Here is a 57,671-nt window from a genome sequence, read left to right as displayed (position 1 = left end):
TAGCGCGATTCAAACCGCTTGTCAGAAGCTTGCACCCAGCTGGCCGCTGGACCAGATGATCGCGGTCAGTCCATACTGGCCTATGCGGAATGAGCCAATTGAGCAAGTCAGTGCCAGGCTCAGTGCGCTGGGCGGTATTTCGATGCTGATGCCAGCCAGTGACTATCTGGATTGGTATCGCCGTGGCCTGATCACTGAGCAGGCTCTGCAAACGGCACTGGCGGAGTCCGGACTTGGGCTCAGTCTGGGTGAGCTGGTCCAGACACTTGAGCGGACACCGGAGCAGGCGCCGTGGCAGCCGTTGTCAGCCCTGCTGGACGAACACAGAGCACGTCATAAAATGGCCTGGCGTGATGAAATCATACATCAGATCAGTCAGTTTTGTGCTGCACACTTTCAGCAGACACAGCCGATGCTGCACAGCCACACGCAGCCTGATCTTTACGCCCATTGGCTGGCGGTGAGTCAGCGTGATAGGGGACTCAGCATTGTGCTGGATGAGCCTGACCTGCACCGTTATTTTGCGCAGCTACCAGATGACCCGCAGACGCTGATAGCCCAGGCGCTGGACACCTTTGGCATAGAAGACGAGCAGATTGAATTGTATGCCCATGCCATGTTGCTGGATATCAGTGGATGGGGAGCCTGGGTTGCTTACTTACGTTGGCAAGGTGAACTCAGCAATGCGCCACAGGATCAGACCCTGGCGCTGCTGGCAATTCGGATGGCCTGGGAGCTGGTGTTGTGGCGTTATCAAAAGGCACAATTTCCTGGTTTTTTTGCGACTTTGGCGCATGCATGGAAGCAATCTATTGCTCGGCTGACGGATTTGCCTGCGCAACATCAAACACAGCAAAAACCGCTGTGGATCTGGGCCAGGGCGGCTGAGCTGAGTTACCAGCAGCAGCTACACGGCGTGTTGAGCCGCCCGGCCAATTTATCGGCTCAAGCCATCCAGTGCCAGGTCGCATTCTGTATTGATGTACGCTCGGAAATCTATCGTCGGGCATTGGAAGCGCAAAGCGATGCCATACAGACTATGGGGTTTGCGGGCTTTTTTGGCCTGCCAATTTCATATCAGCCACAACTGGCTGATGTGAGCCGTCCTCAGTGCCCGGGCTTATTAATGCCCAGTCTGGTGGCCTCTCATGCGCAAACCGACAAGCATGGTGCCGCCGCGCTAAACGCCGGTGCCCGTTGGCAGGCATTTTCGAAATCGGCCACCGCGTCATTTTCTATGGTGGAGTCGGCGGGGTGGATAGATACATTTAAATTACTGAAAAAAGCGTTTTTTGCCTCTGAGCAAGGGCATCCGGTTGATAAGTTATCAAACAGTCAGAGCTGGTCGTTGAAGCAAAATGGCGAGGAGTTAAGCGCGCAGCAAAAGGCCGGGCTGGCCGCTGGTGTATTGCATGCGATGGGGTTTGAACACTTCGCACCAACCGTGCTGTTAGTTGGTCATGGTAGTCAGTCGACCAACAACTTGCAAGAAGCCGGACTTGGGTGTGGCGCATGCGGTGGTCAAAGTGGTGAAGTCAACGTCAAAGTACTGGCTTGGTTGCTGAATGATAAGGCGGTACGGGCTGCATTATCTGAACTTGGGGTGGAGATCCCTGAGCAGACCCGGTTTGTTGCAGCGCTGCACAACACCACCACAGATCACATTCGCTGTTATGGCGAAAAACCCGATGCTCAGATAGAGTCCTGGCTGTTGCGGGCAACGGCTGTGGCACAAAAAGAGCGCGCGGCAAAGCTGGATGCACAGCTGGCTGACTTTGATCGGGAAGCACTGGATCAGGCTTTGATAGCCCGTAGTCTGGATTGGTCTCAGACTCGCCCGGAGTGGGGGCTGGCCAATAATGCAGCATTTATTGTTGCCCCCCGTGACTGGACCCGGGGAGTAGATCTGCAGGGGCGCAGCTTCTTACACGACTATCAATGGCAGCATGATACTGATTTTAAGGTGCTCGAAACCATCATGACCGCACCTATGCTGGTGACCCATTGGATCAACATGCAGTACAACGCTTCTACCACAGATAATCTGCATTTTGGTAGTGGCAATAAGGTATTACATAATGCGGTTGGCGGTAATATCGGTGTTTTTGAGGGGAATGGCGGAGATCTCAGGACAGGCCTTGCGATGCAGTCGTTACATAACGGACACGACTGGATGCATCAGGTTCAGCGATTGTCCGTCTATCTGGCAGCGCCTAAATCGGCAATTAAAGACATTGCATCTCGTCATGAAGTGGTTCAGCAGTTGATCGATAACGAGTGGCTGTACGTATTTCAGTGGCAACCGTCCGGCGAGATAAGTCGTTTTTACCAGCAGCGTTGGTGGCCTGTGCCTGCACCCTCAGACAGGCAAAGTGAAGAACAGAAAATAGTACAGTGTCTTTGACTTCTGGTATGCATGATACCAGAACAAAGCTGTGGGGCACGAAGCGGCAACCTCCGGGTTGCCGCTTTTTTATTGTCAATCGCCTTGGTATATTTGTCTGAATCTGCCAGAGTTAAGAGTACCTGTGTTAATGTCAGCATGGGCAGAGGGAATGAATACGAGTGTCATCAGCACATAATTTGGGAGTGAGCATGTCGGGAGATATCGTTAAAATTCAGGCCGGGCACTGGTCAGAAACACAGCTAAAACTCAAAGCACTTAGCGATAAAATGGCTGAGCTGGAGCCTTTGGTACTTGAAGCCGCTGAGCAACTTAGTTCAGACAACCACACCCTTGATATAGAAAAGCGCCGGGCTCTGGCACAGCAATTAAAAGCTGTGTTGTCTAAAGGTACACCAACCAGTGAGGTGTAAGCTGCGACAGAAGTGAAGGAATTAAGCATCTTATTTAAGCTCGGATAAGGCTGACAGGGTTTCTCTGGTCAGCCTTGAATCCACCATTTAACCGTCCTCAGTTATCTCACCAGGCGCTGGCCCGAAAGACAGCTCTACTCATTCAAACTACAGTGACCCTTGTTCAATCGAAACATTTTGTCACTTCAATTATCATTTATTTAACAGATGTATAGTCAAAAAATATCGTATTGTGTGTGCGCTGGGTTGTGCCTATAAAAGGTACTTGAAATCTCCTCTATGAACGACGGCGTTATGTCAGAATAAAGGAGGGTCGGGTGAATATGGGTCACTATCTCGGCGTCCCCAACATGGGATTATACTAATAATTTAAGGATAAGGTTTTAAAATGAACAAATTAATTAAAGCAGGACTTTTAGTTGCTTCGACATTCGTTGGTGCTCAGGCGATGGCTGCCTCTATGGATTGCGAAATTGGTGAAGCGCAGTATAACCGTGAGTACGGTGGTTACACCTGTTATACGGTTGAGTTTGGTTCGCAAACCGCCAGCACAACCTATAAAATTGTATCGGACAAAGCAGTAAGTAATGTCGTTTGGGATGGCGCTGCTGCCAGCTGTGGTGTGTCTAGCAGCACATCATGTACGGTACAAACTTCTGCAAACACGGTACACGCAGCCACTGCTATTATCCTGTTCCAGGATGGTTCATGGGAAAAAGCGTGGGCGACCAGCTTGTTTAACAATATCTAAACTGGCGCCGTATTGACTTTCAGGGCTGCGTAGTCGGCCCTGTATTGAGTTTTTACATCATTTCTTTTCTCACAAGCCGCGTCATCTCTGCGCCTTTGCCCTAATTAAAAACCTTCTCGCGACAAGGTATTGCAGGGTGTGCAAACCCCTCTAAAATAATAGGTATAGAAGGAAACTGGTAGGTGCAATGAACTCATCGCAGTCGCTTATTATTTTTAGCATTTTGATATCCGCGCTGTCGTTCGGCAAACTTGCCGTAGCTGACGTATTAGATGTTTCCGTAGGCTGGACTAAGCCCCCGTATGTGGTTGAGCAGGGTGATACTGGCTTCGAACTGGATATGGTAAAGGCCATTTTTGCCTTGTTGGGTCATGATCTTCGGTTTGTGTATGTTCCCTTTGGCCGCTCAGATTCACTGTTGAAAACACACAAAGTAGACGCGGCACTGACCATGAACCGGCGCATGGATCTGGCCGGTGCGGTATTGTCTGAGCCTTATATCACCTACCACAATACTGCCATCAGTTTAAAAAGCCGGAAGTTAATAATACCCAGTATCAGCGCTTTAGAAAATTACGCTGTGATTGGCTTTCAGAATGCTTCTTTGGTACTGGGCATGGAGTATCGACTGGCGACCGCCAGCAGTCCTTTGTACATTGAGCTGCCCGATCAGCAAAAACAGGTAGAGTTACTGTTGCAGGGGAAAGTGGATGTGGTGGTTATGGATGTCAATATTTTCAATCACCTCAGCAAAGCTGTTGTGGGTCAGGATCAGATGCCCAATGTATCGGTTCATCATCTGTTTCCTGCATCGCCGTATCGAATTGCTTTTCGGGACCCAGATCTTAAAGAGGCCTTTAATCTTAAAATGGTGCAGTTTAAACGTAGCGCTGCTTATCAAACGTTGTTGAACAAGTACGAATTTCTTCAGTGAACTCCAAAATCTCTTTCGCTGTGATCGCGGCTGTCTGACAAAGCCACATTGGGTCTTATCTTGCGACCTCACCATTCAGAATGTCTTTTTTTGTCGTTAAAATGCATTAAGCGACGTATTAGGGCGGGTTATGATGTGTGCCAAGGAGTAAAGCATGACAAGAAAACAAGTATATTTTATCGCTGATGGATTTCAGGCACTGGATTTATTTGGGCCTTTAGATGCGTTTATGGAGACCAATTCCCATGTGTCTCATGCGTATGAATGTAAGTTATTGAGTTTAGAGGCTGGACCTGTAACAACGGTTTATGGTCAGCAAGTTCAGGCTGATTTTGGTTTGGGAGACGAGTTTGCAGTAGATGACTTGATCATTTGTGGGGGCAATGGCATGCGCACGTTGTCGCTCAGTGCCAGGCAGATTGAGAGACTGTCTGAATTGGCGGGCAGAGCTCAGCGCGTGTTCAGTATATGCACCGGCGCATTCGTGCTCGCCCGGCTTTTTCCACAAAAGGCCTTAACGTTAACCACGCACTGGCGGCATTGTGATAGCCTGGCCCGGCAGCATGGCCACTGTACCATTTCACCAGATCCACTTTACATACAGGATAAACACATCTGGTCGTCAGCTGGTGTGCTGTCTGGGGTTGATTTAGCACTTGCCATTGTTCGTGAGGATCATGGTAACAGTGTTGCAGCGCAAGTTGCCAAAGATCTGGTGGTGTATTTGCAGCGCTCTGGGAATCAGCACCAGTATTCAGATGCGCTGGCATTGCAATCGGGTGACAGTTTGAAGCTCTCTCCGCTAATGGAGTGGTTGACTACGCAGCTTAACCAATCCGTTTCTGTTGCAAGGATGGCGGAGTTTTGTCATCTCAGCGAGCGACAGCTTACCCGTTTGTTTAAGCAGCACCTTAACTGCACTCCGAGCCATTATTTTAAAGTGCTTAAGCTCAACCATGCCCGTGATCTGTTATCAGAAGAAAACATCAGTCTGCGGCATGTGGCCGGTAAGCTGGGGTTTAATAACTATGACAGTTTCAGACGCGCTTTTATCAGACAGTTTGGCGTATCTCCGTCGCAATACACTAAGGGGATTAACCGATGAATGACTGGGTTAAAGCACTATTGCTGGGTTGCTGCGTGACGCATGTTGCTGCGACTCCGCTTAATGAGGCAGAGCAACAGGCCTGGATCACTGACATTGATTTTTATGCACATCAGGTAAAAGTCCGGCACATTCATCCATTTCACACGCTCACGGAGGGAGACTTTAAGCGCAGTATCGAAACGCTTAAAACGGAACTGCCCGAATTGAACGAAGCCCAGGTTGAAACCCGGTTAATGGCAATAAGCCGAGCGATAGGGGACGGCCATAGTAATTATTTGATGATGTCGGGACCGCATCAACACTTTCCGTTTCGCTTTAAGTTTTTTGGCGATACTTTGAAAGTGGTAGATGCGACTTCTGAGTATCGCGAGTTAATCGGTACTCAGCTTCATTCAATCAACGGCCTGAGTGTTGCTGAGCTTTACACACAACTGGCACCTGTGCTTCCAGGTGTGGACAATCAGTTCAGTGAGCAAAGCAGCTTTGAATACTACCTGTCTTTACATAAGCTGCTGCTGGGTCTTGGCATAGTTAAACAGGGTTTACCGACCTCTTTTCACTTTATCGCTGGTACGAACGAAAAAATCTTACAGATTTCTCCGGTCAGTATGCGGGAGTTTGGCAAGCTGAGTTCCGCTTATTCACGTGTGGAACCTAAGTTAACTGTGCAAGATATCGGGATGCCAGGGATCACATTGAGTCTGTTAGAGAATCAAAAAGCGGCGTATTTTGACTTTGCGTCTTACCCGACTCCTGAGCAGGTAATGTCGCGTTGTGATGCACTGCAATCAACACTTGAGTCGGCTGGCTCACGGTATCTGATCATTGATTTCAGGGGCAACAGTGGCGGGAATTTTTACTCGGGTCTGGCACTGTCTGCCTGTTTGCTGCCTCTGGACCAGATTGACTGGATGCGGGGCGTTTATGTGCTGACGGATGGTGTGACATTTTCTGCCGCAATGTCGAATACGGCCCAGTTCAGGCAAATTTTGAACGCTCAGGTAGTTGGTACCCCAACCGGAGGCGACCCAAATCATTTTGCGGAAAATAGTCAGTTTTTAATGCCTAATTCTGGTCGTCGTTTCACCTTATCTAAGCGCTACTATCCGTTTATTGCACAGCAAAGTGATGCTGTGTATCCCGATATCCATATTGAACCGAGCTGGGATGATTATCGGCGCGGCAAGGATACGGTACTGAGTGAGTTGCTGGTGCGATTGAGTGGCATGCAGATTGCGGGTAACACCGTTTCAGCCTCCGCTGAATAAAGCAAAGCTCTGTCGCGTACTTAGGTGCGGCAGAGCACATTTGATCAACGTGTTACTTGATTATGAGCATACGAAGCGGCTGTAACATAAAGATGTCGCACAGGCATACAGCACTGTTGGACTCCAGGTGCCACCGGCGACTTGCGGTGTGTCTGCCTGGTGTATTTGCCTAGCGTTTGTCGAGAGATGTTTGATTGATGTCTTTTTTAGCGTCAGTTTCATGTTCATTCCTTTAGTTGTTACGTTCACCAGATTGAACGCGCAGTTAATGTACAGTGTTACCGATCTGAATACACTTCCTTTTTATTAATTCTTAATTAACCTTTTGTTGCGGTTTTTGCTCTAGTACACTGATTTTATGTAAGATAAATAAAAGTTTCAAATTTCATGTTGTTAATTTTATTTTTTATTTTTGTGAAAGTTTTTTGCGGTGGTCAGGTCTTTTTGTAAGAATTCAAAAGGAGATACAACATGACCACATTATGCAAACCTGCGACTTTTTATCCTGAACATCTTGTCAATGCAGATGACATCATGACCGTAATTGAGATTTGCCACCCGGATAGTCCGTACAAGCAACGGGCTTTTGAGATGATCCAAAATACAGAGGTAAAGAATCGACATTTGATTTTACCTCTGACAGAGATTGTGAAGCTTCAGGATTTTGGCGCGCGAGCTGAACGCTATAAAGAGGCCGCCATTGAAATGGCAGAAATAGTTGCTACTGAGGCGATGGAAAATGCTCAGGTTGCACCTGAGGACATAGATATGGTGATCGCCACCTCATGCACCGGCTTTATGATGCCCTCTTTAACAGCCCATCTGATCAACCGGCTGGGTTTACGTAACGAAACCAAGCAAATCCCGGTTGCACAATTGGGGTGTGTGGCTGGTGCATCGGCAATCGGGCGGGCGTTTGAATATTGTCAGAGCCGAAAAAACAGCAATGTGCTGATCGTTTGTGTTGAAACATCCTCATTGTGCTTTCATAAAGAAGCCAACCGGTTGCAGGACTTTATCAGTGACGCTTTATTTGCCGATGGCGCAGCTGCGGTTGTAATGCGGGGCGACAGCCTGGTATCTGGCCTTAAGCTTATTAACAACCAGAGTGTGACGATTAAAGATACCATTCCCTATATTGAATATGACATTACGCATCAGGGCTTTAAGTTTTCGTTAGATAAAGAGGTGATGCATTCGATCCCACACGTTGCGCCATATTTGCAATCGTTTTGTCAGCGCAGCTTATCGCGCAATGCAAACCAGGTAGACAGCACGATTTTTCACACCGGTGGTAAGCGTATTCTTGATGAGCTGGTAAGGTGTTTATCGCTTGAGCCTGATATGGTATCACGCTCTCGCGATTGTCTGGCTGAAACGGGTAACACCTCGAGTGTTGCAGTGATTGATGTACTAAAGCGTACCTTTGATTCAGCCAGGTGTGGTGATGCCAGCCTGCTTGCAGCGTTTGGCCCCGGTTTCACCTCGGAGATGAGTATTGGCGTATGGCATTAAAACGCGATTAGGGTTTAACGTAAGAAAAAAAGAACTGACTTGCAGCTGATCGAATTGACGCATCAGCGCGAGTCAACTTTCGCCACTCATTGCTAACCTGGGCGATGATTTTGATGCTGAACTGTGACAATTTGGGTATGCACAATTTCAGGCAAGACTGTGACTTTATTGTATAATTTAGCAATTATCCTTTAATGACCTGGGTCATGTACAAAAAAGCCTTTTTTGCGCTGAGCGTATTCTTTATTTCGGTGTTAATCGTGGCAACACTGGATACCTTTTGGTTTCACAGTTCAACCACTCAACGGCCAGCCCTGATGTCCTCAGTATTGCCCCCCGAGGTTCAACTACAACAATTGCAATCGGCACACCCGCTGCTCGACATTTATGAACTGGCCTCAGATTCCCCACAAGCAGCGTTAGCAAAATTGACGCGCTGGCAACAGGGCGCTCATGAGCTGGTGCCCATTGAACAAGTGTATGTGTTATGGATCCACAGGCGTGCAACCCGTGATGATCCCGAGCGGGCAAGATTAAACCAGCAATTGACAGACCTTGCGAGCCAACATCAGCTCAACTGGCTGGAAGCTTGGGTAGCCCAGGCGCAGGCAAAAGCGGCCTTGCGTATCGGTGATCTTGAAACAGCGCGCTCTGCTATTTTAAGGGCTGTGGCGGTTGCTCAGCAACACCAGGTCGGGTTCCTTTTAAAGGAGGTTTATAATACCGCTGGTGTGGTGTTTAACTCGACCAATGAACTGGTTAAATCGCAGCAGTACTTTCTTAAAGGGATTAAACAGATTGAAACGTTACCCGAGCACCGACTGCGTGCGTTATTGCACAATAACCTCGGTCTGTTGTACGTGCATCTTGAGCAGTGGGACAACGCGTTAAAATACCTGAGCCAGGCTGAAAAACTCTACAGCCAGTATCCCGATGCTACGCCAGAGTACATGTCGTTAATTTTATTTAACCAATCTTTTGCCCATAACCGTGCAGATCAGGCCGTCCAGTCCAGAGAAAAATTAGAGCAGGCACTCAGCTATCTGGACGAGGATGTGAGCGATTTTTATCGGGTCGTCGCGCTTAAAAATGAGGCCAGACTACTTAATCTGGAAAAAGACTTGGGTGGTGCGACGCAAAAAGCCAGTCAGTGCGTTGCGAAGACCAGCGCTGAAAAATACCCAATGCAGCATGGGATCTGTTTACTGGAGCTGGGCTTTGCTTACTACGCGAGCAGCCGTTTAGATGAAGCACATGTGGCAACGCGCTCGGCGATGGCGGTTTTTGGTAAGCTTAACCATGCTCGCTGGCTAATAAAAAGTCGCCTTTTCCTTGCTGAGGTGCTTGAGCGTCAGGGGGAGGCGCAGGCGGCATTAGCATTACTTAAAAATGCCCGAATAGAAGAAAAAGCCATGATTATGAATGAGTTGATTGCCCTGGATACGGCTCTGGAGGTGCAGCAAATAGCCCAGGAACGAGACTTGTTGAGTGCGCAAAGTCGTTTATCTAAGCTTGAGCTTTTACTGGATAAGCAGCGTTTCAGACTACTGGGTCTGTGGCTGTTCCTGACGCTCACGGGTGCTGGGTGGCTGGCGCTGCGTGCCAGAGCAGTGAGTAAAGAAAACCGTCGCCTGTATGACCTAAGCTTTGTAGATCCACTTACCAAAGCGGCCAATCGTCGTTTGTATCAGCAGGAGATGGCACGGCCAAACAAGCTGAGAGCTGAGGTTCAATACCGGCTGGTGGTGATTGACCTAGACCACTTTAAACAGATCAATGATACCTATGGTCATGATAAGGGAGACTGGGTACTCAGTGAAGCCGCAGCCCGGTTACAAAAGTTTGTAGCCGATGATGAGTTGTTTGTACGCTGGGGTGGTGAGGAGTTTCTGATGGTGGCTAAACAGCGTGATGCTTTTCGGGACTTGGCCCAAAACATGGTTGATGCATTGAGAGAAAAGCCGTTTGAACTGGGTGACACATCGCTGCGGGTGACCGCCTCCTTTGGTGTAAGCGAGGCAATGAGTGTGCAGCAATTGGGGGCATCGGATGGGGCATTTAAATGTGCCGACCAGTGTTTGTATCAGGCTAAGAACAATGGCCGCGATCAAGTTGTGATGCCTGAAGAGAGCTGTTAGTTGGTCCAAAGTGTGGGGCTAAGTTGGAGGGCACTACCTTGAGAAGCCGACACGTAATGTTAATGGTATCTGGGGATATTGGTATATCCCGGTAAGCCGCATTGAGTACTAAAAAGGTGCAATGAACAATTAAGAACGGGCACCATGAGGTTCCCGTTCACTATTCGGGGCAGCCTAGTAGAGCTCGATTGAATAGAGCAGGCAGTATCTACCGGATGAACCAGCCCAGATTTGGTCATCATGGCCGCGCGCGATCACTTTTGATTTTGCGTGATACGCAGACAACAAAGCCGATAAATTAGCATCAAAACCGGGGTCCGACTTTTTCATCCAGTATCCATCTGCACAAGACTCTTCAGGTGCCGCAAGCTTAAATACGATATCACCCTGACCGTACTGTGAGTAAGTGATTAATGTTGTAACCGTTGTTTTTGTGGAACCTTTAACACTAGCAAATGTTAAGGTACTGAAAGTGGCAAGTAGAGTTAATAATAGGGTAGTCCAAGTTTTCATTGTTTCAGTTCTCTGTATAAAATTGCGGCAAATAATACATCGTAATTTCAGGTCAATAAAGCAGCAAATCACTTTTTTGGGTAAATAACATCTGTTACTCCGTCTATGGAGGCACCATTTGCAGCTGGTGCGACTGGATAGTATGAGTGATAATGGCCGGGGTGAATCGGCCAGCAAGTCATTTTTATTTACTTATACAGTTCCAACTCGCCTAAGCTGAGGTAGTTGCCCAGGTCATTGGATACGTCGAGACGGTAATATTGGTAATGTGCCTTTGATTCCAGGCAGTACTCAGACATGGCGGGAAAGTCGGGTTTGTCGCCAGAACCAATGGGTGCCCACACTTGTTTATCGTTACTACCATATAGTTTCCAGCTGGTGGTCACCCAGGTTGTGGTGTGATTGTAACCTTGTGCAAGTGCGATTTTAGACACGGCTTCTGCCTGAGGCAAAGTGACATAGATTGACTCTTGCTTCTCTTTAGAGAACCAGACGTGATTATAGCTATAGACAACGACGCCATCATTTAGGTGGTTAATGCTGCCATGACTGGTTGTTGCAACCTCAAAGCCACTGATATCGACTTTTTCGTCCGCCAGCTGGCAAGCTCGGTTAGGTACCGTGCCATCACCTATGGTCAGCTCAAAATCACCACTTTGCTCAGTTGCATCAACCCAGTGCCCATACCAGCCATTGAAATCCAGCGACGGAGAACCGTAATAAGTGGCTTTCACACCAGCCTGATTGATCACATCAAAGGTGATGTACTTAGTGCTGTCAGCCGCATTTAACTGAGGCTGGGTGCCGTGAACCTGGTTGCCAGAGATAATACTGCCGTGGCTGTCTGTTGCTATGAAATGTACGCCACGAAAGTCGGGTGTGAATGTGGTTAATTTATCCTGCGTCAGTATATTGTCTCTAACACTGTCCTGTTTCAGGATCAGTTCATCACTTTGCGCGACAGCAGAGCAGGCAACCAGCGCCAGTGTACTCAAACAAAATTGGGCTTTCTTATTGGTCAACATATCTATTCCTTAAAATTATCCTTGTTTCCAATTTAGTATTCTACTGAACTGTTCATTACAAAGATATGTTTTGGGACCTCTATATCTCTCTGAGTTATGCACTTTGATCTCATGCACACATCGCACTCATATCCATAAATAGGTACACTTTGGTACATCTTTTCTGTACCTGTACATTTATCATTGCGCTTTATACACATTACTAATTAGATGGAATAAGTATGAATTCGATATATGCCAGAGCGTGTTTACGCGTTTCGCTGGCTTCGTTACTTGTTTTGAGTTCTTATTCAGGGCTTGCCGCACAAGAAAGCACGCAAAGCGGGGACGATGAAGCGCTTGAAGGCGGGTATGTTAAGCTGGGGCTTGGCTACCGGGCCTCAACGCCAAACCGGGCGCGGGATCATCAAGGCAGCGGGGCTTCAGCATTTATCAATGCTCGTTATCAGTTGGCTAATGGCTTATTTGCTGAGCTGACTAACTACAGAATGCTCAATGATGGTACGCGTGTTGGGTATAATTTTTATAATCCCGACGGTTGGAACTTTGATGTGATCACCCTCAAGGCGCATCAAAGCCTTGATTTTCCAGGCTGGCAGAATAATAAGCCGACCGTACATTATCGTAAATCAACGCAAATGCTGGGCGTACGGGCCACCGGTTCTTTTAACAAAACCACGGTCCAGTTTAGCTGGGCACCCTACTCGTTTAACCGGGAGTATGACGATGGCATGTTTGCGTCTTTGTGGGTCGATCAGTCGTTTCAGTATAAAAACTGGCAGATGTACGCCAACACGGGGTTAGTTTATCGTTCTGAGGAAATCATCAATTACTATTTTGGTGTGCCTGAGGAGATAGCGTCTTACATGTTTCCTGCCTATTCCACTTCCTCCGGGACAGAGGTGAGTGCAGAAATTGGGGCGCTGTATCCTATTTCACAACACTGGATGTTTGAAACCTATTTTAAATACAGCCATATGCCACGCAGTATCAATAACAGTCCGTGGGTCGCTATGTTCAACAAAGCTGAAAACCGTGACGGGCATGTATCTGAGCTGGGGATTTTAGTGAGCTTTGTGTTCTGACCAGGTTGAAAGTATCTACTGTTATAGCGTTATGAAAAGAATAAAAAAGAACCGAGCTGGTTTGCTCATCATACCGGCTTTTACATGTCAGGGTTTGTTACTGTGTGGCCATCTTCAGGCAAAGCCTGATGACCCTGAGCTGAGCAGAAATCGACTGGAGTTATCGCCGACCCAGTGTGTGTCGCTTACGCAAGGGGATAAATGCCACGTTGATGTGAAAGTGCAATGGCAGACACAAGCAGGAGCTACGTATTGCCTCAAATCCTCTCATTCTCAGGAGGCGTTAAAGTGTTGGACAGGGGCACAAAGTGGCTATATTGAACAAACTATTGTGACCACAGAGCCTGTTGTATTTACGCTTTACCAGGGAGATAGCGTGGAGCTTGCCAAACGTGAACTCAAGCTGATGTGGGTGTACAAACGTTCGGGCCGTTCACCTGCGTCATGGCGGATGTTTTAAGCCTAAGTTTTTTAAACAGTATATCTTGGTACGTTTTGATACACATTGGTAGCCCTTGGTACACCTTCACATACTGACTTCTTTTAGGATGGTTTCACTTAAGCAAACCACCTAAAGGATATGCAATGCAACTTACAACAAAGATAACACACAGTGTGCTGATGGCATCGATGTGTCTTGGTCTGGGCGCTTGTGGCGGGTCAGATAAGCATACAGCGGCAATTCAACCAGAGCCGGAAAAAAAAGCCGAAGTAGTACAGCCTGAGAGCAAAACCCTGGATTACCAGGCACTGATAGATCAGCTGGTGTCGGACGAAGTGCCAGGAATACTGCTGTATGTGAGGACCCCCGAACACGAATTCACGGGAGCAGCGGGGGTCGCAGACCTTGAGCAGCATACCCCGATGGATGTTAACAGCAGCTTTCATATTGCCAGCTCTGGCAAAATTTTTACCGCGCTGCTGGCCACCATGCTGCATGAGGACGGCATGCTGGATCTGGACAACACACTCGATACCTGGTTGCCAACCACTTTGCTGGATCAAATTCAATATAGCGACCAGATCACACTACGGCAACTGCTTAATCACAGCAGTGGTATTTACAACTACTCAGACAAAAATACCTATGTAGAAGACAAACTCGCTAATCCGGCATTACCTGTCACTAACGAAAGCCTGACACAGTACGCACTGAATAACCCCGGTTATTTTAAGCCCGGTGCCGGCGTTCATTATTCCAACACCAATTACACACTTGCAGGCATGATACTGGATAAAGTGCTGGGGCATCATAACGCCATTGAGATACGAAATCGCATCATCACACCTTTATCACTGGATGCAACGTTTGCCATTGGTTACGAACAGGACAGAGGGGAGATCACACCGGGCTACGACTACATAGACGGAGAGTTCATGAATGTTGGCCCGCTGTTTAGTTCTATCTGGTCTAACGCAACGCCCATAGCGTCTTCCGTATCTGATCTGGCACTGCTTACACGCAGTCTGTTTAAAAATCCAGACTTTGCGAGTGAGTCATTACACGGGTTATTGCGTGGCAGTGACAGTCTTGTTCGAGAAGATGAAAACACCCAATACGCGCTGGGTATGATGAAACACACTTATCCAAATGCCACCGTATACGAACACAGCGGCGGTAACCATGGCTACTCCACTCAGAATGCCTATATTGAAAGTCACGATTCCAGCATTGTCCTGTTTTTGAGTTGTGGGTTTAGCAGTGAGGAATGCGTCAATGCAGAATACGGACTATTTGAGTTACTGCTTACGGAACTGACAAAAGCCCCCGCTGTTAAGTAGCAGATGAGGGGAGGGGCAGCGGGTGTTGCCTCTTTTTTAGCTGTTACGCCCAAATATTATTGGACTTATGGGAGGCGGATCAGGTCACATTACATCCGCTAAAATCTGACTTTAAGTAATTCAAAGTCTGTTAGGCGGTATAGCTCAGCGATGGTCTTTTGCTTTTGTATTGAATTAGTGTGGTAGTTTGATTTTTACCGGGATAATACATTGATTATAAGAAAAGAGATTGATTATTCGACATATTCACTGAGCGACCTGGAGGAAGCCTGGCTCAGCGTAGATGATTATGCCTACCCCGAAAGGGCCATTGAGATTTACACGCGACTAAAAAGTATGGAAAAAGAGGAAGAGGGTGACTACGCGCAAAGCTCAAACGAATTTGTGAATCTACTATCTCACTTTTTCCGGCAGCATACCTTTGCGGATACCACCTTCAGCGATGAACTGCTTGAACAGAGCAATGCCGAAATGAAAGAAATACGAGTGCAGGCTATGATTGAATTGCGCGGAAAAGTGGACGGTTAAAAATATGCTTGAGGATGGACAATCCCATAAAAAAAGCCCCCGCAAATGCGGGGGCTTATTTATTGGTGGAGCTGGGGGGATTTGAACCCCCGTCCAGAAAGCGTCGACCTTCGGTCCTACATGTTTAGTATCGTCTTTTGGTTAACCTTTAAGTCTCGGACGAACACGATAAGTAAAGGCGAGGCCGCTTAAATTTAGCCCTTCAACCCCGGCCAGGGTTTCCGCAGCGATCTTGTGTAGGGTGACACTCATAATCCAGATCCACAAGCATATCTTGGCAGAGTGCTAGCGGGCTATTATGCCGCTAGAGCGTAGTTATCGTCGTTTGCGATTACTTTAAATGCGGCTTTTTTACGAGGCCAACCGCCCCTCGACATGCACCTCAGGCTTCATGAATCCTGTCGAATCCTAATCAGCCCCTGAAATCTCTTTCAGTCAGTAATTGTGATTATACCCAATAAAACCTCTAAAGCTCAAGCGAAGTTTGCCGATAAGTACAGTGATAAGAACTACTTGGCGGTTTTATACTCAAGTCTCATTTACAATCGTTTATATTTTGTCTAGCTGAGCGGCTGGTCGGGCTTAACAATTAGGGAAGGTTATGCTCAAATAAGGAAAGGCAATGGTTGTTTTTATATATCGTTGTTTAGTCTGATTGGCAGATTTGTACTTGTTTTAGCTAAATTTGAAATTTGGCCGCATCTTAGATTATGGGAAATATAGCACTTTGGTTGTAATTTTTCCACGTGATTTTTGTTGTTTGTCAAAATTCGCTTGCATGACTGGGTACAAGTGTAAAATGATGGGACTAGATATCAATGCTATTAGAAGCGTGAGCGCTTTCTTGGCAATGGTATCGCAGGCTGTTTTCTGTATAAGCTCTTCACAGATTGTCAGCATGGATGCAATACACAATAAGAGGTTACACAGCGGCCGAGCCCTATGTATAGACCTGGTAGTGCATAATAAATTTAATAACATCGTGCATATTTTTCGGGAAGTAAGTGATGTCTTTGTTTCATTTTGATGAGGAGTCAGGGTACGTTTCAATGAACGAACACCCTGCAAATACCGGATTTCCGGCCAGTTCCGCGCAGCTTGTTGAAGCGCTGGAAAGCTCTCCTTATGCCGACTTTGATATCATACATGCCAATATCGGGCAGTTGTTTTCGCCGTCGGATGACAGGGAGAAGGATTCTTTAATTGTTGCGCAGGCGGTTGATGCCGAGTTGTCTATTCGGGTTGACGAAAATAACATGATGGCTGAAGCAAGACTGACAACGGCACGCGGCGGTAAAATGGTCACTATGGATCAAGCCCGTGAAGCTCTTAGATCAGCAGGGGTTAAGCGTGGTATCAGTAAGCAGGCCTTAGACACCTTTTTAGGTCAGCAGTTTGAGCAGTCTCCGGGTAGTGTATACAGTGGTATCGTTGCCCATGGCCAGCGTGCTAAAGATGGCACCGACGCCAGATTTGTTCGTTTGTGCATGACAGCGCAGGACAGAGTGCTGAGTCCGCAACAAAAAGATGGCGGCAAAGTTGATATGCGTGACCTGGGCGCCATCATTACGGTGAGTCCGGGCAGTCCTCTGATGAAGCGCGTCCCGCCAACACCCGGTGAAGAAGGCTACTCTGTGTTTGGCGATGTGCTTGAACCAAAGCAGGGTAAAGATTTTGCGCTGGAAGTACCCGAAGGTACTAAAATCTCACCGGATGATCCTAATCTGCTCATTGCGGACGCCAAAGGTGTACCTGTTGCTATTCCGCGTGGGATCCGCGTTGATGATGTATTGTGTTACGATCAGGTTGATGTCACCACAGGCCATATTGAATTTGATGGTAGTGTGATAGTCAGCGGTGATGTCAAAGATGGCATGAGGATCAAAGCATCCGGTGATATCACCGTAATTGGGTTTGTCGAGTCTGCCCAACTTGAGAGCAATGGTGCCGTGACCGTCATGCTGGGCGTGATAGGTCGTAAAAGAGATGAAGGCGAAGATTTCAGCTGTTGTATCAAAGCAAAGCGTACGGTCTCTATCGGGTATGCTCAATATTGTCATATAGAATCTGAACAAGATCTGCTGATTGAACGTCAGGTTTTACATTGTGACCTAAGAGCCAAGCGAATGATCCGGGTAGGAAAAGGCGATACGCCCCGAGGAAAGTTGATCGGTGGCACGGTCTATGACGCCATGCGCATCGAAGCGGGTGAAGTGGGGGCTCCGTCGGGGACACGAACGCGGATTGCGCTGGCCCAGGACTGGCATATGCTAAAGCAAAAACAACAAGAATTTAAAGACCTCGAAAAACGCCTCACAGATAAAACCCTTGCCCTGAAACGCGCTCAGATCAAAGCCCAAAAGGCGCCCGCTTCTAATAAACGCGATGCTTATCTCAGCAAGCTGGCCCAGAATGAGCAACAGCTCAGTAAACATTACGCGCGTAATCAAAGAAATATGAAGCTGGTGCAGCATAAGCTGGCGCGACTATTAAAGCTTAGCCGGATTAAGATTAACGAATTGATGCATCCGGGCATTGAATTGACCATTGCCAGAGACAGTAAATCTTTTTCACGGATCTATCCGCCTCACTCGGTATTGCTCGACGAGGGTAAGATCACCCAGGAATTCGCTACCCAGTAATCTTGTCGCGATACCTCAGTGCTTGGTATCGCGTATCTTAGATTGGTTTGTTACTCTGACGCTTCGTCGCTCTCATCTTCAACGTCTGGCAAAGGCCAGCCACCCAGTGCCTGCCATTTATTCACGATATGACAGAACAGTTCAGCGGTGCGCTCGGTATCATACAGGGCTGAATGTGCCTGACTGTTGTCAAACTCAATCCCTGCAGTGCGACAGGCTTTAGCCAGTACGGTCTGACCCAGTGCCAGCCCGGCCAGCGAGGTGGTATCAAAACTCACAAATGGGTGGAATGGGGTGCGCTTGATTTTACAACGTTCAATGGCTGCGTTTAAGAATCCGTGGTCAAATGCGGCGTTATGCGCAACCACCACAGAGCGTTGGCATCCTGCTGCTTTTTGTGCTTTACGGACCGCTTTACAGATCTCTTTGATGGCTTCTTCTTCATCAACCGCGCCACGCAGCGCACTGAAGGGATCAATGCCATTGAACTCAATCGCCGACTGCTCGATATTGGCACCTTCAAAAGGTGCGACATGAAAATGCACCGTGTGGTCGAGGCTGAGCAGGCCCTGTTCATCCATTTTGAGCATGCTGACAGCAATTTCCAGCAGTGCGTCGGTGTCTTTATTAAAGCCTGCGGTTTCAACGTCAATGACGACCGGAAAGAAGCCGCGGAAGCGCTTTGCGAATAGGGTTTGCTCTTGTTCTGCCATAATCTGCTTGGTTTACTAAATTGAGCGGCCTATTATACTGATCGCAGATAAAGATGCGAATTTACTGGCGTGTTTCCTGCACGCAATGCAGGCTAGATGCAAAGCGGGTCCTGCCGTCAGAACTTTGCCGTCAAAGTCCGTTTTTAAAGGCATGATTATTGCTTGATTTATCGGTGAGGCGTTACCTGACGATTGCGATGGCCATTCAAGCAGCGCGCCCAGTTCGGTATTTTTGTTTAAAGCGGAGTAAGAGCGTGAAGTTTAAAGCGAACCTGATTATTGCTACCACATTGAGTATCCTGTCACTTCAGGCGCAGGGTGCAATGCGGCAATACTCTGCCACAGCAGACAGCTCCCAATGGTTTGTCGACAGGACAACACGATTGTCTTGTGCTCTGTCACACGAAGTCCCGTATTACGGCGAAGCGATATTTATGGCTACGGCGAGTAAAAATAAAGATCTCACCTTTAATCTGGATATGGTGGTCAGGCCTGATAGTTACGACTTTGCCGGCCTTGAATCTGTGCCGCCGGCGTGGCGGGCTGGGTTACCAGCCAGAGTGATGGGCCAGATGAAGTTATTGAAGAAATTTGATGGTGAACTCACCAATGCCATCAGCTGGGAGATGCTGACAGAGTTAGAAAAGGGTTATTATCCCACTTTTTATTATCAGGACTGGCAAAACCAGCATGATCAGATCTCCGTGGCACTCTCGTCAGTGAACTTCAAAAATGCCTATTGGGAATTTTTGCAGTGTCGCGATAATTTGCTGCCTTACAGCTTTGAAGACATTGCATTCACGGTAATGAACTACAAGTTCAACAGCAGTGAGCTGACCAAGTCATCACGAAAACGTTTGGATATGATTGGGGAGTATCTGAATAACGATCCGCAAATTGAATCCATTTATATTTCGGCGTATACCGATAGCTATGGCGGCCGCTCGGTTAATATGGCTATGTCGAAAAAGCGGGCCGAAGCGATAAAAACCTACATGGCGTCAAAAGGCATACCCGAAGATAAAATTGTCACCGATGGATTTGGGGAAAAGCGTCACGTTGCACCAAACGATACACCGATTGGTCGTGATAAAAACCGTCGGGTAATTATCCAGATCTCGAAACCGTAACAGCCAGGCGCGCTTATCAGGCGCGCCGCTGCAAAGTGGCAGATTCAGGTTAGATCTTATTCCTAATTAAGTCCCGGACTACAAAGCGGGCAGGGTGTAGTGCCTGATTGATCCGCTCGCTAAACGGTCGGGGCTCATCACACAACGCGGCGATCAGGTGCTCTGTCACTAAAGGGGCGCTACATAACCCTCGGGCACCAAACCCGGTCACCACATGTAATCCCTCATGAGGTTCTGCTAACGGCTCAAAGTCATCGTGCTTTCCCCGGCGCAGGTTTGCAAACGCGCTGCACAGGCTGTCAGGATCCGGCACCTGACCTGCCATCGGGAAATGATCGTTGAAACAGCAACGCACAGCCGCTTTAGCGCCAGTGATCTCCCCAAGGCTTTGATCAAATTCAGTATCTGCATAAAAGCCCTGTAACTGAGCGCGGTTGGTTAGGTTATCCTGCTCGGTGACTTCCCGGCCTTTGCTGTATTTTTCAAAGGTAGCACCCATACAATGCTCTCCCTCCATGCTGGGCGTAAAGTACCCTTTGTGGCATAACACGGTAGTGAGTTTGGACGAGGCTTTGCCTGCCTGGATATGTGAAACCTGACCGCGTACACCGTGTAACCCTAAGTGCTGAGTCTGAGTGAACATATCGCTGTGTTCACCGCCACATACAAACACGTCAGAAAACGGGCCCTGCCAGTGACTATTGACTTGTAAATACCAGCCGTCCTCGCGTTTTTCGAGTTCACTGACGTCTGCATTAAAGTGGTGCTGACTCCGGCATCTGGCCTGTGCAGCATCATATACAGCCTGGGTGAGCTGAGGCGGGCTTACCCAGCCGGCCTGTTCAATAAAGAGTCCCTCGAATGGCGTATCAATATTGGCCAGCGCTTGTGCCTCTATTGCGGAGACCGGACGTATCAGCGACTTGGGAAACAAGTCACTGGTGGCGATTTTCTGGTGCTGTGTGCGCTTACTTTCAGTGACGCTTTGTAACAGCACGCCACACCAGTCATGGTCATAGTTAAAGCCTAATGCTTCAATATGTTGATAGAAGCGGCGTGCGTATAAAAAGCTCAACCCATACAATTCGCTGGTCGTGCTGTACTGGGCTTGCAGGTTGGGGTACACGGCACCCTGACGATTATGCGATGCGCCACTGGCCAATGTGTCATCTTTACAGAATAAGGTCGTATTGATATCACGTTTGGCCAGGTGGTAGCTCAAACAAGCTGAGCCTATGCCGCCGCCTATAATGGCAACCTTTCTGAGTGCACGAGGAACGTGACGGTAGTATTGTGGGTTAGTCGCATGCGCGTTGGCTGCCCCAAACTGGCCGATTACCATTTCTCTTTTACGGCCATATCCTTTTACTTTCTGGCAGTTAAAACCTGCTTGCTGCAAGCCTCTGCGGACAAAACCAGCTGCGGTGAAGGTGGCAAACGTGGCGTTGTCTCGGCTCAGTGCAGCCATTGCATCGAACAGAGATTGTTGCCACATGTCCGGGTTTTTGCTCGGTGCAAAGCCGTCCAGGTACCAGGCATCAACCAGGCCCTGTGGCCCATAAGACAGTTTTGGTAAGGAGGTGTGCACATCACCAAACCACAGATCCAGGATCACCTGTCCATCATCAAATTCAAGGCGATGGCAACCCTCAACAGCGTCCGGATATTGGGCGCAGAGTTGTCCGGCTTGTTCAGATAGATCTGGCCATGCTTTTAAGGCTTGTCTTAAATCTTCAATCTTAATCGGGTATTTTTCGAATGAAATAAAATAAAGACGCTGAACGTTACGTTGTGTTTTTAGTCGTTGAAATTGAGCCCAGGTATTAAGAAAATTCAGGCCGGTGCCAAATCCGGTTTCTGCAACGACAAAGTGGTTGCGATCATGGTTCAGCAAGCGGGTATTGAGCTTATTTTGCGAATAAAAAACATAGTCAGACTCAGCCTGGCCATCATCATTTGAAAAGTAGACATCGTCAAAGCTGTCTGCGACGGGTGTTCCTGCGTCGTTAAAGTGTATCTGGGCGTTGCGTATCATAGTGTGTGTAAAAGTTCGCTACTAAATTGGTGTCTATTTTACGGATTTTATTTGCGTTCGTCCGTTGCATTTTAACAAATATCAGTTCAGAGTACGTGTGTACGCTGGAAAGCTGACCACTTGGTGCCTGGTTTCAGCGTAGAATACGCGTAAATTTAAAAAGTCCTAAGGGAATTACCCATGAGAAGAGCCGTTATTACGGGTATCGGTGTAGTGTCAAGCATCGGTAACAACAAGCAAGAAGTACTAGAGTCTTTGAAAGCGGGTAAAAGTGGTATCGCTTTTAACCAAGAGTTCGCAGACCTAAATCTGCGCAGCCAGGTATCTGGCAAGCTGGATATTGATGTGAAGTCTCTGGTTGACCGTAAAGCACATCGCTTTATGGGCGACGCAGCTGCATTTTCTTATATTTCAATGGCGCAAGCGATTGAAGATTCAGGTCTGGCACCTGAGCAAGTTTCAAATGAGCGTACTGGTCTGATCGTTGGCTCAGGTGGTGGTTCATCTAAATATCAGGTTGAAGCCGCAGACATTCTGCGCGAGAAAGGCGTAAAGCGTGTTGGTCCATACATGGTACCGCGCACGATGGCGAGTACAGCTTCAGCCTGTCTGGCAACACCGTTCAAAATTAAAGGTGTGAACTATTCAATCAGTTCTGCCTGTGCGACGTCTGCACATTGTATTGGTAACGCGGTTGAGCAAATCCAGCTGGGCAAGCAGGACGTGATCTTTGCCGGTGGCGGTGAAGAGCTACACTGGACTCTGGCAATGGAATTCGATGCTATGGGTGCCTTGTCAACCAAGTACAATGACGCGGCAGAAACCGCTTCGCGTACTTACGATGCAAACCGAGATGGTTTTGTTATCTCTGGTGGTGGCGGTATCGTCGTTGTTGAAGAGCTTGAGCACGCGCTGGCTCGTGGTGCACATATCTATGCAGAGATCGTTGGATACGGTGCAACATCTGATGGTTATGACATGGTTGCGCCGTCTGGTGAAGGTGCTGTGAGATGTATGAAGCAGGCAATGCAAGATCTCGACGGCCCAATCGATTACCTGAACACGCATGGTACGTCTACACCGGTTGGTGACGTGAAAGAACTGGGCGCTATTCAGGAGTTATTCGGTGATAACTCTCCTGCGATTAGTGCAACTAAAGCAATGACAGGTCATGCTTTGGGTGCTGCAGGCGTTCACGAAGCTATCTACTCATTACTGATGCTGGAAAACAATTTCATCGCACCGTCTATCAACATTGACGAGCTGGATGAGCAGGCAAAAGGCCTGGATATTGTTACTGAAATGCGTGAGCAGGAACTGAATACTGTGATGTCGAACAGTTTTGGTTTTGGCGGTACTAACGCGACTTTGGTTATGCAAAAGTATAAAGCTTAATGGCCTTTGCCATTAAGCGCTAAAAAAACCGCCGAAAGGCGGTTTTTTTATGTGTTTTAGTATTAAGCTTTATGTTTCATCAGGCGCTCTTTATCACGAGACCAGTCTCTGTCTTTGATGTCGGCCCGCTTGTCATGCATTTTCTTACCTTTGGCAAGGTGGAATTCAAGTTTTACCCAACACTTCTTCCAGTACATGGCTGTGGCAACCAGTGAGAAGCCATCACGCTCAGTTGCACCAATCAAGCGGTCTATTTCGCGTTTTTTAAGCAGCAATTTACGGTAACGCATTGGATCGCATATAACATGTGTGGATGCGCTATTGAGCGGCTGGATCTGACTGGCAAGCAGGTAGGCTTCGCCGTCTTTCAGGTGAATATAAGTATCTGTGATATTGACCTTACCAGAGCGAATGCTTTTCACTTCCCACCCTTGAAGCTCAATACCCGCTTCGAACTTGTCGTGTAAAAAATACTCATGACGCGCCTTTTTATTTAGCGCTATGGTATTGCTATTTGATTTGTTTGGTTTTTTCTTTGCCATAATGGCTTAGTCTACCTTGTATATCGGCGCGGATCAAAAATTGTGGCTATTTTCGCGCAGTCGCTTGTCACAAACAAGATAAATCTTGAAAACCTTGGTAAAATCGCCTTGTTAGAGTTTGGAGAGCGTATGCCACAAGTAGAAAAAAGTGCGTTAGTGATGTATAGCACACAAGAGATGTTTAACTTGGTCAATGATGTTGACGCTTATCCCGCTTTTTTGCCGCATTGTTCCGGGGCGCGGGTGATAGATACTTCGGATCAGGGTATGACTGCAAGCCTTGAAATCTCTAAGGCTGGTTTGACAAAATGGTTTACGACTAAGAATCAGTACGAAGGAAACCGGGTCAGAATGCAGCTTGTTGATGGTCCGTTTAAATCATTACACGGATATTGGGAGTTTATCGAATTGGATGAGCAAGCGTGTAAAGTCTGTTTAAAGCTGGAGTTCGAATTTGCCAATAAGCTGGTTGAGCTGGCATTTGGCCGTATCTTTAACGAAGTGGCGAAGAACATGGTCTCTGCCTTTACACAGCGAGCTAAAATTGTATACGGAGTACGTTCATGATCCAGGTTGAAGTGGTATTTGCGCTGCCTGATAAGGCCACCACGCTCAGTGTCGACGTTGCAGAGGGAACCTCGGTGGAGCAAGTGGTTTTACAAAGTGGTATTTTGGAACGGTGTCCTGAAATTGATCCGACGAACCTGAGCCTGGGTGTGTGGAACAGAACTGTTAAGCTGAATCACGTAGTACGTGCCGGAGACCGGATTGAGGTATATCGCCCACTTATCGCCGACCCTAAAGAAGCGCGTCGCCGCCGGGCTGAAAAAGCCAAAGAAGAAGGGCGTGCCAATAAAATCACCGGTGGACGCCCACTATCCAATTAGAATTTGCAGTTCAGGCCACTGCGTTGGTGTGCATGGCCTGATTGCGTTACTTTTCTTCGTCCCTGGGGCTGTCCTGCTCGTAAGCTGCTTTCTCATCTGCTAAATCCTGCTTTAGCTTGCGGATTTTTAACCCCAGCTCCTGACCTCGGTGTCTGGCGTAATAGGTACAGCCAATAAACATACAGGTGGCAAAAAAGAGCTCAAGTAATATCAGCAGCATTTCTTGCGGAGACACCCAAAGCAGCGTCAGTCCATGTGTGAAGTAGATTAACACAATGAAGTTGGCCCAGGCATAGGTATAAGGCTTGTCCTGAATAATGCCTTTAAGTGGCAACAACAGGGGTAAAATATACACCGCAAACACGAAACCTGTGCTGTAGCCCCCGCGGGGTGCCAACACAAATAACCATAAAGGCATAAGAATTAACAAGCCCACGTACCCAATAAGGGCTGAGGCCTGGAAGCGTTTTGTGACGGTTTTTTTAGGGATCTGACTCATGATAATTTATTGCTAATGGTAAACAGACGTTTTGCAAGTGCGCGACAGATTTTTATCTCTGTATCGCTTAACTCACAGCTGTTGTCCATGCCTGCCACATGGGTTGCGCCATAAGGTGTACCACCACTGGTGGTAGAGAGTAACTCAGGTACATCATAAGGTACACCCATCAGCAGCATACCGTGGTGTAACAGCGGCAAAGACAGGTTAAGCAGGGTCGCTTCGTTGCCACCATGCATACTACTGGACGAAGAGAAGACACATGCCGGTTTGTCGATCAGCTGGCCTTTGAGCCAAATATCACTGGTCGTTTCCCAGAATGTTTTAGCTTGTGACGCCATCATGCCAAAGCGTGTGGGCGTACCAAATGCCAGCGCATCGCAGTCAATGAGATCTTGCTTTGATACCACAATGTCATGGGCTTCTTTCGCAACGAAGGTACGAAGTCTGACTTGTGCGCCGTGAAACTCCAGTGTGTCTGCAATTTCATGTGCCATTGCTGCAACTGAGCCATGGCTTGAATGATATAAAACTAAGATCTCAGGCATAGGATCACAGGATATCCAGCACTGATTCAGGTGGACGGCCAATGGCGGCTTTATCACCTTTAACCACGATAGGTCTTTCAATGAGTTTTGGGTTTTCCAGCATTGCCTGACGCAGATCGGCTTCGTCGCTGTCTTTGCTCAGGCTTAGCTCTTTGTAGAGTGTTTCTTTGCTGCGTACCAGCTGATGTGCAGAGGTAAAACCCAATTTTTGCAGCAGGCCACTTAGCGTGTCTGCGTCGATGGGGGTTTTTAGATATTCGACGACGTCAGGTTGAATATCACGAGATTCCAGCAGAGCCAGCGTTTCACGAGATTTTGAACAACGAGGGTTGTGATAAATCGTAACAGACATACAAGATCCTTTACGGTAATAGTACTTATCTAATTTGGCGCAAATTGTATCGTATCCTGTAAGCCCTGCCTATGTTTTTCCGGCTAAGTAGCGGCGTATATCCGGGCGCGCGGTAAGAGGTTGAGGAGGGTAGACAGAAAGCCGCACCATGAACGCCCGAGCAATACGACCGTGTTCATGGTGCAGCAGGTAAATTAAAGTTTGGCGAGTTCTTTTTGCATATCACGGTATTGCGTCAGTAGTGCTTTTAAGCGCAGGCGACGAATGGTTTCTTCCTTTTCTACGTGGTTAAGCGCTTTTTGAATTTCATCCGCAGCACGCATAAAGGCGCCGTAATGGCTGAGCAAACTGGCCTGACTTTCATGGTAATCGGCTTTGGCATCCATCTTTTTGTAGGTATCAGTGAGCAGCTGTCTTGCCAAAACATGACCTGGTTTTTCGAGCAAAAAGACTTTCAGTAGTTGTTCAGCCAGATCATATTGCTCACTTTTGATTGCAACATTGGCGTAGTTTAGGGTGATCACCTGGTTATTCGGTCTGAGTTGATGTTTTTCGCCCAGTAACTTGGTGATCGCTGCGTAATCTTTCTTCGCCAGCAACAGATCGGTGTATACGTCCAGATAAAACAAGTTATTGGGCTCTGCACTCAGTAATTTATCCATCACCGTTTGGGCTTTATCCAGTTTTTCCTGATCCAGGAAAGTAATGGCCAGACCGTATTCCAGGGCGCTTTTGTCCAGTTCCGATGAACGCTTTAATGCCTGCTCAAAGTACGCCTGGGCTGATTCACTATCGAGCTGATATCTGGCAATCACCCGGCTCCTGGCCAACTGAAATTGAGGGCTTCTGGGTACATAGCGTTGCTCGTATTGTTGAGCGCGTAAACGGACGTCCGAGACCCGTGAATCGGGCAGTGGGTGAGACATTAGAAACACCGGTGCTTTGTTTTTAAAGCGTACCTGGGCTGCCAGTTTACTCAGAAACTCGCTGGAAGCATGAGGGTCGAACCCTGCATTGTATAAGGTCTGCATACCGAAACGGTCGGCTTCTTGCTCTGCTTTACGGCTGTGAGTAAGCTGACTCAGTGCTGATTGTGTTGAGCTGGCCGACAGGATGGCCATACCCGCATCCGGGGCTATCACAGTTGCCAGAATACCCGTGATCATACCTGCGATGGTCAGGGCACTATTGTCTTTAGCTTGTTGGATCCTGCGTGCCAGGTGGCGCTGGGTTACGTGGGCTATTTCGTGGCCCAGTACTGAAGCGAATTGACTTTCGTTATCGGCCTGGGCCATCAGGCCTGTGTGTACGCCAACGTGACCGCCATAAAAGGCAAATGCGTTAATGCCTTTGTTATCAATCCAAAAGAAGGAAAAAGGAAAGCGTACATCGTTAGCATTGGCAACTAGCTTATTGCCAAGGGTTGATAAATATTCATCGAGCACCGGATCCTGCACCAGCTTGGAGCCTGAGCGGATCTGCATCATCATTATTTCGCCGATGGCTTGTTCTTTGTCTATGGGCAACACTTGGACTGCGGATGTGCCCAAGTCGGGCAGTTTAAGTGTTGACTGAGCCTGGCCCGGGATTGACATACTCAAAGCCAGGGCACATAGAGATGCCTGAAACAGCTTTTTTAACTGCATTCTAATCCTTATTCATTTCGTCACCCAGCATGATCTTGGCGATGTCTATTTCATCGCTGCATGCTCGGGCGTCTTTTTCGCATAACATATAAAAATCTTTAATTGAGACCCCATCAACCTTGATAACGTTCAATTCTCTTTGCAGCATGTTTAATGTTTTATAGACCACTTTGTGTGCATGCAAAATCAAGGCTTTGTCTGCGGTGTCACCTCTGTCGAAATAAAATGCGATAAACTTGTGGAGCTGGTTAAACCGCAGCAGCACTTTCATGGTATGTGGGTCCCAGACGTTAAACTCAAGATATTTATTGTCTTTCAGATAACGGTCTACTTTAACGCCCTTGGCGATAGGGTAAGCCCATAACTCAAAGCCACGGTCAGTAAACACTTGATGAAGCGCCAAGGCCGGTGCTTTCTCGCAGTGGATGATACCGTTGCTGTCTTCATACCCGCCAAGCAGAGATAAATTCCAGTTGCGCTTGTCTAGCAGGCGCTTAACGGCATGATCAAATCCATGCTGAAAAATTCCTTCGCCTTCACTAACTGAAGAGGCGACAAGATGATAAAATGGTGGCAACTCACCCCAGTTAATTTGTTTTTTAAACCAGTTTATTTCTTTTAAGGTTGGGTTGTCAGGCAAACGCGCCTTGTTGTTTACACCAGGCATGTGAAAATCCGAAAAATCACTATCTCTTTTATAAGGATAACGCATTGGCCGGGTTCAGGCTATACGGTTTACACACAGAGCAAACCAGAACTGTGTTCCGGCACAGGCGAAGAGTTGTAACAGGTTGAAAGTAGAATTAAATAAGGCTCAAAACAGAGTGATTGAATGTGATTTACGACCGTTTCAGTGTCCGCAGCTTTTTGTCCAGTTTAAGTGGCAGCTTAAACAGGCGAAAATCAAGGCAAAAGCCGTGCGCTTTTTTTACACAAAAGAACAAGACTTGCGAGATGTAATGCGCTATTTAGACAATCAAGATATGGTATTTCAACATAATCAGCAGTCAGAACCATTTTTTATACAAGTGGAGTGTATAGATGATTGAACTCATTAAATCTTGGTATCGGGCCAAGTTCTCAGATCCCAATTCTGTGACCTTACTGCTGATGCTGTTGGCGATGGCTGCACTGTTATACTTTTTTGGGACCTTCATCATTCCCGTGTTAGTGGCCATAGTTATTGCCTATTTACTGGACTGGCCGGTAACGCACCTGCAACGGGTGGTGCCCAGCCGGCAGATGGCGACTAATATTGTGATGCTGGTCTTTGTGAGCATCATGCTGGCACTGATGTTTGGCATTTTGCCGGTGCTGTGGGCGCAAACCAGTAACCTGGTGCAAGAAGCCCCGACTATGATTGAAGAAGGCAAATATTATCTACTTCATTTGCCTGACAATTACCCGAATCTGATATCGACAGAGCAGGTTCAAAACCTGGTGGGAGCAGTGGAAACCAAGTTGTTTGATTTTGGCCAACAAGTGGTCTCTGCCTCTCTGACATCTATAAAAGATGTGGTGGCCTGGCTTATCTATTTAGTCCTGGTGCCTTTGTTGGTGTTTTTCATGTTGAAAGATAAAACCCAGCTCACCGCGGGGTTGTTGCAGTTGGTGCCAAAAGAAAGACGACTGATCAATCAGGTGTGGGAAGAAATGGATCACCAGATCATGAACTACATCCGCGGTAAAGTCATTGAAATCGTGATTGTCGGGTTATCCAGCTTTGTTGCCTTCACTGTGTTAGATCTGCGTTATGCCGCCTTGCTTGGCACCTTGGTGGGGTTCTCGGTGTTGATCCCCTTCATTGGTGCCGCAGTGGTGACTTTGCCTGTGGCGGCCGTGGCGCTATTTCAGTTTGGCGTTGCGCCAGAGTTCTGGACTGTGTTGGTGGTCTATGGCGTGATCCAGGCTTTGGATGGCAACGTGTTGGTGCCGTTGCTGTTTTCTGAAGCGGTAGACCTGAACCCGGTGTACATTATCGTCGCAGTTCTCTTTTTCGGTGGTTTATGGGGATTCTGGGGGGTCTTTTTTGCTATTCCGCTGGCCTCTTTAGTTAAAGCCCTGCTCAATGCCTGGTCAACACAGCAACAAGAATACCTCGCATCTGAGGCTAAATAACCTATAACAGGTGGCGCGCCTGCGTCACCTCGTCCTTTAATGTCTCCCCAAATGTTATCTTGTACCATTTTGGAATAACGATCTTCATTTATACAGCAAATGATTATTATGCTTGCTCGGCCTTTTGTGTAGAATGGAATAAGATATTCTATATTGTTATAAAGGAGCGCCGTGTGATCCAGTCTGAACAAGACCAATTAATCTATCTCGATGCCAATGCAACTACGCCGGTATTACCCGAGATTGCCAAAGTCGTGGTGCATACCATGCAAGTGTGTTTTGGTAACCCTTCGAGTGCCCATATAATGGGCGTGCAGGCCAAGCACTTGATGGAAGAGGCCCGAAATAAAGGTCGAGAGGTGATTGGCGCGACTAGCGGAGAGCTGCTTTTTACCTCTGGTGCAACAGAAGGGATCCAAACGGCCATCGTCTCAGCCCTGAGTGATTATGTACAACGCGCCGATAAGGCTTACGAAAAGCCAGTTCTGATGTATGGCGCAACGGAACATAAGGCAGTGCCGAATACCTTAAAGCACTGGAATCGGTTATTGGGACTGGATGCACAGATCCTGGAAATACCCGTAGACTCGAAAGGGATACTGGATCTGGACTTTATTGCAGAGCATGTCGAACAGGCAGTGATGGTCTGCACTATGGCGGCAAACAATGAAACGGGTATTAAGCAAGATTTATTCAGGCTTGAGCAAGTGATCCGTGAAGGCAACGCAAAAACAGCCTGGATGGTCGACTGTGTTCAGGCTTTGGGCAAGTTGCCGTTGCAATTGTCACAGACCACGATAGATTATGCGCCGTTTTCTGGCCACAAGCTCTATGCACCAAAAGGCATTGGCTTTTTGTATATTCGCAGTGGCAGCCCATACACGCCCTTTATTGCGGGCGGTGGTCAGGAATCGGGGATGCGTTCAGGTACGGAAAATATTCCAGGTATTGCGGCGCTCAGCACGCTCTTTGACATGCTACTGGATAAAGAAAACTCGCCTTTTAATCCCGTAGAGCAGCTTGAAAAACACCGTAGTATGTTAGCTGAAGCTATTGAAACGACTTTTAAGCAGGTCACTTTTCATCATGACTTTGCGCTGTCTGTACCAACAACGCTTAACTTCTCGGTGGATCACCTGACTAATAAAGAGGTTATTGATCTGCTGGATGCTGCGGGGATCCGTGTTAGCGGTGGATCTGCCTGTAGTTCAGGCTCAAGTCGCAGCTTTGTATTGGATGCAATGAATGTCCCGGACTGGCAAAGTGAAAATGCCATTCGGCTGTCGTTTGGCCCGGCCGATAGTGAAGCCCAGATCCGCCAGGCCTGTGAGGCATTAAAAAGTCTTCAGCCGATACTGGAGAACAACTGCCTGGTGGTCTCAGATAGCACCGCACCTGAGCAGGAAGCCTGCGCAGTGGGTTTAACTCAGTTACGCCATCAGGGCGCCTGTTGCTGGCTATATGTCACACCTGATAAACAGGCTGTTATTGTGGACCCCGTACCTGAGTTAGTTCCTCGTTTACAACGTTTGCTGGATAAGCAGGGCCTGGCTTGCAGGGCATTGTTGAAAACGCATCTGAGTGAGCAAGCAAGCGATGCTGTGAATTTGTTGTCTCATAACCTGATTGAAGACAAGGTTTTGGATGACTTTGGCTGGCCAGTGGAAGGCACGCTCGGTTTATTGCAAGACTCCCTGATACAACTGCCGGGTGCTGAAAGAGAATCGGAAAATCGTTGCTATTTATTGATGCAGGGCGACGATGTATCTGTCTGTTTTGCCGGAAAGCTGATACTGCCTCAGGGGCTTGGTGATAGCCAGGGGGAGACCGCATGTGCCGCTTCGATGGCTGAAACGCTGTTACGGCTCAATGAAATACTGGATGACAATAGTTTGATCTGTAGTGCGCTGGACTATCAACAATGCTTTGCGATTAACTGGCATGCACAAGTACAGGTTAGCCCGTTACTGGGCCGCCTGCTTAATGGTGCCTGTTCAACCGATGAGTTTGTTGAGCAAAAAGTCAGCATAGACAGTGACTCCAGCACATTCAGAGAGCGTTTCCTGGGGGCGCTGATGGACTCGGCTGTGCCTGCGGTGAAAGCACTGAACAGATCTGCCGCAGAAGAGTGGTTGCAATGTCATGAGGGCATGATCATTGATTGCCGGGAACCGTATGAGTCCGATGTCTCACGCCGAGGGATCACTGAGTTGTTCGGTAACCTGGCGGTTGGCCGGGTGCTGAATATTCCACTAAGCAGAATGACGGACGTATTGCGAAATGGAGCGCTTGATTCATCGCAGCATTACCTGTTGGTGTGTCGTACCGGTAATCGTTCGATGCAGGCTGGTAACACGCTGGCTATGCTTGGGTTTGATCGGGTCGCGAACCTGGCAGGTGGACTGGCGTTAAATTAACACGCTGAAGCCCCGGTCATGCCGGGGCTAAGTCTTTATTGTGGCGCCGGGCCTGTACTTTCTCGTACTACCATATTAGGCGTAAAAGTGGTGGTGATGTCTTTGTCCTGATTTCGACTGCCACGGGTTTTAGAGAAAAGCAGCCTTGCAGCATGCTCGGAAATCACATCATTGGCCTGATGTGCCGTGGTAAGTTTTGGCCAGGTCTGACGCGAGAACGGGGAGTCCTCGAACCCGGAAATAGAAAGCTGCGCCGGGATCTCAATGTTCATAAGACGAGCCGCAAATAACGCACCAGCTGCTACTTCATCGTTACCGCCTAAGATCGCGGTGATCTTTTTCGGGTTACCATCTTCAAGTAGTGCTTTAGCACCCTTAACACCAGATTCGAACGAATAAGTGCCCTTGTGTATGAAGTCTTCATTAAAGGCAATCTGATGATCTGACAGCGCTTGTTTATAGCCTGCCAGGCGTTCTGTGGTCGATTTGTGTTCTTCATCACCGCAGACAAACGCAATGTGTTTATGTCCCAGCGAAAGCAGGTGCTCTGTAATTTCGTAAGCGGCCGCAAAATCGTCTACATAGATACAGTTTTTCGATTTTTCTTCTTCGTCTTCATTGTGACCCGATAAGAGTCGTACATAGCTGACGCCGAGCTCATCCAGCATATCAATGATGGGCTGTTGCTCAGATAGCGGGGGAGTCAGAACGAGGCCGGCAAGTCGAGAGCGCTTAATCATAGTTGCGATTTCAGCTTGCATATCTTTTTGCTGTGCATTGCATGGGTGGATCACCAACTCATAGCCTTCTTCTTTACAGCGCGAAAGTACCCCGTTTTGCATATCTATGATGTAGTAGGCATTTGGGTTGTCATAAACCAATCCTATAGCAAACGATGACGTGCCTGCCAGGTTACGTGCGGCAGTATTGGGTTGATAATTGAGCTCTTTTACGGCTAGCATTACCTGATCATAGGTTTTTTTGCGTACCGATGGTTCCTTGTTAATCACGCGCGATACGGTTTTCATCGACACGCCTGCATGTTTTGCTACATCGTTGATGGTTACTTTCATCTTGTTTTTCTTCTGTGAGAGAAGGTGGTACTATATTGTGTACAAGTGCTTAACCATGCACTTTATAGCGCGATCATTGCGCATTCCTGATGACTAGCACTCAGGTTTTCACTCGGTATAGTCCGTGCCTTGATTTCATAAAATGATCATTTGTTGTTTCTAGTCTATCCAATTTGCTCTTAAATTAGCAGCAAAAATTCTACCAAATAAATTAATGATACCGGTGTCAAAAAGTCAAAATTGGGGTATTATGCGCAATGTAAAATTGAGAATTAGCTATTTGACAGCGTTGTCATTTTAACTTATGTTTAACGCAATACACCGTTTAACACTTGTGATAAATACAATTTTTATTGTTTTGAAAACGCATCGTCACTAGGGGAATTAATATGAGTTGCCGTACACAACTATCGAGTTGGCAGGCTTTAACAACAGCATCAGAACAACTGAAGACACAACATTTAAAATCTTTGTTTGAGCAAGATGCAACGAGATTTGACCTGTTTTCTCGTCAGATCCCGGGCTTGTTGTTTGATTTTTCTAAGCAACTCATCGACAAAGATACATTCGGACAGTTGATTAATCTGGCTGAACAATGTGATTTGGCTCAGTGGCGCGACAAGTTGTTTGCTGGTGAAAAGATAAATATCACCGAAGACCGAGCGGTGTTGCATGTTGCTTTGCGCAACCGTGGTAATACGCCGATTTATGTTGATGGCGAAAACGTCATGGACCAGGTCAATGCAGAGCTTGAAAAGCTTAAAGTATTCAGTCATAAAGTGCGCAGTGGCGACTGGCTGGGCTATACGGGCAAAGCAGTTAAAGATGTTGTCGCCATTGGTGTAGGGGGGTCTAACCTGGGTCCACAGATGGTGACTGAGGCACTGAGCTCCTATGCAGATGACACCCTCAATGTACATTATGTTTCTAATGTTGATGGTGTTCAATTAGCGCATGTATTAGACAAGGTATCTCCAGAAACTACCTTGTTTGTGATTTCGTCAAAAACGTTTACTACCTCAGAAACCATGACAAACGCCCGCTCGTCTGTTGCCTGGTTCCTGGAGTCTGCTCAAAACGAAGCCGAAATCGCTAAACACTTTGTCGCTGTAAGTACTAATCTAGAGAAAACGCGTGCCTTTGGTATCGCAGACGAAAATGTATTTACCATGTGGGACTGGGTCGGCGGACGCTTCTCTTTGTGGAGCGCAATTGGCTTACCTATTGCCCTGTATTTGGGTTATGACAAGTTCGAAGCCATTTTAGAAGGTGCTTACGAGATTGATGAGCACTTTAAACATGCTTCATTTGAGCAGAATATTCCATTAATTATGGCGCTGCTGAGCGTTTGGAACACCAGTTTCCTGGGTTATCAGTCGCAAGCCATTTTGCCTTACGATCAGGCACTGCATATGCTTCCGGCTTACCTGCAACAAGGTGAAATGGAAAGTAACGGTAAGCATGTTACTTTTGCGGGTCAAACGGTTCCGTATACCACTGTACCGCTTATCTGGGGCATGACGGGCATTAACGGCCAGCACGCATTTTATCAGTGTTTGCACCAGGGGAATGTCATTGTTCCTGCCGATTTTATTGCGTCTGTTAAACCGCAGCGCGATGTGGCCAAACATCACGACATTTTGTTGTCTAACTTTTTCGCCCAAACAGAAGCCCTGATGGCCGGGGTAAATGAGCAACAGGTGCGCAGTGATTTAGCTGCGAAAGGCAAGTCAGAAGCAGAAATTGAGCGTTTGCTGCCACATAAAATTCATGAAGGGAACAGACCAACTACGTCAATGATTTTGGACGAAGTTGATGCCAAAGCGGTTGGCCGTCTTATCGCCTTGTATGAGCATAAAATCTTTTGTCAGGGTATTATCCTTGAGGTTTGTTCATTTGATCAGTGGGGTGTTGAGCTGGGCAAAGGGCTGGCAAGCGCCATTGAATCAGAACTTACGCAGGATAACGTTGAACATGCACACGATAGCTCTACAGCCGGGTTAATCGCGTATTACAAACAAAACAGATAATTGCCGATAAGCAAAGTGCTTGTCGGGTGCCAGATTGCAATTTGGCACCGATGAAAAGAATACCTTTGAACGGGTAGCGCTGGAGTGCTTAGGGCCTGTATTTTTGTGAGAGGAATTACAGTGCCCCTAAGGCTCATTTTTTCAAATTTATTTGCCTTGTCATAACCTGTAAGTGACAGGTGAGTAAACTGGCTATAACAGAGCCAACAAGCAGTGGCGGAACAGACTCTTACCGGGGATGTATGGTGTAGTCGTCACGACTAAGTACATACACAGAACAGACGGGCTAGCCATCACCATCCCTTACCGCACTGCGGCACGGCACCATGGTATCATTGTGTGGTGCAAACGAATTCAATTCCAGCAAGAAAGTAGAGTTTGCTAGTCTGAATGCAGATTGGAAAACGGTTTTAACTAACGAGCGTGTGATGCACTCAGGTGCGACGCGCCTAACCTTGTGAGACATAATTATGCTTAATCCTTTTGATATCGTAATTTTTGGTGGGGGCGGCGACTTAGCGTTACGAAAGTTGTTACCTGCAATGTATCGTGCGTATCAAGAAGGTAATTTACCTGAAGGCTCACGCGTACTCCCTACCGTCCGGGCACAAGAACAAAAAGAACAATACATCGCCACGGCAGAGCAGGCACTTAAGTCGCACCTTAGCGAAGGTGAGTTTAACGCAAAAGACTGGCAGGCTTTTGCCCAGTTTTTGGTACCTGTCGTGGTGAATGTGACTGAGGCTGATGATAACTGGGACGTACTGAAAGACATTCTGGATGCTGATGGCGAAGAAAAATCACGCGTCTTTTACTTATCTTTACCGCCTGCTGTGTACGGTACTTGTTGTGAGTTACTATCGCAAAAGAACCTGATCACGGAAAATTCCCGTGTGGTAGTTGAAAAACCGATCGGCTATTGTGGTAAGTCAGCTGAGGAAATTAACGGGAAAATTGCACAATTCTTCGAAGAAAATCAAATTTTCCGCATTGACCACTACTTAGGCAAAGAAACTGTACAGAACCTGATGGCACTGCGTTTTGCGAACGCTTTGTTTGAAAATCTGTGGGATGCTAAATCAATCGACAACATCCAAATTAGTATTTCTGAGACGGTGGGCCTTGAGAGTCGTGCTGGCTTTTACGATAAGGCCGGTGCACTACGCGATATGGTTCAGAATCACTTGTTGCAGTTACTATGTTTGGTGGCGATGGAATCTCCGTCAAAACTCAATGCCAATAGTATTCGTGCTGAAAAGCTGAAAGTGCTTGAAGCGTTGCGCCCCTTGGTTGGTGAGGACGTGGATGACAATGTTGTTCGTGGCCAATACGTGCCGGGCGATCTGAACGGTAAACTGGTACCCGGTTACCTGGAAGAGCTCGGTGAAGGGTCAAGTAAGACAGAAACGTTTGTAGCCATCAAAGCGCACATTGATAACTGGCGTTGGGCTGGTGTACCATTTTACCTGAGAACGGGTAAACGAATGAAAAAGCGCTGTGCAGAAATCGTGGTTGAATATAAGCCTGTTTCTCATAACGTATACGACCCGAGCGTTGGTCCAATCCAGCCAAACCGCCTTGAAATCCGATTACAGCCAGAAGAAAGCATTCAGCTGACGCTGATGTCTAAACGCCTTGATAACCTGGAAATGCAGTTGCAACCAGTGACGCTGAACATTGAGCTGAGTCAACAGTACAGCAAAGGTTTCCACTCAGATGCGTACAAGCGCCTGATGCTGGATGCAGCGGCGAATAACCCGGCATTGTTCATCCATCGTGATGAAGTAAGACAAGCCTGGAAGTGGATTGACCCGATTGTTGCACGCTGGCAGGAAAAAGGCACACCTTCACTTTACCGCGCGGGGTCATGGGGCCCGGAAGCTGCTGATGAGCTGCTGGAAGAAAATAATCACGCCTGGTTTAACGTAGGAGAAAAAGCATAATGGCACAACTGACCGAAGCGTTTTTTGATAGCAAAGAAGCGATGACTGCAAAGCTGGCTGAGTTGTTGAGCAGCACAGTAAGCCAGGCGATTGAAGTGGATGGTCGTGCCTCTATGTTGGTATCTGGTGGCTCCTCACCCGCACCTGCCTATAAGCACCTGTCTAATTTATCTCTGTCCTGGGATAAAGTGACTGTGGCAATGGTTGATGAGCGTTGGGTTGACGCAGACCATGAAAAGTCTAATGAAGCGTTCATTAATTCGACCTTATTGCAAAACGAAGCAAGTCAAGCTGCATTTGTGACGATGAAAAATGCTGAGGCAACAGCTATTGCAGGCCAGGCACAGTGTGAGCGCGCCTATGCTGAACTAAAAGCACCATTTGACATCACCATTCTGGGCATGGGTCCAGACGGGCACACTGCATCTTTGTTCCCGCATGCAGAGGGACTGGAGCAGGCATTGCAAACCTCTGAGCTGGTGTGTGCCATCAATGCTAAGCAAAGTGAAGTGACGGGCAGCATTACAGAGCGTATGAGCCTGACCTTGTCTGGCATTGCCAATACTAAGCATGCTGTCTTGCTGATCAGTGGAGATGCAAAGCGCGCTGTTTACGAAGAAGCCAAGCAGCCTGGCTCTGAACTCGATATTCCGCTGCGTGCGGTGTTAAATCACCCAGAGCTGAAGCTCAGCGTGTTCTGGTGTCCTTAAAAAGCACTCAGTAATACACGTATAAAAAGCACGCTCTGGAGCGTGCTTTTTTAATGTCTGGATATCCATAAAGACTAAATTACCTGAAAGCGGTTGCTCAGAAGGGGGATTATGGAATGAAAAGAGAGGCGGTGTTGCCTCTCTGAAGATCAATTTGGGTTTGTCTTTTGTTACAGGGAATTGATAAACACCAGAGCGATAGCCAGCGGGCACACAAACTTGATGTACCAGGGCCAAATGCGCCAAAACAGTGATGAAGCAACTTCTGGGTGGCCAGTCTGGATTTCCTTGAGTAGCTTCTGACGGTGCCAGATCCAGCCTACAAAGATGCAGCACAGCATGCCAAGTAAGGGCTGACCAAACTGCGTGGTGAGTTTCACAACCAGGCCAAACAGGGTCGAGAAGTTGAGAATAATCGTCACGCTCACTGTCGCGATGATCCCTCCAATGATCCAGGTCGCCTGAGTTCTGGCCAGAGCGAATTTTTCAACCGCGTAGGATACCGGTGCTTCGAGCATGGAAATGGAGCTGGTTAGTGCAGCGATGCTCATCAGTGCAAAGAAGGCAAAACCGACGAACACGCCCACGCTACCCATGCCTTCAAATAAGGCCGGCAAAACCTGGAAAACCAAAGTGTCTTCTGATAACAACTGCCCGGTTGGTGAGAAGATCTCGACGCCCTGAGCTTGTGCTACGTACATCGCTGGAATGATCAGTAGACCGGCAACAAAGGCAATGAACACATCGATTAAAGTGACATATGCACCCAGTGACACGAGGTTTTCTTGCTTGCTGATGTAAGAGCCATAAATGATCATCACACTGGTACCCAGTGACAAAGAGAAGAAAGCCTGACCGAGTGCGCTTACCAGTAGAGCTGGATCCAGCAAAGAGGAGAAATCAGGAACCAGATAGGCTTTCAAGCCAGTCGTAGCACCATCCTGAGTCAGTACATAGGCAATTAATGAGAACAGAATGAGCAGCAACGCAGGCATCAGCCGCTTGGACCACTTTTCAATGCCATTTTCGACGCCTTTACTGATAATGGAGATAGTCAGGGCGACAAAGGCAAGCGTGAAACTGAGGTCCCTCAGCAGAGATTGCTCTGAAAGCCAGTGTGCCGCGCCTGTTGCCCCGACTGTGTTAGCTACGGGCTCAAAGGTGGCACTTAACATCCAACCTGCCACAATGGCGTAGAAACTCAAAATCAGTCCGGCACAAATAATGCCGCCAAAACCAACGAAAAACGCAAACTTCTTTTGCACCGGGTTATTACCCAGCTTTTGCAGTGAAGACACAGCATTAGCCTGACCGTGGCGACCGATAACCAGCTCAGCCATCAGTGCGGGATAAGCCAGACAAAACGCCAGGATCAAATACATTAATACAAAAGCGGCACCACCATTACTGGCGGTTTGAGTGGGGAAACCCCAAATGTTCCCCAGGCCTACAGCAGATCCCGCTGCAGCCATAATGAATCCGAAGCGAGAGCTGAACTCTCCGCGCACACTGCTCATATTCTTATACTTCTCTTTTTTAAAGACGGCGGCAACAATCTACTGTAATTAAAAGGAAATAAAAAGGCCTAAATTGCATTGATCTAACACAAGTTTTTGCTTAAATCCTGAGCGTAATCCGAAAAATCCAGTAGTGTATCTATCCGTAGTTAGTATCTAGCTGATTTATAGCACAAATCTAACGCTTGTCAGTCAGTCTTGACACTATTTCTCGGGGCTTTACAGGAAAATGTCAATGTGAACTTTGCGCCACCGAGCAGCTCAGATCTGCTAACACTGGCCTGTCCATGATGCCAGTCGACTACTTTTGCAACAATAGCCAGTCCTAAGCCGTAGCTTTTTCCCGCCCGGTTACGATGTCCTTGTTCCTGGAAAAAGGGGTTAAATACCTTGGCCCAGTTTTCTTCTTCGATGCCCGGGCCATCATCTTCGACCCGGATTTCAATTTGATGATCCAGCTGCTGAGCACTGACAATGATTTGCTTGTTGGCGAAATCACAGGCATTGCTCAATAAGTTGGAGATGGCTCTGGCCAACCAGTGGGGATCGGCAGCCAATTGTAAGCTTGCCGGGACTGAAACGCTGGCATTGATTTGCTTTTTAGCGAGTTTGGGGGCCATTTGCTCAACCACATTACCAATATAGGTGTCCAGTTGAGTGGGGGTAAATTTGAGTAGGTGCGACTTTTGTTCTAGGGTGGCAAAAGACAAATAGCTGGCCAGCATATCTTCCATCTGATCAAGATCTTTTTCCATCCGGTGCATCAGGGCGTGCACCTGCTCAATATCGTCTTCTTCAAAGGCAGCATCAAAACCGAATCGCAAACAGGCAACCGGGGTACGAATGTCGTGAGATAAACTGGACGCCATCAGCTTGTTTTCGGCAAGCAGCTTTTCTATCTGATTAGCCATGCGGTTAAAGGTCAGCTCAAGATCTTTGATATAGGTGAAGTGATTCACCTCAATGCGGGCGCTTAAGTCACCGCTTGCAAACTGTTTTGCTGCACTGACCAGCACTGCAAGTCGTCTGGCTAAAGGCGCGAGGATGACCCACATAAAAGTGCAAATTCCGGCATAAAAAGCCAGGGTTAAAAAGACATCTGAGTCATATTGTTCTGGTGGCTTTTCGAGCCTCAGTTCCAGGTAGTCGGGAGCCAGTGAGGGCGCAGACTTAAGCAAGTAGTAGCCGATGTCATCTTCTAACAGCAGCCCTTCGGGCTGCATCATCTGGTTTTTTAGTTCGACTGGTAACGCTAGGGAGTCTCCGGAGCTATAGGTGATGGGGAGGTCAAAGTCTTTACTCACTTGCTCCATATAGGCGGCTCGCAGTGTCTCTGGGATGGAGGCACTTTGATTGGTCACACCATACAGCAGTTTGGCCTGCCAGGCGAAGGCATCTTCTGCGGGTTCAGCTTGTTGGCTCAGGGTATCAAGCAGCCAGCCCAGTACCACAATTGAGATCAGAGCGCTCGCTAACAAATACAGGTAGAGCTTTCTCATCCTTTACTCCAAAGATAAATCCCACTACATAAGGTAGGCAAGGGACAGGACTGGGGTCCGCACTGGAAAAGGCGGACCTATAAATAGTTTAGAGTTGGCTTACCAGGCTGAAGGCACCAGCAGATAGCCTTTCCCCCAGATTGTTTTAATTTTTTCAGGGTTTTGAGGGTCATCGCCAAACTTTTTTCGCAGTGCGGAAATAAGCACATCAACACTGCGGTCCAGACCATCATATTCACGTCCTTTGGTGGCTTTAAACACGGCATCCCGGGAAACCACTTCTCCGGCGTTACTGGCCAGAAAATGGAGTAACAGATATTCAGCGCTGGAGACGTTCACTTCCTGATCCGCGACGATTACCTTACGCGCCTGAGTATCTATACGGAGATTGCCCACATTGAGCATCACTGCATTGGTATCTGTGCTGGTGTCATTTTCCTGGGCAACACGCATATTGGCTTTGATCCGCGCCAACAAAGCACGAGGGCGCACTGGCTTGATCACATAGTCACTGGCACCAACCTCCAGTCCAATCACTTCGTCCATCTCTTCATCTTTGGCTGTCAGCATGATGATGGGCTTGTTGTAAAACTGGCGCAACTCGCGACACACGCTGATACCATCCTGACCCGGTAACATGATGTCCAGTAAAACCAAATCCGGTTCGTGTTGTTTGACCATACCGACAACCTGGTCGCCGCGATAACAACACTCAGTGGTATAGCCTTGATTATTCAGGTAGTCAGCAACCCACTGTGCGAGTGATTCGTCATCTTCAACCAACAAAATTGTGCCGTATTGCTCCATTTGACTTCTCCTTTATTGCGCTTGCCTTGAATGCAGCTGGACAAGGCGTTCTCTATTTTGTTTGAATTATGTTCTTGCCTGCAATTATAAGTATGAATCACGTAAAAAGTGTAATTAAGTGTGTGTTCTTGTGTAAGAACCTCAGTTAAAGCAATACATTAAGCTTTTCTATCAGGCCGCGACTCAAATGATGCATCATGTCACTGGTTAGTGCACTTACTTCTGTTTTATTACATGCGCCAGCCGTTTTTACCAAAGGCGAAATCTGTGATTCCACCTGATAGGGTGGGATGTTGACTTCCTGATTGTATCTCGCGCGCCGGGCTTCTTCTTGATTTTGTTCGACAATGAAGGAAATCACTGCGTGTTCGTTTGCGACCTTCTCGGTTTCTGTGAAGGTATATTGCAGCGGAATACCCTGATACCCCGCACTGTTAATCGATGATTTAGCAAACCAAATGACATCAGAAGATGACTTGTGAGTAAGCCGCATGCTTAAAGACGCGATGATATTACTACACTGTTTACTTGGGATCGTTTGGGCGAGTTGCGCAATGTAAGGGTGAGGATCTTCAGGCTTATTGAGTACATAAACCTTATCCTTACCAAACGAGAGATCCATTTGCTGCACCACCAGATGGTAGTCACTGCTTTTTTGTGCAACGACTGTCAAGCCTTTGTCTTTTAGTAGTTGGATAATCTGCTTACGTAATGTATCTGTGACGCTCACTTTGCTGGTATCTATGTAAACTGTATTCCCACTCTTAACTGGGTGAGCAGGCAGCTGCACAGATTTGATCCGGGCAGATTCGAGTTCGGTGCTATATGACAGCTGGTAAACGGATTTAGTTAATAGCGGCTTTTTTGGCACGTCCAGTTTGGGGGCCATTGGCGGTGTTGCAATACACCCTGTGAGTCCGGCCAAGGCAATAATTGAAAGCAAACAGCGCATGACTTATACCTCTAAACTTAGTTTTATAGATCAGCACTTAGCTGCATTAAAACACGACAAACTATTTGGCACTATCCCCCGGGCCACATTGAAGAATTTCTATGACCAACAAGGATTGTCCGCGTGAGCAGTGCCAAACTTCATGATATTATGTGCAGCGTGTTAATGAATCGGATCATTATGAAGTCACTGCATCACCTTATTATTATTGCATTCGCACTGACGACTTGGGTCGTTCAGGCTAACCCAGACACCGAACAGCTGCGCTGGGAGCAATTTGTGAACGCATATTCTAAGCAACTCAAACAAAAACTAAAAGAAAAATCGATACCGGGTGCTGCTTTGAGCATTGTTCATCAGCAGCATGGTGATCATATTGTAGGCATAGGGAAAACCAAAGTTAAAAAAGGGCGTAACGTCACGGCTAACACGCGTTTTCGGCTAGCGTCGGTGTCCAAGACTTTTGCCGGTTCCCTGACCGCTAAGTTGGCAGCTCAAGGGGTACTCAATCTCGAAGATACCGTTGCGGAGCATCTTCCTATTTTTAGTGAGAGTGCCTACGGAAAGGCTAAGTTATATCACTTGCTAAGCCACTCCAGCGGTCTGGTACCCAACGCCTATGATAACCTGATAGAGTCACGTATGGCGTATGACAAAATTTATCCACGCCTGGTTGATGTTAAACATATTTGTCGGCCGGGCATTTGCTATGGCTATCAGAATGTCATGTTTAGCCTGATCGGCAATGTGATTGCACAAACAACGCAGCTTAGTTACGAATCCTGGCTCGAGCACTTTTTCTTTGCTCCTTTGGGTATGAAAGATGCGGGCTTAGGTCATGCGCACATGACCAGAGATGATAATTTTGCGGCGCCTCATGTGCGGGGGACTAAACGTTGGCACACCGCCAGGCTGAAGCCTCACTACTATAAAGTGGCGCCAGCGGCCGGTGTGAATGCCAGTGCCGCAGATATGGGACAATGGTTAAAGGCACAACTGGGTATATACCCTTCGGTTTTGTCGCTGGATGCGCTTACCATTCAGTCACGACCTTATACGCACACAAAGCGTGAGCTACGCAGGCGAGTGTGGCGTAATTATGTTGAGCAAGCACATTATGGGCTGGGCTGGCGTATCTACAGTTTTTCAGGTGAGTTAATGTATTACCACAGTGGCTGGGTACAAGGATATAGAACGGATGTGGCCGTGTTACCAGAATTGGGGATTGGCTTTAGCTTGCTGTTGAACGCTGAAAGTGGGGTCATCAACGGCCTGAGTACAGAGTTCATTCGTCAGGCCATTGAATTTAGCAGAACTGCCAGGGAGCAAGCTGATGCTCAGGCAGCCAGCTAGATGCTACTGGCGAGGTAGCTGGATTTTTTTATCTTCGCTTTGGCGATACAAAACGACGATATGTCCGATAGTTTGAACCTTATGGGCACCGGTTTCACGGATAATGGCTTCAAAGATAAGCTGTTTGGTCTCACGATCATTGGTCGGTACTTTGACCTTGATGAGCTCGTGGATGTCTAAACATTGCTCAATCTCTAACAGAACTCCCTCTGTCAGCCCGTTACCACCGAGCAAAACAACGGGTTTAAGGTCATGTGCTAACCCTTTTAGGTACTGCTTCTGTTTATTTGATAATGTCATATTGATACAATTTACTAATTAAGGCTTGAATTACCGCTATTCTAACGCCATCTAAAGAATATTACTAATGAGTTGCAGTTAATATGGCAAATAAAAAGCACTCAGCGAGCTCCAAACGCTGGTTAAAAGAACATGTTGAAGATCCTTATGTTCATGAGGCACAAAAGCGAGGCTATCGCTCACGTGCTGTGTTTAAGTTGGAAGAAATCCAACAGAAAGACAAATTGTTTAGACCAGGCATGCATGTTGTCGACCTGGGCGCAGCGCCAGGAAGCTGGTCTCAATATTTGGCGGAACAGGTCGGTGAGAAGGGCGAAGTAATCGCGTGTGACATATTACCAATGGACTCTCTGCCAGGCGTCGCCTTTTTGCAAGGTGACTTTCGCGAGGAGGCTGTGCTCAATGCCTTAATGGAGCGAATTGGTGGCAAAAATATTGATGTGGTATGTTCAGACATGGCACCCAATATGAGTGGCAACAACGTGATAGATCAGGCTGGTAGTATGTATTTGGTCGAATTGGCATTTGATATGTGTCATCAGGTACTCAAACCGAACGGGGCTTTTGCTGTGAAGGTGTTTCAGGGTGAAGGCTTTGATCAGTTTGTGCAGGACGTGCGTAATGCCTTTAAAGTGGTTAAGATCCGCAAACCAAAAGCGTCTCGGCCGCGATCTCGTGAAGTATATATAGTGGCGACGGGCTACAAACTGTAGTACAGTTGAAACGCTTTTAAGACGAATTTGAATTATTTTAGATACAAGAGGTTAACCCCTTGAGCGATATGGCGAAGAACTTAATACTCTGGTTGGTGATAGCAGTCGTGCTTATGACCGTATTTCAGAGCTTCAATGGTGGCGAACAAGCAGATCGCCAGACTAGTTATACTCAGTTTGTGAACGAAGTGCGTAGCGGTGTAGTCCGCGATGTCAACATCGACCGCACAGCTGGCACGATCACAGGGATCAAAAATAATGGTGAACGTTTTCAAACCATTATGCCGTTGTATGATGACGACTTGATCAATGATTTACTTAAAAATGATGTAAACGTCAAAGGGGTTGCGCCGGAAGAGCAGTCTTTCCTGGCTAACATCTTTATTTCCTGGTTCCCTATGCTGTTGTTAATTGGTGTGTGGATTTTCTTCATGCGTCAGATGCAAGGTGGCGGCGGTAAAGGCGCCATGTCATTTGGTAAGAGCAAAGCGCGTCTGATGGGTGAAGATCAGGTTAAAACCACATTTGCCGACGTTGCAGGGTGCGATGAAGCAAAAGAAGACGTTACCGAATTGGTAGACTTCCTACGTGATCCATCTAAGTTCCAGAAGCTTGGCGGTAACATTCCTAAGGGAGTGTTGATGGTAGGTCCTCCTGGTACTGGTAAAACTTTGCTTGCTAAAGCGGTAGCAGGTGAAGCCAAAGTGCCATTTTTTACTATTTCAGGTTCTGATTTCGTAGAAATGTTTGTTGGTGTTGGTGCGTCACGTGTACGTGACATGTTCGACCAGGCAAAGAAAGCGGCACCGTGTATCATCTTTATCGATGAGATCGATGCTGTAGGTCGTAAACGTGGTGCGGGTATGGGTGGCGGTCACGATGAGCGTGAGCAAACTCTTAACCAAATGTTGGTTGAAATGGACGGCTTTGAAGGCAATGAAGGTATTATTGTTATTGCTGCGACGAACCGCCCAGATGTACTTGACCCGGCATTGCTTCGTCCAGGCCGTTTTGACCGTCAGGTAGTAGTAGGCTTGCCAGACGTACGTGGTCGTGAGCAAATTCTGAATGTACACATGCGCAAAGTACCGCTTGATGAAAACGTTGAAGCGTCTTTAATTGCCCGTGGTACGCCAGGTTTCTCAGGTGCAGACTTGGCTAACCTGGTTAATGAAGCGGCACTGTTTGCTGCGCGTGGCAACAAACGTAAAGTGAGCATGGCTGAGTTTGACGCAGCCAAAGACAAGATCATGATGGGCGCTGAGCGTAAATCTATGGTGATGTCTGAGAAAGAAAAAGAAATGACAGCATACCATGAGGCTGGTCACGCGATTGTAGGTCGATTGGTTCCAGAGCATGATCCTGTCTACAAAGTGTCTATCATTCCGCGAGGTCGTGCATTGGGTGTTACTATGTATTTGCCGGAGCAAGACAGAGTAAGTCACTCAAAAGAGCATTTAGAGTCTATGCTATCGAGTCTGTATGGTGGCCGAATTGCAGAAGCCATTATATATGGAGATGACAAAGTAACGACGGGTGCCAGCAATGACATCGAGCGAGCTACCGATATTGCCCGTAAGATGGTAACGCAATGGGGTTTGAGTCCAAAGTTGGGTCCTCAGATGTACATGGAAGAGCAAGGCGAAATGTTTATGGGTGGCGGGTCGTCACGCATGGCTGGTGTGTCTGACGAAACTGCTAAGCTTATTGATGCTGAAATTAAGGATTTTGTTACCCGTAACTATGGCAGAGCGGAGCAAATTCTGAAAGATAATATGGATATCCTTCACGCGATGAAGGATGCATTGATGAAGTACGAAACAATTGATGCTGGTCAGATTGACGACTTAATGGAAAGAAAAGAGGTGCGTCCACCCAGAGATGCCCATGACCGTAAGCCAACTGATAGTGGCAATTCTGGTGCCTCTGCTGGTACTAGTAATGACGTTGAAAAGAGCGAAAGTGCCCCAGTATCGGGTTCTGAGCTTGATGACAAGTTATAATCTAAGTTAGAATTCAACAATTGAAAAACCCCGGCATTAGCCGGGGTTTTTTATATTTTAAGGATGACCTTTTTACCAGTTCGTCTAACGAGCGGCTTGTACTGGCTGATATTCTGCTTATCTTACGTTCAGCTGACGAATCCATGAAGCATAGGGAAATGACAGTCCGTCTAAACAATTACTGTGGCTAGAGCAAAGTGTTTATGTATACAGGTGATACTGAAAATTGGTGTCTCCCAGGCTTCTAATCGAGCCGAAACTCGACGAATTGGATTAAGTAAGCAGCCATTCATAAGATGTCAGCTAAGCTCTTCCCAGCGAGCACTTACTATCTTAATGTGGCAGTTTTTTATAAAATATGCTTATATAAAAGCAATTCAACAGGCGTATTATGCTTAAGCTTAAACTTCCTCGTGGTCGTACACTTGACCTTTCTACACCCCAGATAATGGGAATTGTTAATGTAACTCCTGATTCATTCTCAGACGGCGGCAAGTATTGTCAGGCTGACAGCGCTGTCAAACACGGTTTGATACTGCTTGAACAAGGGGCGAGTGTGCTCGATATTGGCGGTGAGTCGACACGCCCTGGTGCGCCTGACGTCGGATTAGAACAAGAACTTGAACGTGTTATCCCTGTAATCGAAGGCATTCGAGCTCAGTCAGACTGCATTATTTCAGTCGACACCAGTAAAGCTGAGGTGATGTCCGCTGCGATTGAAGCTGGTGCGGATATGATCAACGATGTGCGTGCGTTGCAAGAACCTGGCGCTCTAGACGTGGCTGCACGTTACGACGATGTTGCGGTGTGTCTAATGCACATGCAGGGGCAGCCGAGAACCATGCAGCTCAACCCCTGCTATGAGGATCTTTTTAAGGATATTAGCGCGTTTTTTCAGTCACGTATGACTTGCTGTGTTGAGGCAGGCATAACGCCTGATCGCCTCATTCTTGATCCAGGTTTTGGTTTTGGCAAAACACTGGAACATAACTTTTCATTGTTAGGACACTTATCTTACTTTGCCGAACTGCAACGTCCTATTCTTGCCGGGTTATCCCGCAAATCTATGTTTGGCAAATTACTTAATCGGGATACAGATGAGCGCTTGGCTGCAAGCCTGAGTGGGGCATTATTATGTGCCCAACAGGGGGCGCAGATTATACGTGTTCATGATGTTAAAGAAACCAATGATGTGCTGCGGGTTTGGCACGCAGCAACCCATGGAGTAAATAAATGACAACAAGAAAATATTTTGGTACCGACGGTGTACGCGGAATGGTTGGGGAGTTTCCAATCACACCTGAGTTTGCACTTAAACTGGGCTGGGCAGCAGGTAAAGTGCTGTCTAAATCTGGCACCAAGAAAGTAATCATAGGTAAAGATACGCGTATTTCAGGCTATCTACTGGAAACGTCTCTAGAGGCGGGGCTTATTGCCGCTGGCATTAATGTGGTATTGCTTGGGCCAATGCCAACACCTGCCGTTGCCTACTTGACGCAAACATTCCGCGCTGAAGCGGGCATTGTGATCAGTGCCTCGCATAACCCCTATCATGATAATGGAATTAAATTTTTCGGTGGTGATGGTAAAAAGCTGCCAGATCAAGTTGAGCTAGAAATCGAAGCTATGCTTGACGAACCTATGACCTGTGTGGCGTCAGATAAGCTGGGTAAGGCACGACGTCTGGAAAACGCAGACGGTCGTTATATTGAGTTCTGTAAAGGACAATTCCCCAATGAGCTCTCACTCGAGGGCCTTAAAATCGTTTTGGATTGCGCTAATGGTGCAACTTACCACATTGCGCCGGCAGTCATGCGTGAGTTAGGTGCAGAAGTGATCTGCACGGCATGTGAGCCAAATGGGGTTAATATCAATGAAAAGTGCGGTGCAACGCACGTTGATGCTTTAAAACGCCATGTACTTGAACACCAGGCCGATGTGGGGATCGCCTATGATGGTGATGGCGATCGCGTCATGATGGTGGACCATAACGGTCGTGTGTTTGATGGGGATGACATTGTATATATCATCGCGGCCCAAGCGCAGCGCAGTGGACAGCTAAAAGGTGGTGTCGTTGGCACTGTGATGTCCAATATGGGTCTGGAAAATGCGCTCAAAGAGAAAGACATTCCGTTTGAACGCAGTAAAGTGGGCGACCGTTATGTGTTGAGTAAACTTCAGGAGCATGGCTGGACAATTGGCGGTGAAAGTTCGGGCCACGTCCTGAATCTTGAACTTATCCCGACTGGCGATGGTATTGTGTCAAGCTTGCAGGTACTTGCTGCTATGGTTGCTCAAAACCAGACGCTCAAAGATTTAGGCGCTGGATTTGTCAAATATCCGATGAAAATGATTAATGTGCGTTATGCCAAAGGCACAGATCCCGTATCAGCGGATGAGGTTCAACAAGCGGTGAGGGACGTTGAGTCAGAACTGGGCGAAAAAGGCCGGGTCCTGTTAAGAAAGTCAGGTACCGAGCCCGTTGTTCGCGTTATGGTTGAAGCCGAACAGGAAAAGCAAGTTATTGACTTTGCCACCAAAATTGCTCAAGTCGTTGAATCTGTGAGCAACTAAACCAAAATCCACAATTTTTTCTTGTAACTTAGGGTGAGTGACGTTAGTATCTCACCCGCTTTCTGATGCGGAGTAATACATGGGACAGAGAAAGCCAATCGTCGCAGGCAACTGGAAAATGAACGGCTCTTTAGAGCTGATAAAAGAAATTGCAGCGGTGAGTGCTCAAATCGAAGAGCAGCAGTGTGAGGTATTAGTTTTTCCTCCTGCGGTGTTACTGTCTGAGGCAATATCAGCTGGTTTAAAATGTGGCACACAGACTGTGTCAGAATTTGATGCTGGTGCCTACACAGGTGAAATACAAGCCTCTTTAGTGAAATCCCTTGGTGCAAATTACACCTTAGTAGGACACTCTGAAAGACGTAGTATTTACGGTGAGTCCAACGAGGATGTCGCAAACAAATTTGCTCAAGCGCAGCAAAGTGGATTGACACCTATTCTGTGTATTGGTGAAACCCAAGAACAAAGAACAGATGGCAAGACAGAAGAAGTTGTTAAACAACAGCTTGAATCTGTTATTGAAAAATTAGGCATAGCATCACTGGTAAATTCTGTGATAGCATACGAGCCTGTTTGGGCCATAGGTACCGGTTTAACAGCCACACCAGAACAAGCTCAGGCAACGCATAAGTATATTCGTGACTTGTTACGTAGTTATGATGAACAGGTTGCAGACGCACTACGCATACTATATGGCGGCAGTGTTAATGAAAGTAATAGTGAATTATTGTTCGCACAAGCAGATATTGACGGTGGCCTGATAGGCGGAGCGAGTCTCAAACCTGAAAGCTTTAGCGCTATCTGTGAAAGTGCAAAGGGATAAGTAAATGTACGAGATTCTTTTGGTTATATATTTGGTCGTCTCGCTGGCTTTGATCGGCATGATCTTAATTCAGCAAGGCAAAGGCGCCGACATGGGTTCATCCTTCGGTGCAGGTGCTTCTGCAACCGTGTTTGGTTCATCAGGTGCAGGTAACTTTATGACCAAAACGACGACAATTCTTGCGACGGTATTTTTCGTCCTGAGCATTGTGTTGGGTAGCTTGACAGCCAGCCAAATTAAGCAGGCTGACGAGTGGGAAAACCTGGAGGCGCCTGCTTCTACGGTAGTACCTGCTAATCAAGATGTACCAGCGTCAGAAGAGTCTCAAAACAACTCAGACGTCCCAAACTAAAAACTTCTTAGCGAACGTGGTGGAATTGGTAGACACGCCATCTTGAGGGGGTGGTGAGCATAGCTCGTGGGGGTTCAAGTCCCCCCGTTCGCACCAATCTTAGAGCCAGCGATGCACTGGCTCTCTCATAAAATATGAGTTAAGTCGTATTTTAAACGACAATGCATTACACCGAATTGCGAATGTGGTGGAATTGGTAGACACGCCATCTTGAGGGGGTGGTGAGCATAGCTCGTGGGGGTTCAAGTCCCCCCATTCGCACCAATCGGTTATCTAAAATCCTTTCCTACTCCTAAAAATGCCCAAATTTAAGCTACTTAGATGCGATATTCCGCTCACATGGGTTACAATAAAAGAAATTAGTTTGTGTTTCTTTTTATGCATTTTCCTGCTCATTTTATTTCCAAAGTATTCCATGGCGTTAGAGCAATCGACGTATGCCCGCAAGGGATAAGAATACTCAAGGCCGGCGGCGAAAAGCTGATTGCCTGGGAACAGCAACATCAGCCTCCCGTCATTTCGCTGGATTGGTTGGGGGCACGCCTTGTGTGTCACGAGCAGGACAGAGTGCTGACTATCCGGATCAAATATCACCCCGCTCCTCAAATGCAAGCTCAGCTTGAAACTTTCTGGTTAAACACGCATAAAGCACGCCTGATCTCCTCAGTAACGGCTTTGGAGCAACTGCTGCAACACAGGTATCTGTCTGTGCGTTATTGGGCTACAACTCGATCAGTCATAACCGAGCTGGCAAAGTACTGGAGTGGCTGGCAAAGTGAGCCAGACATGGATGAGGACCTTGTCCAGGCTCAATATACGGTGACTGAGATGCATTGCTGGCATGACGAAGACCTGGCTCAATTCAGAGAAGCTTTTATCCAGGCCCAGTTGCGTCGTTATGAGGGCTTTTTTGATACGGTGTGTGAGCATCCTTTGACTCACTCACAACGTCGAGCGTGTGTGGTACAGGATGAGCGCCAGCTGTTGCTTGCTGGGGCGGGAACCGGAAAAACCAGTGTGATGGTGGCCAAAGCAGCTTATCTGCTTCATTCACAGCAAGCTCAGGCTGAGCAAATACTGATGCTTGCATACGGAAAGGAAGCGGCTGTTGAGATGCAGCAACGGCTGGCTCACAGTAAAGTCGCGGTGGAGTGCGCTACATTTCATAGTCTTGGGCTGGAAATCATTGCTCAGGTCGAAGGTAATAAACCGACCTTGTCTGCCCTGTGTCAGAGTGATGCTGCCAGGGAGCAGTTTATTGCTGAGACCCTGGCGTCTTTATGTCAGGAGGCTCAGTATCAGCGTGACTTAATGGCGTTGCTGAAAAGCCAATTCTGTGAAACTGACAACAGCCAAAAGCTCGATTTTACTTCCCGTGCGGCGACCAAACTGATCCGTCAATTTTCAGAGGCGCTGAGCTTCTACAAACAGGCCTTATTTTTGGGTAAAACACAGTCACTGAGTCATGAATTTGCGCTCTGGACGAGCTGTTTCAGGGCTGTGCTTACCGACTATCAGCTTTATTTGCAAAAAGAGCAATGTATCGACTTTGATGACATGATCACGCGTGCCATCGAGTATGTGCGCAGTGGCAAGTTTAACAGTCCCTGGCATTACATTCTGGTTGATGAGTTTCAGGATATTTCTCCGCTTCGGGCTGAGTTGCTCAAGGCGCTGTTGGCACGCAACAGTAAGAGCGATTTGTTTGCCGTCGGAGACGACTGGCAGGCGATATACCGTTTTAGTGGCGGAGATATTTCCATGACGACTCATTTTTCAGAGCACTTTGGTGAGGCCACGATCCAACAGCTTGATATGACATTTCGATATCCGCAGCAGCTACTGGATATTGCCAGCGAATTTGTGTGTCAGAATCCAGCTCAGTTGATTAAGCGGGTTAACTCGAGCCAAGTGGCCAGTTGCCCCGTGTTGATTGCGCGCCCTGAGGAGGAAGATGCGCTAAGTATGGCAATCGATGGATTTATGAGCCTGACGGCAGAGCCTTGTTCAGTCTTGTTACTGGCACGCAATCACAAATTTTTACCATCCGCAGAAGTAATGACCAAACTTTCTCAGCGATTTCCTCGTGCGCGTATAACGGCGCTGACTTTTCACGGCGCTAAAGGAAAAGAAGCCGATTTCAGCATCTTATTGGGTTTACATAACAACAGCGTGCCCGCCAGGCAGCAAAGTGCAGCCATCATAGAGGCGTTGTTACCAGCGCGAGAGTCGTATCCAGATGCGGAGGAACGCCGTTTGTTCTATGTTGCACTGACCCGTGCCCGACGACAAGTCTGTTTGCTGGTGCCTGATGATCCCAGCCCGTTTATTGACGAGACACTGGCATTCGTAAACTGACCCCTTAACTGGTAATTCTCTTATCCTGACGACAAATAAATTTTGTTGTACTTTGGGGCAATTGATTTTCATAATCCGCGCTTTGAATTTCAAGCGAGCAAAGAGCACCCCAATGCGTGGATGGATTATATACAAAGACTCGGCAAACCTTTTAAAGCCAGAAACTTACGAAATTAAACGCCTACTGGAAGTTGCCCAGGAGGAGAACATAGATCTGCAGGTGTTTTCTCCAGACCAGTTTGACCTGCTGGTATCCCGTGAAGACGATCAGAGTGTTTTGATCGATGGCGAGCCGGTATCGCTGCCCGATTTTGTGTTACCACGTATGGGCGCCGGTACAACCTATTTTGCGCTGGCGATTATTCGCCACCTTGAGCGGCTTGGCGTTCACTGTTTTAACAGCTCAGAAGCGACTGAAACGGTGAAGGATAAGCTGTTCGCACAGCAGATCCTGGCACAGCAAAATTTGCCGACGCCAAAAACTATGCTGGTGAAGTTTCCGGTGAATATTGATCTGGTTGAAAAGCAGATTGGATTCCCGGTGGTGGTAAAAACGCTGTCCGGCTCTCAGGGCAGTGGGGTGTTTTTGTCAAAAACACGCAGTGAGTTTGACGACTTAATGCAATTGATTGAAGCGACCAGTCCGAAAGCAAACATTATTCTGCAAAAATTCATTAAGTCGAGTCATGGCAGAGATTTACGCGTATTGACGATTGGTGGACGTGTGGTTGCCTGTATGGAACGAAACTCGGGCGGTGCGAACTTTAAAGCCAATGTGAGTGCGGGCGCAAAGGGCCTGTCACATCCGATCACCCCCGAAATTGAATGGCTGGCAACGCAAACGGCGAATATTCTTAATCTGGATATGGCAGGGATTGACCTGTTATTTGATGAAGAGCATTTTAAGATCTGTGAAGCCAATTCCAGTCCGGGTTTTGAAGGCTTAGAAGCTGCGGTTGATGTGGATGTGGCCCGGGAGATCCTGCACTTTATCCGGATTCGTTTGGGGATTTTTGACAAGAAAAAGCCAAAGTCCTCTGAAGCCAAAAAGCTGGTTACTAAGCCACAGTCTACGCCAACCAGCGCTTAACTTTCAGAACGATTGAGAGCCCAAGTGATACCAGCTGCCATTGCTGGCTGGTATCATAGTTTATTGATTTCTTTAGCAACCTGGTAGCCATCATCGGTGATGATCTGCTCAAGTGTTGCTACACGTGCTTTGAGTTGCCGAATTTCATCTTGCATGGCCTGTTTTTCGGCCTGGCTCATTCCGTCAAGCTTTTTCATTTCCAGACGTTTAGTAAAGATATCTCGGATAACACCGAAACCGACAGCCACTAAGACAATTAGAAAAACCATGGTTGTACCGGACATACCTGTGATTCCTTTTTTCACTTTGATAGTCCTAGCGTAGCAAATTATCGAACAGAGGTCTTGAGCGGATCTGTTTCAAGATATGATTTCGTCAGTGGGCGTAGCGTGTGCCCACTGAGCAAGTGAGGAGCGTTATTCGTAAGGTAGGGGATCACTGGCTTGATTTAATGTAAAAGCTTCCAGGCGCTCCTGGCAGGCACCACACTTACCGCAGGCCTTCTCACGGCCATTGTAGCAGGTCCAGGTTTTACTGTAGTCGAGCCCCATTTTCAGACCGTCTGTGAGGATCTCAATCTTGCTGTTGTTCAGGTATGGGCAAACAATTTCAATTTCTTCATAGTTTGCGATGCGGCAGACGTCGTCCATTTTCTTTACAAACTCAGGGCGACAGTCCGGATATATTGCATGATCGCCTGAATGGGCACCGTAAAAGACTTTACTTGCTTTGAGCGAAACCGCATAGCCAACCGCCAGAGACAGCAAGATCATGTTGCGGTTTGGTACCACAGTGCTTTTCATGCTTTCTTCTTCGTAATGGCCTTCTGGTACTTCAATGTCATCAGTCAGTGATGAACCACCGATCAGCTGGTTAATTGCGGAAATGTCCACGATTTTATGAGCCACACCGAGTTCGTCGCAGGCTTGACGGGCAACTTCGAGTTCTTTTACATGGCGCTGGCCATAATTAAAAGACAGCGCATAGACCTCATAGCCTGATTTAAGTGCCTTGTTCAGGACTGTATATGAATCCATTCCACCGGAATAAATAACAACGACTTTTTCGCTCATAGGTTTGCCTCGTTTGTGTGCTCGAATACTCACTGACATTGCTCGCGATTTTAATAGAGGTTTATGTCAGGGCGCGATATACTACACGGCCGCTGAAAAAATGACAATCCGACGGGTCAGATAATGCCTGTTTTTCAGCGTTATGGCTTTTGCCAGGGTAAAATGTAAACGTTATTAAGTCGTCATGTGTCCGGTTTGAATCCGGGATGTAAAGTGAGTTCGGAGCTGTTTTGTACAAGATAAATGAAGTGTTTGAAACCATCCAGGGTGAAGCCAGCCACACTGGTGTGCCTTCCATTTTTGTGCGCTTACAGGGATGCCCTGTGGGTTGCGCCTGGTGTGATACCAAACAGACCTGGGAGGTCGACCCCGTTTATCTTGTTAGCTTGGATCAAACGGTAGAGAAAAAAGCGGATTCAGATTTTTGGGCCAATGCCACACCTGAGCAACTACTGGCCTTGTTTGAAGCGCGTGGCTACACCGCAAAGCATGTGGTGATCACCGGGGGCGAACCTTGCATGTATGATCTCAATCCGTTGTGCGACAAGCTTCATGCTGAGGGGTATCAAACTCAGGTAGAAACCAGCGGTACTTTTGAAATTCTGGTGCCTGCGCAAACCTGGGTCACGGTATCTCCTAAAATCAATATGCGCGGCGGTTACAAAGTCCTGGCAAGTGCGATGCAAAGAGCGGATGAGATTAAACACCCGGTCGCAATGGAGAAGCACGTAGAAGAGCTGGAAGCCTTGTTCGAAGAGACCGGGGTTCAGCCAAAGCTGGTATATCTGCAACCTATCAGTCAAAAAGCGAAAGCGACCAAGCTGGCCATTGATACCTGCAAGCAGAAAAACTGGCGCTTGTCCGTGCAGGTCCATAAATACATTGGCATCAGTTAATCGGGCGTAGTCTTAGCCAGCGGTTTTACTTTTAACCAGATCTCCAACGCAATCATGCGTTTTGAAGGGTCTTTGTTATGGTTGTTGTCAACCGGCCGGTCGTAATGCTCAATGAGCGGGGCGTCGTCCGGCTCAAACCCGCTGTTCGGTAACCAGGCTGCGTAGAGGGCCAGCTGAAAAGGCAGCAGGTTGCTCACTAAGTCATGGTAGCGAAAAACCGCATACTGGCCCGCAGCTAACGTACTTAGTCTGAAAGGGTTTTTAACTTTGTCTTTTAATCCCGCGGGGATCACCAGCGCACCGTCATATCTGGCTTTATCCAGCGGGGTAAAGAGGGGGTTGTCATGACCAAATCCGAGCTTAGTGATGCTGCGTGAGCGCAGACCATGCACCTGGGCCCACTGATTTAGTTGCTCCCAGCATTGCCAGATCCCATCAAGGTGATAGCCTTGCGGCGCTCTGAGTGTGCACAAGTCCATCTCATCAATCTTCATAATCCGGCTGGCCTTGGGTGTTATGTCAGGTTGCTTGGCAGACACCTTTTCAGCTTGCAGTCGCATCAGTAATTCAATATTCATCTTCTGCACTTCAAGGTGCTCTGCCAATTGCTTTTTCAGCCGCTCTGTTTTTCTGACGCTGATTGGTGTAATGCCATAGTGTTCTTTAAAAGAGCGTGTGAAGTTAGCGCTACTTGAATAGCCGCAGTCCAGCGCAATGTCAGTTACGCTTTTTTCGGGGTGAAAGAATAGTAAAGAAGCGGCGCGTTCCAGCCTGACCCGATTACTGTATTGGGTCAGGGATTCCCCCATCAGGGCAGAAAAAATGCGCTGTAAGTGGCACTTAGAAAAGTGGCTGAGCAACGAGGCTTTTTCAAGACTAACAGGCTGGTCCGGGTGGCTGTGAATATAAGCAACCACAGGTTTCAGACGCTGATAATATAAGTCCCGATGTTTCTCCTGCCGATCAGTTTTTTGCACTGATAATCTCCAATTTGTTTGAGGTTGTTTTTTGGTAGTGAAACCAACACAGGCTACAGGTCGCCAGCGCCGTGATGACGTCGGCGCTGACTATCGCAATAAAGATCCCGTTCAGGTCAAACCACAATGGCAGTACAAAAAGCAACGGCGTAAACACAAATATGATCCTGAATGCACTATAAAAACTAGCCCGGCGAGGGTCGCCAATTGACTGATAGAAGCCGCTGGCAACCAGCATTA

The 57,671-nt window shown here is 47.5% G+C and carries 53 protein-coding genes, 2 tRNA genes and 1 other RNA gene (2 of these 56 cut by a window edge); 35 read left to right on the top strand and 21 right to left on the bottom strand.

The genetic code is table 11. From position 1 onward, the window contains the following. The 8 genes from QNM19_RS17745 to QNM19_RS17710 all read left to right on the top strand — a co-directional run. Nucleotides 1–2,404: the 3' portion of a YbcC family protein gene (locus QNM19_RS17745; RefSeq protein ID WP_284027025.1), read on the top strand. The gene continues 38 nt to the left of window position 1, outside the view; only the last 2,404 of its 2,442 coding nucleotides appear in the window; its start codon lies off the left edge, out of view; its stop codon occupies nt 2,402–2,404. A gap of 191 nt (nt 2,405–2,595) precedes the next feature. Then, nucleotides 2,596–2,817 (top strand): hypothetical protein, encoded by a 222-nt coding sequence (locus QNM19_RS17740; protein WP_049865954.1) that lies wholly within the window; start codon nt 2,596–2,598, stop codon nt 2,815–2,817. A gap of 388 nt (nt 2,818–3,205) precedes the next feature. Continuing rightward, on the top strand, nt 3,206–3,568 hold the full coding sequence (locus tag QNM19_RS17735; protein ID WP_049865953.1) for a hypothetical protein: 363 nt from the start codon (nt 3,206–3,208) through the stop codon (nt 3,566–3,568). Between the two features lie 187 nt (nt 3,569–3,755). Next, entirely contained in the window at nt 3,756–4,502 is a 747-nt protein-coding gene (locus QNM19_RS17730) for a substrate-binding periplasmic protein (protein ID WP_049865952.1), read from the top strand. A gap of 154 nt (nt 4,503–4,656) precedes the next feature. Beyond that, the gene (locus QNM19_RS17725; protein WP_049865951.1) at nt 4,657–5,607 is read left to right on the top strand and encodes a GlxA family transcriptional regulator; all 951 of its coding nucleotides are present in this window, start codon (nt 4,657–4,659) and stop codon (nt 5,605–5,607) included. Beyond that, nucleotides 5,604–6,878, top strand: coding sequence for a S41 family peptidase (locus QNM19_RS17720; protein ID WP_284027024.1), 1,275 nt, complete (start codon nt 5,604–5,606; stop codon nt 6,876–6,878). The genes QNM19_RS17725 and QNM19_RS17720 overlap by 4 nt, the downstream gene beginning before the upstream one ends. 471 nt (nt 6,879–7,349) lie before the next feature. After that, entirely contained in the window at nt 7,350–8,393 is a 1,044-nt protein-coding gene (locus tag QNM19_RS17715; RefSeq protein ID WP_284027023.1) for a type III polyketide synthase, read from the top strand. A 206-nt stretch (nt 8,394–8,599) separates the two neighbouring features. Beyond that, a complete protein-coding gene (locus QNM19_RS17710; protein ID WP_284027022.1) occupies nt 8,600–10,531 on the top strand; it encodes a diguanylate cyclase in 1,932 nt (643 codons plus the stop codon). Between the two features lie 174 nt (nt 10,532–10,705). Here the strand turns inward: QNM19_RS17710 and QNM19_RS17705 are convergent, their stop codons facing one another. Then, nucleotides 10,706–11,044 carry a hypothetical protein gene (locus QNM19_RS17705; RefSeq protein ID WP_049865073.1) on the bottom strand — a complete coding sequence of 113 codons (339 nt, stop codon included), beginning with the start codon at nt 11,042–11,044 and terminating at the stop codon, nt 10,706–10,708. Between the two features lie 188 nt (nt 11,045–11,232). Continuing rightward, entirely contained in the window at nt 11,233–12,069 is an 837-nt protein-coding gene (locus QNM19_RS17700) for a hypothetical protein (protein WP_049865072.1), read from the bottom strand. A gap of 221 nt (nt 12,070–12,290) precedes the next feature. Between QNM19_RS17700 and QNM19_RS17695 the strand changes: the two genes are divergently transcribed. From QNM19_RS17695 to QNM19_RS17680, 4 genes are all read left to right on the top strand, one after another. Beyond that, a complete protein-coding gene (locus QNM19_RS17695) occupies nt 12,291–13,154 on the top strand; it encodes a MipA/OmpV family protein (RefSeq protein WP_284027021.1) in 864 nt (287 codons plus the stop codon). Nucleotides 13,155–13,185: 31 nt separating this feature from the next. Next, on the top strand, nt 13,186–13,614 hold the full coding sequence (locus QNM19_RS17690; RefSeq protein WP_284027020.1) for a DUF3019 domain-containing protein: 429 nt from the start codon (nt 13,186–13,188) through the stop codon (nt 13,612–13,614). 125 nt (nt 13,615–13,739) lie between these two features. Then, nucleotides 13,740–14,936 (top strand): serine hydrolase domain-containing protein, encoded by a 1,197-nt coding sequence (locus QNM19_RS17685; protein WP_049865068.1) that lies wholly within the window; start codon nt 13,740–13,742, stop codon nt 14,934–14,936. Nucleotides 14,937–15,146: 210 nt separating this feature from the next. Next, the gene (locus QNM19_RS17680; protein WP_049865067.1) at nt 15,147–15,464 is read left to right on the top strand and encodes a hypothetical protein; all 318 of its coding nucleotides are present in this window, start codon (nt 15,147–15,149) and stop codon (nt 15,462–15,464) included. A 63-nt stretch (nt 15,465–15,527) separates the two neighbouring features. On the opposite strand, the gene ssrA is transcribed toward QNM19_RS17680, so the two are convergent. After that, nucleotides 15,528–15,884: a transfer-messenger RNA gene (gene ssrA / locus QNM19_RS17675) on the bottom strand. 587 nt (nt 15,885–16,471) lie between these two features. On the opposite strand from ssrA, the gene QNM19_RS17670 reads away from it, so the two are divergent. Beyond that, the gene (locus tag QNM19_RS17670; protein WP_284027019.1) at nt 16,472–18,106 is read left to right on the top strand and encodes a DUF342 domain-containing protein; all 1,635 of its coding nucleotides are present in this window, start codon (nt 16,472–16,474) and stop codon (nt 18,104–18,106) included. A 50-nt stretch (nt 18,107–18,156) separates the two neighbouring features. Here QNM19_RS17670 and rnt read toward each other — a convergent pair whose 3' ends face one another. Beyond that, a complete protein-coding gene (rnt, locus tag QNM19_RS17665; protein ID WP_049865066.1) occupies nt 18,157–18,819 on the bottom strand; it encodes a ribonuclease T in 663 nt (220 codons plus the stop codon). A 254-nt stretch (nt 18,820–19,073) separates the two neighbouring features. Here rnt and QNM19_RS17660 point away from each other — a divergent pair, with 254 nt between their 5' ends. Continuing rightward, the gene (locus QNM19_RS17660; RefSeq protein WP_156202328.1) at nt 19,074–19,949 is read left to right on the top strand and encodes a flagellar protein MotY; all 876 of its coding nucleotides are present in this window, start codon (nt 19,074–19,076) and stop codon (nt 19,947–19,949) included. 49 nt (nt 19,950–19,998) lie between these two features. Here the strand turns inward: QNM19_RS17660 and mnmC are convergent, their stop codons facing one another. Next, the gene (gene mnmC / locus QNM19_RS17655; protein ID WP_049865065.1) at nt 19,999–21,984 is read right to left on the bottom strand and encodes a bifunctional tRNA (5-methylaminomethyl-2-thiouridine)(34)-methyltransferase MnmC2/FAD-dependent 5-carboxymethylaminomethyl-2-thiouridine(34) oxidoreductase MnmC1; all 1,986 of its coding nucleotides are present in this window, start codon (nt 21,982–21,984) and stop codon (nt 19,999–20,001) included. 180 nt (nt 21,985–22,164) lie between these two features. Here mnmC and fabB point away from each other — a divergent pair, with 180 nt between their 5' ends. Then, on the top strand, nt 22,165–23,379 hold the full coding sequence (gene fabB / locus QNM19_RS17650) for a beta-ketoacyl-ACP synthase I (protein ID WP_049865064.1): 1,215 nt from the start codon (nt 22,165–22,167) through the stop codon (nt 23,377–23,379). Nucleotides 23,380–23,441: 62 nt separating this feature from the next. Here the strand turns inward: fabB and smpB are convergent, their stop codons facing one another. Next, entirely contained in the window at nt 23,442–23,921 is a 480-nt protein-coding gene (smpB, locus tag QNM19_RS17645) for an SsrA-binding protein SmpB (RefSeq protein ID WP_010385884.1), read from the bottom strand. Nucleotides 23,922–24,050: 129 nt separating this feature from the next. Between smpB and QNM19_RS17640 the strand changes: the two genes are divergently transcribed. Continuing rightward, on the top strand, nt 24,051–24,488 hold the full coding sequence (locus QNM19_RS17640; RefSeq protein WP_010385885.1) for an SRPBCC family protein: 438 nt from the start codon (nt 24,051–24,053) through the stop codon (nt 24,486–24,488). Then, nucleotides 24,485–24,808 (top strand): RnfH family protein, encoded by a 324-nt coding sequence (locus QNM19_RS17635; protein WP_010385887.1) that lies wholly within the window; start codon nt 24,485–24,487, stop codon nt 24,806–24,808. The genes QNM19_RS17640 and QNM19_RS17635 overlap by 4 nt, the downstream gene beginning before the upstream one ends. Before the next feature lie 46 nt (nt 24,809–24,854). On the opposite strand, the gene QNM19_RS17630 is transcribed toward QNM19_RS17635, so the two are convergent. From QNM19_RS17630 to QNM19_RS17610, 5 genes are all read right to left on the bottom strand, one after another. Further along, the gene (locus QNM19_RS17630) at nt 24,855–25,307 is read right to left on the bottom strand and encodes a DUF2069 domain-containing protein (protein WP_049865063.1); all 453 of its coding nucleotides are present in this window, start codon (nt 25,305–25,307) and stop codon (nt 24,855–24,857) included. After that, on the bottom strand, nt 25,304–25,855 hold the full coding sequence (wrbA, locus tag QNM19_RS17625; RefSeq protein ID WP_010385891.1) for an NAD(P)H:quinone oxidoreductase: 552 nt from the start codon (nt 25,853–25,855) through the stop codon (nt 25,304–25,306). The genes QNM19_RS17630 and wrbA overlap by 4 nt, the downstream gene beginning before the upstream one ends. A gap of 4 nt (nt 25,856–25,859) precedes the next feature. After that, a complete protein-coding gene (gene arsC / locus QNM19_RS17620) occupies nt 25,860–26,207 on the bottom strand; it encodes an arsenate reductase (glutaredoxin) (RefSeq protein WP_049865062.1) in 348 nt (115 codons plus the stop codon). Between the two features lie 194 nt (nt 26,208–26,401). Then, nucleotides 26,402–27,853, bottom strand: coding sequence for a beta-barrel assembly-enhancing protease (gene bepA, locus QNM19_RS17615; protein ID WP_284027018.1), 1,452 nt, complete (start codon nt 27,851–27,853; stop codon nt 26,402–26,404). Between the two features lies 1 nt (nt 27,854). Further along, nucleotides 27,855–28,520, bottom strand: a complete 666-nt coding sequence (locus QNM19_RS17610; RefSeq protein WP_125563324.1) for a hypothetical protein — start codon at nt 28,518–28,520, stop codon at nt 27,855–27,857. Nucleotides 28,521–28,644: 124 nt separating this feature from the next. Here QNM19_RS17610 and QNM19_RS17605 point away from each other — a divergent pair, with 124 nt between their 5' ends. The 3 genes from QNM19_RS17605 (at nt 28,645) to QNM19_RS17595 (ending at nt 32,388) form a co-directional block, all read left to right on the top strand. After that, entirely contained in the window at nt 28,645–28,902 is a 258-nt protein-coding gene (locus QNM19_RS17605) for a hypothetical protein (protein ID WP_284027017.1), read from the top strand. Beyond that, complete coding sequence (locus QNM19_RS17600) at nt 28,895–29,971, top strand: AI-2E family transporter (RefSeq protein ID WP_284027016.1); 1,077 nt, start codon at nt 28,895–28,897, stop codon at nt 29,969–29,971. Before QNM19_RS17605 ends, QNM19_RS17600 begins: the two co-directional genes overlap by 8 nt. Nucleotides 29,972–30,144: 173 nt before the next feature. Further along, on the top strand, nt 30,145–32,388 hold the full coding sequence (locus tag QNM19_RS17595) for an aminotransferase class V-fold PLP-dependent enzyme (protein ID WP_049866112.1): 2,244 nt from the start codon (nt 30,145–30,147) through the stop codon (nt 32,386–32,388). A 35-nt stretch (nt 32,389–32,423) separates the two neighbouring features. Here the strand turns inward: QNM19_RS17595 and QNM19_RS17590 are convergent, their stop codons facing one another. Further along, nucleotides 32,424–33,461 (bottom strand): LacI family DNA-binding transcriptional regulator, encoded by a 1,038-nt coding sequence (locus QNM19_RS17590; protein WP_049866113.1) that lies wholly within the window; start codon nt 33,459–33,461, stop codon nt 32,424–32,426. A 389-nt stretch (nt 33,462–33,850) separates the two neighbouring features. On the opposite strand from QNM19_RS17590, the gene pgi reads away from it, so the two are divergent. The 3 genes from pgi (at nt 33,851) to pgl (ending at nt 38,144) form a co-directional block, all read left to right on the top strand. Then, nucleotides 33,851–35,491 (top strand): glucose-6-phosphate isomerase, encoded by a 1,641-nt coding sequence (gene pgi, locus QNM19_RS17585; protein ID WP_284027015.1) that lies wholly within the window; start codon nt 33,851–33,853, stop codon nt 35,489–35,491. A 470-nt stretch (nt 35,492–35,961) separates the two neighbouring features. Further along, nucleotides 35,962–37,434 carry a glucose-6-phosphate dehydrogenase gene (gene zwf / locus QNM19_RS17580; protein WP_049865695.1) on the top strand — a complete coding sequence of 491 codons (1,473 nt, stop codon included), beginning with the start codon at nt 35,962–35,964 and terminating at the stop codon, nt 37,432–37,434. Further along, the gene (gene pgl / locus QNM19_RS17575) at nt 37,434–38,144 is read left to right on the top strand and encodes a 6-phosphogluconolactonase (protein WP_049865696.1); all 711 of its coding nucleotides are present in this window, start codon (nt 37,434–37,436) and stop codon (nt 38,142–38,144) included. Before zwf ends, pgl begins: the two co-directional genes overlap by 1 nt. Before the next feature lie 170 nt (nt 38,145–38,314). Here the strand turns inward: pgl and QNM19_RS17570 are convergent, their stop codons facing one another. The 4 genes from QNM19_RS17570 to QNM19_RS17555 all read right to left on the bottom strand — a co-directional run bounded on the left by QNM19_RS17570 (nt 38,315) and on the right by QNM19_RS17555 (nt 42,919). After that, nucleotides 38,315–39,661: a sodium-dependent transporter gene (locus tag QNM19_RS17570; RefSeq protein WP_049865697.1), complete on the bottom strand. Its 1,347-nt coding sequence runs from the start codon at nt 39,659–39,661 to the stop codon at nt 38,315–38,317. 188 nt (nt 39,662–39,849) lie between these two features. Then, nucleotides 39,850–41,160 (bottom strand): sensor histidine kinase, encoded by a 1,311-nt coding sequence (locus QNM19_RS17565; RefSeq protein WP_049865698.1) that lies wholly within the window; start codon nt 41,158–41,160, stop codon nt 39,850–39,852. Between the two features lie 99 nt (nt 41,161–41,259). Next, nucleotides 41,260–41,967, bottom strand: coding sequence for a response regulator (locus QNM19_RS17560; RefSeq protein WP_049865699.1), 708 nt, complete (start codon nt 41,965–41,967; stop codon nt 41,260–41,262). Nucleotides 41,968–42,112: 145 nt separating this feature from the next. Then, the gene (locus tag QNM19_RS17555) at nt 42,113–42,919 is read right to left on the bottom strand and encodes a hypothetical protein (RefSeq protein ID WP_049865700.1); all 807 of its coding nucleotides are present in this window, start codon (nt 42,917–42,919) and stop codon (nt 42,113–42,115) included. 180 nt (nt 42,920–43,099) lie between these two features. On the opposite strand from QNM19_RS17555, the gene QNM19_RS17550 reads away from it, so the two are divergent. Then, complete coding sequence (locus QNM19_RS17550; protein WP_049865703.1) at nt 43,100–44,272, top strand: serine hydrolase domain-containing protein; 1,173 nt, start codon at nt 43,100–43,102, stop codon at nt 44,270–44,272. Nucleotides 44,273–44,275: 3 nt separating this feature from the next. On the opposite strand, the gene yhbY is transcribed toward QNM19_RS17550, so the two are convergent. After that, nucleotides 44,276–44,572 carry a ribosome assembly RNA-binding protein YhbY gene (yhbY, locus tag QNM19_RS17545; protein WP_010385908.1) on the bottom strand — a complete coding sequence of 99 codons (297 nt, stop codon included), beginning with the start codon at nt 44,570–44,572 and terminating at the stop codon, nt 44,276–44,278. An 83-nt stretch (nt 44,573–44,655) separates the two neighbouring features. Between yhbY and rlmE the strand changes: the two genes are divergently transcribed. The 10 genes from rlmE to QNM19_RS17495 all read left to right on the top strand — a co-directional run bounded on the left by rlmE (nt 44,656) and on the right by QNM19_RS17495 (nt 54,485). After that, a complete protein-coding gene (gene rlmE, locus QNM19_RS17540) occupies nt 44,656–45,285 on the top strand; it encodes a 23S rRNA (uridine(2552)-2'-O)-methyltransferase RlmE (RefSeq protein ID WP_010385909.1) in 630 nt (209 codons plus the stop codon). Between the two features lie 68 nt (nt 45,286–45,353). Next, nucleotides 45,354–47,288, top strand: coding sequence for an ATP-dependent zinc metalloprotease FtsH (ftsH, locus tag QNM19_RS17535; RefSeq protein ID WP_049865701.1), 1,935 nt, complete (start codon nt 45,354–45,356; stop codon nt 47,286–47,288). Between the two features lie 391 nt (nt 47,289–47,679). Then, the gene (gene folP / locus QNM19_RS17530) at nt 47,680–48,525 is read left to right on the top strand and encodes a dihydropteroate synthase (RefSeq protein WP_049865702.1); all 846 of its coding nucleotides are present in this window, start codon (nt 47,680–47,682) and stop codon (nt 48,523–48,525) included. Next, nucleotides 48,522–49,862 carry a phosphoglucosamine mutase gene (gene glmM, locus QNM19_RS17525; protein ID WP_058795019.1) on the top strand — a complete coding sequence of 447 codons (1,341 nt, stop codon included), beginning with the start codon at nt 48,522–48,524 and terminating at the stop codon, nt 49,860–49,862. The genes folP and glmM overlap by 4 nt, the downstream gene beginning before the upstream one ends. A gap of 79 nt (nt 49,863–49,941) precedes the next feature. Then, complete coding sequence (gene tpiA, locus QNM19_RS17520) at nt 49,942–50,685, top strand: triose-phosphate isomerase (RefSeq protein ID WP_284027014.1); 744 nt, start codon at nt 49,942–49,944, stop codon at nt 50,683–50,685. A 4-nt stretch (nt 50,686–50,689) separates the two neighbouring features. Continuing rightward, nucleotides 50,690–51,037, top strand: coding sequence for a preprotein translocase subunit SecG (gene secG / locus QNM19_RS17515; RefSeq protein ID WP_284027013.1), 348 nt, complete (start codon nt 50,690–50,692; stop codon nt 51,035–51,037). A 10-nt stretch (nt 51,038–51,047) separates the two neighbouring features. Continuing rightward, a tRNA-Leu gene (locus tag QNM19_RS17510) sits at nt 51,048–51,133 on the top strand. 82 nt (nt 51,134–51,215) lie between these two features. Beyond that, nucleotides 51,216–51,301 (top strand) — tRNA-Leu (locus QNM19_RS17505). A gap of 102 nt (nt 51,302–51,403) precedes the next feature. After that, entirely contained in the window at nt 51,404–53,395 is a 1,992-nt protein-coding gene (locus tag QNM19_RS17500) for a UvrD-helicase domain-containing protein (RefSeq protein WP_284027012.1), read from the top strand. 112 nt (nt 53,396–53,507) lie between these two features. Next, nucleotides 53,508–54,485, top strand: a complete 978-nt coding sequence (locus QNM19_RS17495; RefSeq protein ID WP_284027011.1) for an ATP-grasp domain-containing protein — start codon at nt 53,508–53,510, stop codon at nt 54,483–54,485. 53 nt (nt 54,486–54,538) lie between these two features. On the opposite strand, the gene QNM19_RS17490 is transcribed toward QNM19_RS17495, so the two are convergent. Both QNM19_RS17490 and queC read right to left on the bottom strand, forming a co-directional pair. Further along, a complete protein-coding gene (locus QNM19_RS17490; RefSeq protein ID WP_049865832.1) occupies nt 54,539–54,769 on the bottom strand; it encodes a hypothetical protein in 231 nt (76 codons plus the stop codon). 132 nt (nt 54,770–54,901) lie between these two features. Further along, nucleotides 54,902–55,558: a 7-cyano-7-deazaguanine synthase QueC gene (gene queC / locus QNM19_RS17485; protein WP_010385922.1), complete on the bottom strand. Its 657-nt coding sequence runs from the start codon at nt 55,556–55,558 to the stop codon at nt 54,902–54,904. Nucleotides 55,559–55,788: 230 nt separating this feature from the next. Here queC and queE point away from each other — a divergent pair, with 230 nt between their 5' ends. After that, on the top strand, nt 55,789–56,454 hold the full coding sequence (gene queE, locus QNM19_RS17480) for a 7-carboxy-7-deazaguanine synthase QueE (protein WP_040645553.1): 666 nt from the start codon (nt 55,789–55,791) through the stop codon (nt 56,452–56,454). On the opposite strand, the gene QNM19_RS17475 is transcribed toward queE, so the two are convergent. Beyond that, nucleotides 56,451–57,431 carry an AraC family transcriptional regulator gene (locus QNM19_RS17475; RefSeq protein WP_049865831.1) on the bottom strand — a complete coding sequence of 327 codons (981 nt, stop codon included), beginning with the start codon at nt 57,429–57,431 and terminating at the stop codon, nt 56,451–56,453. The two genes, queE and QNM19_RS17475, sit on opposite strands and share 4 nt — an antisense overlap. After that, on the bottom strand, nt 57,418–57,671 hold the 3' end of the coding sequence (locus QNM19_RS17470) for an MATE family efflux transporter (protein WP_049865830.1). The gene runs 1,126 nt beyond the window's last position; only the last 254 of its 1,380 coding nucleotides appear in the window; its start codon lies off the right edge, out of view — the gene reads right to left on this strand; its stop codon occupies nt 57,418–57,420. Before QNM19_RS17470 ends, QNM19_RS17475 begins: the two co-directional genes overlap by 14 nt.

The organism is Pseudoalteromonas ardens (assembly GCF_030125445.1).
Lineage (GTDB): Bacteria > Pseudomonadota > Gammaproteobacteria > Enterobacterales > Alteromonadaceae > Pseudoalteromonas > Pseudoalteromonas ardens.
The sequence above is the reverse complement of the archived record's forward strand: the minus strand, read 5'-3'. Positions and strand labels throughout refer to the sequence as shown.

What these genes read in the sequence shown, in the direction of transcription:
- QNM19_RS17740 (WP_049865954.1), top strand. Translation starts at nt 2,596, where the DNA reads ATGTCGGGAGATATCGTTAAAATTCAGGCCGGGCACTGGTCAGAAACA.
- QNM19_RS17735 (WP_049865953.1), top strand. Translation starts at nt 3,206, where the DNA reads ATGAACAAATTAATTAAAGCAGGACTTTTAGTTGCTTCGACATTCGTT.
- QNM19_RS17730 (WP_049865952.1), top strand. Translation starts at nt 3,756, where the DNA reads ATGAACTCATCGCAGTCGCTTATTATTTTTAGCATTTTGATATCCGCG.
- QNM19_RS17725 (WP_049865951.1), top strand. Translation starts at nt 4,657, where the DNA reads ATGACAAGAAAACAAGTATATTTTATCGCTGATGGATTTCAGGCACTG.
- QNM19_RS17720 (WP_284027024.1), top strand. Translation starts at nt 5,604, where the DNA reads ATGAATGACTGGGTTAAAGCACTATTGCTGGGTTGCTGCGTGACGCAT.
- QNM19_RS17715 (WP_284027023.1), top strand. Translation starts at nt 7,350, where the DNA reads ATGACCACATTATGCAAACCTGCGACTTTTTATCCTGAACATCTTGTC.
- QNM19_RS17710 (WP_284027022.1), top strand. Translation starts at nt 8,600, where the DNA reads ATGTACAAAAAAGCCTTTTTTGCGCTGAGCGTATTCTTTATTTCGGTG.
- QNM19_RS17705 (WP_049865073.1), bottom strand. Translation starts at nt 11,044, where the DNA reads ATGAAAACTTGGACTACCCTATTATTAACTCTACTTGCCACTTTCAGT.
- QNM19_RS17700 (WP_049865072.1), bottom strand. Translation starts at nt 12,069, where the DNA reads ATGTTGACCAATAAGAAAGCCCAATTTTGTTTGAGTACACTGGCGCTG.
- QNM19_RS17695 (WP_284027021.1), top strand. Translation starts at nt 12,291, where the DNA reads ATGAATTCGATATATGCCAGAGCGTGTTTACGCGTTTCGCTGGCTTCG.
- QNM19_RS17690 (WP_284027020.1), top strand. Translation starts at nt 13,186, where the DNA reads ATGAAAAGAATAAAAAAGAACCGAGCTGGTTTGCTCATCATACCGGCT.
- QNM19_RS17685 (WP_049865068.1), top strand. Translation starts at nt 13,740, where the DNA reads ATGCAACTTACAACAAAGATAACACACAGTGTGCTGATGGCATCGATG.
- QNM19_RS17670 (WP_284027019.1), top strand. Translation starts at nt 16,472, where the DNA reads ATGTCTTTGTTTCATTTTGATGAGGAGTCAGGGTACGTTTCAATGAAC.
- rnt (WP_049865066.1), bottom strand. Translation starts at nt 18,819, where the DNA reads ATGGCAGAACAAGAGCAAACCCTATTCGCAAAGCGCTTCCGCGGCTTC.
- mnmC (WP_049865065.1), bottom strand. Translation starts at nt 21,984, where the DNA reads ATGATACGCAACGCCCAGATACACTTTAACGACGCAGGAACACCCGTC.
- fabB (WP_049865064.1), top strand. Translation starts at nt 22,165, where the DNA reads ATGAGAAGAGCCGTTATTACGGGTATCGGTGTAGTGTCAAGCATCGGT.
- smpB (WP_010385884.1), bottom strand. Translation starts at nt 23,921, where the DNA reads ATGGCAAAGAAAAAACCAAACAAATCAAATAGCAATACCATAGCGCTA.
- QNM19_RS17640 (WP_010385885.1), top strand. Translation starts at nt 24,051, where the DNA reads ATGCCACAAGTAGAAAAAAGTGCGTTAGTGATGTATAGCACACAAGAG.
- QNM19_RS17635 (WP_010385887.1), top strand. Translation starts at nt 24,485, where the DNA reads ATGATCCAGGTTGAAGTGGTATTTGCGCTGCCTGATAAGGCCACCACG.
- QNM19_RS17630 (WP_049865063.1), bottom strand. Translation starts at nt 25,307, where the DNA reads ATGAGTCAGATCCCTAAAAAAACCGTCACAAAACGCTTCCAGGCCTCA.
- wrbA (WP_010385891.1), bottom strand. Translation starts at nt 25,855, where the DNA reads ATGCCTGAGATCTTAGTTTTATATCATTCAAGCCATGGCTCAGTTGCA.
- arsC (WP_049865062.1), bottom strand. Translation starts at nt 26,207, where the DNA reads ATGTCTGTTACGATTTATCACAACCCTCGTTGTTCAAAATCTCGTGAA.
- bepA (WP_284027018.1), bottom strand. Translation starts at nt 27,853, where the DNA reads ATGCAGTTAAAAAAGCTGTTTCAGGCATCTCTATGTGCCCTGGCTTTG.
- QNM19_RS17610 (WP_125563324.1), bottom strand. Translation starts at nt 28,520, where the DNA reads ATGCCTGGTGTAAACAACAAGGCGCGTTTGCCTGACAACCCAACCTTA.
- QNM19_RS17600 (WP_284027016.1), top strand. Translation starts at nt 28,895, where the DNA reads ATGATTGAACTCATTAAATCTTGGTATCGGGCCAAGTTCTCAGATCCC.
- QNM19_RS17590 (WP_049866113.1), bottom strand. Translation starts at nt 33,461, where the DNA reads ATGAAAGTAACCATCAACGATGTAGCAAAACATGCAGGCGTGTCGATG.
- pgi (WP_284027015.1), top strand. Translation starts at nt 33,851, where the DNA reads ATGAGTTGCCGTACACAACTATCGAGTTGGCAGGCTTTAACAACAGCA.
- zwf (WP_049865695.1), top strand. Translation starts at nt 35,962, where the DNA reads ATGCTTAATCCTTTTGATATCGTAATTTTTGGTGGGGGCGGCGACTTA.
- pgl (WP_049865696.1), top strand. Translation starts at nt 37,434, where the DNA reads ATGGCACAACTGACCGAAGCGTTTTTTGATAGCAAAGAAGCGATGACT.
- QNM19_RS17570 (WP_049865697.1), bottom strand. Translation starts at nt 39,661, where the DNA reads ATGAGCAGTGTGCGCGGAGAGTTCAGCTCTCGCTTCGGATTCATTATG.
- QNM19_RS17565 (WP_049865698.1), bottom strand. Translation starts at nt 41,160, where the DNA reads ATGAGAAAGCTCTACCTGTATTTGTTAGCGAGCGCTCTGATCTCAATT.
- QNM19_RS17560 (WP_049865699.1), bottom strand. Translation starts at nt 41,967, where the DNA reads ATGGAGCAATACGGCACAATTTTGTTGGTTGAAGATGACGAATCACTC.
- QNM19_RS17555 (WP_049865700.1), bottom strand. Translation starts at nt 42,919, where the DNA reads ATGCGCTGTTTGCTTTCAATTATTGCCTTGGCCGGACTCACAGGGTGT.
- QNM19_RS17550 (WP_049865703.1), top strand. Translation starts at nt 43,100, where the DNA reads ATGAAGTCACTGCATCACCTTATTATTATTGCATTCGCACTGACGACT.
- yhbY (WP_010385908.1), bottom strand. Translation starts at nt 44,572, where the DNA reads ATGACATTATCAAATAAACAGAAGCAGTACCTAAAAGGGTTAGCACAT.
- rlmE (WP_010385909.1), top strand. Translation starts at nt 44,656, where the DNA reads ATGGCAAATAAAAAGCACTCAGCGAGCTCCAAACGCTGGTTAAAAGAA.
- ftsH (WP_049865701.1), top strand. Translation starts at nt 45,354, where the DNA reads ATGGCGAAGAACTTAATACTCTGGTTGGTGATAGCAGTCGTGCTTATG.
- folP (WP_049865702.1), top strand. Translation starts at nt 47,680, where the DNA reads ATGCTTAAGCTTAAACTTCCTCGTGGTCGTACACTTGACCTTTCTACA.
- glmM (WP_058795019.1), top strand. Translation starts at nt 48,522, where the DNA reads ATGACAACAAGAAAATATTTTGGTACCGACGGTGTACGCGGAATGGTT.
- tpiA (WP_284027014.1), top strand. Translation starts at nt 49,942, where the DNA reads ATGGGACAGAGAAAGCCAATCGTCGCAGGCAACTGGAAAATGAACGGC.
- secG (WP_284027013.1), top strand. Translation starts at nt 50,690, where the DNA reads ATGTACGAGATTCTTTTGGTTATATATTTGGTCGTCTCGCTGGCTTTG.
- QNM19_RS17495 (WP_284027011.1), top strand. Translation starts at nt 53,508, where the DNA reads ATGCGTGGATGGATTATATACAAAGACTCGGCAAACCTTTTAAAGCCA.
- QNM19_RS17490 (WP_049865832.1), bottom strand. Translation starts at nt 54,769, where the DNA reads ATGTCCGGTACAACCATGGTTTTTCTAATTGTCTTAGTGGCTGTCGGT.
- queC (WP_010385922.1), bottom strand. Translation starts at nt 55,558, where the DNA reads ATGAGCGAAAAAGTCGTTGTTATTTATTCCGGTGGAATGGATTCATAT.